General features: G+C 49.0%; 43 protein-coding genes (1 of these 43 running past the window's edge). 12 read left to right on the forward strand and 31 right to left on the reverse strand.

Translation table 11 applies throughout. The features are described 5' to 3' along the window. Nucleotides 1-483: 483 nt before the first annotated feature. From B7990_RS14005 to B7990_RS14030, 6 genes are read right to left on the reverse strand one after another with little or no spacing between them, the layout of a single operon-like run. The gene (locus B7990_RS14005) at nt 484-1539 is read right to left on the reverse strand and encodes a glycoside hydrolase family 18 protein (protein WP_088641499.1); all 1056 of its coding nucleotides are present in this window, start codon (nt 1537-1539) and stop codon (nt 484-486) included. Nucleotides 1540-1556: 17 nt separating this feature from the next. Further along, the gene (locus tag B7990_RS14010; protein ID WP_088641500.1) at nt 1557-2294 is read right to left on the reverse strand and encodes a hypothetical protein; all 738 of its coding nucleotides are present in this window, start codon (nt 2292-2294) and stop codon (nt 1557-1559) included. A 12-nt stretch (nt 2295-2306) separates the two neighbouring features. Further along, nucleotides 2307-4466, reverse strand: coding sequence for a hypothetical protein (locus tag B7990_RS14015; protein ID WP_088641501.1), 2160 nt, complete (start codon nt 4464-4466; stop codon nt 2307-2309). 15 nt (nt 4467-4481) lie between these two features. Further along, nucleotides 4482-6692, reverse strand: coding sequence for a hypothetical protein (locus tag B7990_RS14020; protein ID WP_254917548.1), 2211 nt, complete (start codon nt 6690-6692; stop codon nt 4482-4484). Nucleotides 6693-6719: 27 nt separating this feature from the next. Then, nucleotides 6720-8966, reverse strand: a complete 2247-nt coding sequence (locus B7990_RS14025) for a hypothetical protein (protein WP_088641502.1) — start codon at nt 8964-8966, stop codon at nt 6720-6722. A 9-nt stretch (nt 8967-8975) separates the two neighbouring features. Beyond that, entirely contained in the window at nt 8976-9719 is a 744-nt protein-coding gene (locus B7990_RS14030) for a carbohydrate binding domain-containing protein (RefSeq protein ID WP_088641503.1), read from the reverse strand. Nucleotides 9720-10048: 329 nt separating this feature from the next. On the opposite strand from B7990_RS14030, the gene B7990_RS14035 reads away from it, so the two are divergent. Continuing rightward, nucleotides 10049-11194 (forward strand): glycoside hydrolase family 5 protein, encoded by a 1146-nt coding sequence (locus B7990_RS14035; RefSeq protein ID WP_088641504.1) that lies wholly within the window; start codon nt 10049-10051, stop codon nt 11192-11194. A 27-nt stretch (nt 11195-11221) separates the two neighbouring features. On the opposite strand, the gene lpxA is transcribed toward B7990_RS14035, so the two are convergent. Beyond that, the gene (gene lpxA, locus B7990_RS14040) at nt 11222-11989 is read right to left on the reverse strand and encodes an acyl-ACP--UDP-N-acetylglucosamine O-acyltransferase (RefSeq protein ID WP_088641505.1); all 768 of its coding nucleotides are present in this window, start codon (nt 11987-11989) and stop codon (nt 11222-11224) included. Nucleotides 11990-12141: 152 nt separating this feature from the next. Between lpxA and B7990_RS14045 the strand changes: the two genes are divergently transcribed. Continuing rightward, nucleotides 12142-13245 (forward strand): glycosyltransferase, encoded by a 1104-nt coding sequence (locus tag B7990_RS14045; RefSeq protein ID WP_088641506.1) that lies wholly within the window; start codon nt 12142-12144, stop codon nt 13243-13245. Between the two features lie 49 nt (nt 13246-13294). Here B7990_RS14045 and B7990_RS14050 read toward each other — a convergent pair whose 3' ends face one another. From B7990_RS14050 to B7990_RS14065, 4 genes are read right to left on the reverse strand one after another with little or no spacing between them, the layout of a single operon-like run. Then, nucleotides 13295-14647 (reverse strand): CCA tRNA nucleotidyltransferase, encoded by a 1353-nt coding sequence (locus B7990_RS14050; RefSeq protein ID WP_088641507.1) that lies wholly within the window; start codon nt 14645-14647, stop codon nt 13295-13297. Then, nucleotides 14647-15012, reverse strand: a complete 366-nt coding sequence (locus B7990_RS14055) for a hypothetical protein (protein WP_088641546.1) — start codon at nt 15010-15012, stop codon at nt 14647-14649. The genes B7990_RS14050 and B7990_RS14055 overlap by 1 nt, the downstream gene beginning before the upstream one ends. Before the next feature lie 22 nt (nt 15013-15034). Continuing rightward, on the reverse strand, nt 15035-17374 hold the full coding sequence (locus tag B7990_RS14060; protein WP_088641508.1) for a gliding motility-associated C-terminal domain-containing protein: 2340 nt from the start codon (nt 17372-17374) through the stop codon (nt 15035-15037). Nucleotides 17375-17404: 30 nt separating this feature from the next. Then, nucleotides 17405-18019 carry an RNA polymerase sigma factor gene (locus B7990_RS14065; protein ID WP_254917549.1) on the reverse strand — a complete coding sequence of 205 codons (615 nt, stop codon included), beginning with the start codon at nt 18017-18019 and terminating at the stop codon, nt 17405-17407. A 49-nt stretch (nt 18020-18068) separates the two neighbouring features. Here B7990_RS14065 and B7990_RS14070 point away from each other — a divergent pair, with 49 nt between their 5' ends. Continuing rightward, a complete protein-coding gene (locus B7990_RS14070) occupies nt 18069-19982 on the forward strand; it encodes a thioredoxin family protein (RefSeq protein WP_254917550.1) in 1914 nt (637 codons plus the stop codon). A gap of 56 nt (nt 19983-20038) precedes the next feature. On the opposite strand, the gene B7990_RS14075 is transcribed toward B7990_RS14070, so the two are convergent. The 11 genes from B7990_RS14075 to B7990_RS14130 all read right to left on the reverse strand — a co-directional run bounded on the left by B7990_RS14075 (nt 20039) and on the right by B7990_RS14130 (nt 37739). Then, nucleotides 20039-20956, reverse strand: a complete 918-nt coding sequence (locus tag B7990_RS14075; RefSeq protein ID WP_141099294.1) for a hypothetical protein — start codon at nt 20954-20956, stop codon at nt 20039-20041. Nucleotides 20957-21064: 108 nt separating this feature from the next. Further along, on the reverse strand, nt 21065-24376 hold the full coding sequence (locus B7990_RS14085) for a hypothetical protein (protein WP_141099295.1): 3312 nt from the start codon (nt 24374-24376) through the stop codon (nt 21065-21067). 344 nt (nt 24377-24720) lie between these two features. Further along, nucleotides 24721-25953, reverse strand: a complete 1233-nt coding sequence (glgA, locus tag B7990_RS14090) for a glycogen synthase (RefSeq protein WP_088641513.1) — start codon at nt 25951-25953, stop codon at nt 24721-24723. Between the two features lie 197 nt (nt 25954-26150). Further along, nucleotides 26151-27422 (reverse strand): esterase, encoded by a 1272-nt coding sequence (locus B7990_RS14095; RefSeq protein ID WP_088641514.1) that lies wholly within the window; start codon nt 27420-27422, stop codon nt 26151-26153. Nucleotides 27423-27726: 304 nt separating this feature from the next. Then, nucleotides 27727-28896 carry an esterase gene (locus B7990_RS14100; RefSeq protein WP_088641515.1) on the reverse strand — a complete coding sequence of 390 codons (1170 nt, stop codon included), beginning with the start codon at nt 28894-28896 and terminating at the stop codon, nt 27727-27729. Between the two features lie 223 nt (nt 28897-29119). Next, entirely contained in the window at nt 29120-29686 is a 567-nt protein-coding gene (gene folE / locus B7990_RS14105; protein WP_073425275.1) for a GTP cyclohydrolase I FolE, read from the reverse strand. Nucleotides 29687-29829: 143 nt separating this feature from the next. Further along, nucleotides 29830-30420, reverse strand: coding sequence for a nitroreductase (locus B7990_RS14110; protein ID WP_088641516.1), 591 nt, complete (start codon nt 30418-30420; stop codon nt 29830-29832). A gap of 2 nt (nt 30421-30422) precedes the next feature. Then, complete coding sequence (locus B7990_RS14115; RefSeq protein WP_141099296.1) at nt 30423-32552, reverse strand: hypothetical protein; 2130 nt, start codon at nt 32550-32552, stop codon at nt 30423-30425. A 28-nt stretch (nt 32553-32580) separates the two neighbouring features. Continuing rightward, entirely contained in the window at nt 32581-35364 is a 2784-nt protein-coding gene (locus B7990_RS14120; protein WP_088641518.1) for a hypothetical protein, read from the reverse strand. A gap of 128 nt (nt 35365-35492) precedes the next feature. Then, nucleotides 35493-36851, reverse strand: a complete 1359-nt coding sequence (argA, locus tag B7990_RS14125; RefSeq protein ID WP_088641519.1) for an amino-acid N-acetyltransferase — start codon at nt 36849-36851, stop codon at nt 35493-35495. Nucleotides 36852-36923: 72 nt separating this feature from the next. Then, nucleotides 36924-37739 carry an FKBP-type peptidyl-prolyl cis-trans isomerase gene (locus B7990_RS14130; RefSeq protein WP_088641520.1) on the reverse strand — a complete coding sequence of 272 codons (816 nt, stop codon included), beginning with the start codon at nt 37737-37739 and terminating at the stop codon, nt 36924-36926. 170 nt (nt 37740-37909) lie between these two features. Here B7990_RS14130 and B7990_RS14135 point away from each other — a divergent pair, with 170 nt between their 5' ends. The 4 genes from B7990_RS14135 to B7990_RS14150 all read left to right on the forward strand — a co-directional run bounded on the left by B7990_RS14135 (nt 37910) and on the right by B7990_RS14150 (nt 42078). After that, on the forward strand, nt 37910-38158 hold the full coding sequence (locus B7990_RS14135) for a hypothetical protein (protein WP_088641521.1): 249 nt from the start codon (nt 37910-37912) through the stop codon (nt 38156-38158). Between the two features lie 168 nt (nt 38159-38326). Next, nucleotides 38327-39166, forward strand: coding sequence for a bifunctional methylenetetrahydrofolate dehydrogenase/methenyltetrahydrofolate cyclohydrolase FolD (gene folD, locus B7990_RS14140; RefSeq protein ID WP_088641522.1), 840 nt, complete (start codon nt 38327-38329; stop codon nt 39164-39166). After that, nucleotides 39166-40131, forward strand: coding sequence for a hypothetical protein (locus tag B7990_RS14145; RefSeq protein WP_088641523.1), 966 nt, complete (start codon nt 39166-39168; stop codon nt 40129-40131). Before folD ends, B7990_RS14145 begins: the two co-directional genes overlap by 1 nt. A gap of 180 nt (nt 40132-40311) precedes the next feature. Continuing rightward, nucleotides 40312-42078 carry a hypothetical protein gene (locus B7990_RS14150; protein WP_088641524.1) on the forward strand — a complete coding sequence of 589 codons (1767 nt, stop codon included), beginning with the start codon at nt 40312-40314 and terminating at the stop codon, nt 42076-42078. A 26-nt stretch (nt 42079-42104) separates the two neighbouring features. On the opposite strand, the gene B7990_RS14155 is transcribed toward B7990_RS14150, so the two are convergent. From B7990_RS14155 to B7990_RS14165, 3 genes are all read right to left on the reverse strand, one after another. Further along, nucleotides 42105-43088: an SIR2 family protein gene (locus B7990_RS14155; protein ID WP_088641525.1), complete on the reverse strand. Its 984-nt coding sequence runs from the start codon at nt 43086-43088 to the stop codon at nt 42105-42107. 119 nt (nt 43089-43207) lie between these two features. Next, nucleotides 43208-43912 carry a histidine phosphatase family protein gene (locus B7990_RS14160; RefSeq protein WP_088641526.1) on the reverse strand — a complete coding sequence of 235 codons (705 nt, stop codon included), beginning with the start codon at nt 43910-43912 and terminating at the stop codon, nt 43208-43210. Nucleotides 43913-43918: 6 nt separating this feature from the next. Continuing rightward, nucleotides 43919-44464 (reverse strand): phosphatase PAP2 family protein, encoded by a 546-nt coding sequence (locus B7990_RS14165; protein ID WP_088641527.1) that lies wholly within the window; start codon nt 44462-44464, stop codon nt 43919-43921. Between the two features lie 161 nt (nt 44465-44625). Between B7990_RS14165 and B7990_RS14170 the strand changes: the two genes are divergently transcribed. Next, on the forward strand, nt 44626-45807 hold the full coding sequence (locus B7990_RS14170; protein WP_088641528.1) for an acetate/propionate family kinase: 1182 nt from the start codon (nt 44626-44628) through the stop codon (nt 45805-45807). 200 nt (nt 45808-46007) lie between these two features. Here the strand turns inward: B7990_RS14170 and B7990_RS14175 are convergent, their stop codons facing one another. Next, complete coding sequence (locus B7990_RS14175) at nt 46008-49064, reverse strand: Ig-like domain-containing protein (RefSeq protein WP_088641529.1); 3057 nt, start codon at nt 49062-49064, stop codon at nt 46008-46010. 89 nt (nt 49065-49153) lie between these two features. Beyond that, complete coding sequence (locus tag B7990_RS14180) at nt 49154-51010, reverse strand: ATP-binding cassette domain-containing protein (protein ID WP_088641530.1); 1857 nt, start codon at nt 51008-51010, stop codon at nt 49154-49156. Nucleotides 51011-51084: 74 nt separating this feature from the next. On the opposite strand from B7990_RS14180, the gene B7990_RS14185 reads away from it, so the two are divergent. Continuing rightward, a complete protein-coding gene (locus B7990_RS14185; protein ID WP_088641531.1) occupies nt 51085-52221 on the forward strand; it encodes a hypothetical protein in 1137 nt (378 codons plus the stop codon). 119 nt (nt 52222-52340) lie between these two features. Here the strand turns inward: B7990_RS14185 and B7990_RS14190 are convergent, their stop codons facing one another. Continuing rightward, complete coding sequence (locus B7990_RS14190) at nt 52341-52733, reverse strand: NADH-quinone oxidoreductase subunit A (protein ID WP_088641532.1); 393 nt, start codon at nt 52731-52733, stop codon at nt 52341-52343. Between the two features lie 70 nt (nt 52734-52803). Here B7990_RS14190 and B7990_RS14195 point away from each other — a divergent pair, with 70 nt between their 5' ends. The 3 genes from B7990_RS14195 to B7990_RS14205 all read left to right on the forward strand — a co-directional run bounded on the left by B7990_RS14195 (nt 52804) and on the right by B7990_RS14205 (nt 56011). After that, nucleotides 52804-53691 (forward strand): FISUMP domain-containing protein, encoded by an 888-nt coding sequence (locus B7990_RS14195; protein WP_088641547.1) that lies wholly within the window; start codon nt 52804-52806, stop codon nt 53689-53691. Nucleotides 53692-53790: 99 nt separating this feature from the next. Beyond that, complete coding sequence (locus tag B7990_RS14200; protein WP_088641533.1) at nt 53791-55194, forward strand: TrkH family potassium uptake protein; 1404 nt, start codon at nt 53791-53793, stop codon at nt 55192-55194. A gap of 157 nt (nt 55195-55351) precedes the next feature. Beyond that, a complete protein-coding gene (locus B7990_RS14205; RefSeq protein ID WP_088641534.1) occupies nt 55352-56011 on the forward strand; it encodes a TrkA family potassium uptake protein in 660 nt (219 codons plus the stop codon). Here the strand turns inward: B7990_RS14205 and B7990_RS14210 are convergent. From B7990_RS14210 to B7990_RS14220, 3 genes are all read right to left on the reverse strand, one after another. Beyond that, complete coding sequence (locus tag B7990_RS14210) at nt 56008-56454, reverse strand: Fur family transcriptional regulator (RefSeq protein ID WP_088641535.1); 447 nt, start codon at nt 56452-56454, stop codon at nt 56008-56010. The genes B7990_RS14205 and B7990_RS14210 overlap by 4 nt on opposite strands. 85 nt (nt 56455-56539) lie before the next feature. Next, a complete protein-coding gene (locus tag B7990_RS14215; protein WP_088641536.1) occupies nt 56540-57097 on the reverse strand; it encodes an NADH peroxidase in 558 nt (185 codons plus the stop codon). Nucleotides 57098-57300: 203 nt separating this feature from the next. Next, nucleotides 57301-57671, reverse strand: partial view of a hypothetical protein gene (locus B7990_RS14220; RefSeq protein ID WP_088641537.1) — the 3' portion only. 211 nt of this gene lie beyond the right edge of the window; only the last 371 of its 582 coding nucleotides appear in the window; the start codon falls outside the window, past its right edge; the stop codon is at nt 57301-57303.

Raw genomic sequence — 57671 nt, forward strand, 5'->3', positions numbered from 1 at the left:
CAGGAATAAAAACAAGGGGTCAGCGTAAAAAAAATCAATTTTTTTTCATTTTTTTGAAAAATAATTCGATCTTTCAATAAAAATACAAGATATCAACACATTACCAACTTCAACAAAGAGTTCAACGAGGCAAAACCATCAAATTTATCATCCTATACCCCCAAAAAATATGTGGAAACGCATTTCCACTAACAATCAAAAACTTTGTACGCATGGTAGAAGCGGACATTCTCGCATAAAATGGCCCCATAAGGATCTATCGGCGTTTTACGGGATGTATGGATTCTCCTGCGGAGAATGACGTCTTATTTCGGCAATGCATGTCATTTAATCAATTTGCATGCGGAGAATGACTTATCACCAGGGATCCCCTGCAATTAAGCAAAAAAATCCTCGGCGCGATTGCGTCGAGGATTTTTTAAAGCGTTTGCGAATCTCGCGGAACGTTGAAAGTCCGCAGGAAATCCCGAGACTCTTCGAGAATTACTTCTTGGAAGCCTTGTAGTTCACGCCCGGGCGGAGTTCGAGGCCAACCGTCACGAGGAGCGAAACGATCGGTTCGTAGTGGTCCTGGGAGAGGTCATACACGGCAACGCCTGCCATGCCTTCGCTCTTCACATGCTGGGCAACAGCCTTCACAGACGGGATACCCATGAACACGATAGATTCGGTTTCGCTCACAGCCACTTCGGACTTGGAAGCTTCATCGAATGTCACCGTGTAATCCGGAGTGTCAAAGCGGTTCATGAGTTCAGCGTACGGGAGGTAGCCTTCGTTACCACTGCCCACGCCCTGATGGCTAGAGCCGAGGCCCTTTGCACCGGCAAAGGACTTACCGTAGAGGAACACCACCGGAGCAAGGAGGTCCTTGTTCACGCCGGCTGCAGCAACAGCGTCAAGCGTTTCCTGAACAGAGTTTGCACTCTGGTTCGGGACGAGGCTACTTTCGCTTTCATTCATGAGATCAGCCATGAAGACGTCCACGTAAGCGAGGCGGTTCAAGGCTTCGGCCTTGTAGGCGTCCATGCCGGCGGCCGGGTAAATCACGGCCGTTACCGTCGAGCCAGAAAGACCGTCGACCAAGGCGTTCACCATCTTGGCATAATCTTCGGAATCATCCGTCGTAAGGTTCTGCCAGTCAAGTTCAACACCGTCGCCGCCGTTTGCTGCAATCCAATCCTTCACGTTAGAAACGAAGGAAGAAAGCGTCTCGTCGGAGGAGGCGATAGCCTTGAGGTTCGATTCAGCTTCCATGCCACCGACGGACACGATAAGCTTCACGCCGTTGTCCTTGGACATGCTGACAAGATTCTTGAAGTTGTCGGCATCGTATTCATCGGCAAAGGCGACCGTACCTTCCGCACTCGGAGCGATCGACATGTAGTGAATGTCGGTCACAAGATTGTAGCGGATGTCCTTGGCGTAAAACTGAGAATACTGACTCCAATACGGATAGAAGCCAATCACTTTGTCAGCGGCAGCCTGGGCAGCCACAGCAGCGCCCATAGCAAGAGCCAATGTAATAACTTTAAAGTTCATTTTGATTACCTCTAATCCTATTGAGCCTGTTTTACTTCACCTTTTTTCTTATTTTCATTAGCCTTCACAATACGATCTACACCATTGGCTTCATCATAGCAGTACAGTCCAGTATCTACATACTGTTTATATTCAGCTTCAGATTCAACCCCATTAGATACATTATTTTCGTCTACAAAGACTTTTGGATCACGAATCGGCAAATTGGACTCGTCCAGACGGCACTTGCGGTATGTCCAACCATGGCCTTTACCAAACATCAGATACTGCTGAGAGATAGCCACTTCGTCAACCGGAATAGCCTGCAAAGCACCCCAGTCATCGGCAACACCCACAAAATTGTACTTCAACAGATCCTTCTGGACTATCTTAGCATCTTTTTGGGCTGCAGCGTCAGCCGAAGCAGCATTGGCAGCATACGTATTCCAGTCGGCCTCTGTTTTACCCAACATAAGCGGATGCGTATAAATAGCCTTAAGCACATCATTGTTGGCCAGGAACGAAGTTTCGTCATTGGCCTTAATCGGAGCTACATCGACGCCAAGCGCTTTCTGGGACTCCTCATAAAGCGTATTTTGATTGGAGACATAGTCTCTAATCTGCAAAATACGCAATTCAGGGTGCAACTCCATGTATTCAGCAGTGCTGAAACCAGTCGGGAAACTGTCTTCGTAAGGGCTGTCAACAATCATCGAGGAGCAGGCGCCCAAAACACCTGCAAAAAGAATCATCGTGTACTGGTAAAACTTTTTCATTTTCAGCACCTCTTAGAAATTTACCGTTACATCGGCAAGAAGGACGTTCTTGCTGATAGAAATCTGTTTAACAACCGGATCGTTAGCCACTACGTAATCAAGGTCGTTCTTGAGCATACCGTACTGAACAGACAGGTAAGACATCGGAGCAAGCTTGACGCGGACACCGCCCAAAATGAGCTGTTCGGAAGCCTTAGTCACAGCAAGTGGGCTAAGGGGCGAGAACACGGTATTATCAAACTTCTTTTCAAATTTCTGGAAACCAGCGAGCAAAGCAACCGGTCCCCAGACATCGGCTGTAACACCCGCAACGATACGGGTTGCAGTACGCTTCATGTAGGCATCTTCCTTAGCCTGGGTAAAAGAACCCTGGAGAAGGATCTGCTGGTAGTTCGGCAAGAAGCCGCCCACGTCAACACCAACGCCGACACCGATTTCCGTGAACTTGTTTTCTCCGTAAACCAGCGTGTAAGGCATTTCGGGGTTGCCTGTTGCAGCAACATCAATCGGAGCATCGGACTGAGTCAGCATGTTGACACGCGCATTGAAGAACACCTTGTCGGCCCAGTTGACATCGGCCTTAGCCATAATGCCCTTACGGTTCGGAGTTGCAAGGCCAAACGGCAAGGCAAGACCCACAGACGGATCAAGAACCATCAACGGATCAAGTTCGAGCTTCTTTGCAGTATTGCCCGTGTAGCCATTGCGGTAGAAGTGGCCGTTCTTGTAGTTGTTGTCCAAACGGGAATACAAATAACTGCTTTCATCATCGTCAGACAAGGTATTCGAGCTGTTCGAAGTCATCAAGTTTGTCGCCTGCAATGTCGTAGAGTTGTAGACATTGAAGTAGAGGTTTTCAAGGCTAGAGGCTCCGAACGTGGACATGATCATCGATTCATAGGAGCCTTCGGCATAAAGAGCGTTAGCATTGAGAATCGTTGAACGGCCCTGATAAACCGGAGAAGATGCCAATTCAGACCAGAAGTTGGAATCCGTCTGGAGGTAGCCGGCATTGACCTTGAAGTCAACATCCTGGATATCGCCCTTCACAAAGACATCGGCATAGATGCTCTTGCCATCTTCATCGCGGTAATCTTCGTTCACAAGAAGCGATGTAGCCAGCTTATAATACTCCTGGAGGTAAATAACAGATTTTCCATTAACGTCACCAGAAACGAGTTTATAAGAACGCACTCTTTCTTTCTTCAGGTAATCACGGTTTACCGACCACTTGGACATGGCAAATTCGCCATTGAAACCGAATGTCACCGGGAGATCCGGGAGCACCTTCTTGGAATCAAAAGAGGCATCCACAGAAAGAACCATGTTGTTATCGTAATAAATCGTATCGGAATCATCAATCTGCCTAGAACGGCGAGTCAGCTTGCGGTCAAAGAGATTGACATAGTTCACACCAAGGTGCGCCCCATAGGCATCGGCACCGACACGCCCACCGAGGAGGTAGCGGTCAGAAAAGTCGAAGTCAAAGAACACCTGGTCTTGCTTTTTAGCCGTATTGCGGAGACGAGCACCCGTAAGCTGGGCGGTAATGTTATCGACCGGACCCACGCTACCGCTCTGGTAAGCGACGTTGAGACCCTGCAAAAGGCGACGGCTGGTCGTATCGAGGTTTCGCTTTTCAAGAGCTTCGCGACGCTTTTCTACAAAGATCTCCGGTTCCTGGAGGATTTCGGTCTGCGGCGTGTAAATGGTGAACGGGGTATAGCCCACACGCATGTAACCCAAGTTAAAGTCAACATGCTTATTCAGGATTGTACCGTCGTAGCTGAACCAGTGGCCAATCACCGGATTGTTGTTTTCGTCGTAAGCGCTCTGCCAGTCCTTGTGCAAACGCAACTGGACATCGATCATGGTCTCAGAACTCGGACGTGCCGTCAAGCGCAGGTTCACATCCGTGAAGGCCTGGTTTTCCTGCGTCGGGGATTCCGCAGTGTACTGGTCAGAAGACGAGAAGGAAGCGAGGGCGCCAGCCTTTGCCGTACCGTTAATCTTCAAGCCCAACACTGCAGCGCTGAGAGAATCCAACTTTTCCAACAGGGACTTCTGTTGCGTAACAACCTCAGCCTGGTTATCGGCGGCAAATGCAGATGCAGCCGAGAAAGCGATTGCGGAGGTCAGTAAAATTTTGCGCATGTTCATATTGAAATTCATTCTAGTTACCTCCCATTAAAATTCCACATTAATGGAAGCTTCAAAAACAGACTGACTAAACTTATGCTGGTACACACCCGTTGCGCCATCACCCTTCGTGGTTTTGTTGAAGTAATCCGGCAAGTTGCGGGTTGTTGCGCCCAGAGTAGCGGTGTTATAGTCGTTTGTAACATTGATCATGCCGAAGTTGATGGCAAGCCATGCATTATCTGCAACCGTGTAGTCAAAGCCAACCATCCACTGCATCTGCTTGCTCTTTACGAGAGGTACATCAAGACCGACGTTAGGATTGATACCTTCAATGCTACCGAGTATAGAACCGTAGTCAGTATTGATCATCTGGAAGCCAGCCGTAAAGCCTACACGCGGCAAGAACTGGAACGAGCCGCCCACATTGATGAAGTCGCTCTTGAGCGTTCCAGAGAGGCCACTAACCATGTTGGTCGTGCTTTCGGAATGCTTGTAAGAAGCGGCAAATTCAGCAGGCTTGCTGAGACCCGCGATCTTCGCGATGTCGGCCTTCGCGCCACCACCGAATTCCATGTAGGAGACCTTGTCTACAATACCTTCGAATTCGCTCTTCACCTGGTTAAAGACGCTCACGAGAGCCTGGGCTTCGACCTTTTCTTGCCAGTCGCCCTTGATAAGAGCGCGAACACCCATGCGGTTTGCAGTAGCAAGGCCGTTCGGCAAAACAAGCTGGAGAGCAGGATCCATCATCATGTTGATAAGGGCGAGCTGTTCCTTGGCATAGACATTGGATCCCCAGGAGTTCTTGTTGTACGGAGCGATGTTATAGCTTTCGGTCTGACCATCCCTGAAAGCGTCGTCATTTGTCTGAAGGATTCGCGGAACCGGAGAGAACTTCGGAGAATAGTGATACAAAGCATCAAAGGTCGAGTAGAGAGGTGAATTGACACCGTACTTGACCGTGTTGCCATCCTTATCGGAGTTCAACACGCGCTGTGCAAAGAAGCTCGGAGACTGCGCGAGGTTATTGAACCACTTTTCGTCGTTGCGAACCACGTCAAGGGTGATGCCAGCACTCCAGCTGTCATCCACCTTGTAGCCTGCGTTCAAGTTCACGAGGATGGCAGAACCATTCTCGCTTTCTTCGATGACAGGAACCACACCCGATACAGGATCTGCGGCACCAAGAATCTTCTTCTTGTTGATCGACATGGCGTATTCAGCCACGAGATCAAGAGTGAGGTTCTTGTTTTGCATGATACCTGCCACGTCGGCACCCGCACGTGCGCTCAGGACGAGCGTGTTCTGCGGTCCAACATCCGGGTTGATTTCCTGACGCACATAGAGACCCGACTGTGGCACACCTTCTATATCATACAGTTCGTCCGGCTTAAATTCGTTCGGCTTGGACCCGCGACTCATCAAATGGCGGTAGGTGTACGTCTTGGAATTTTCATTGTCGAAAATGAACATCGGGGTCACGCCGACAATAATGTTCTTCTGCATCGGCAAAAGTTCGATATTGCCGCCAACAAGCCACTTGTCCGTATTGGCAGCAAGGGACGTCGCATAGCCCGCAAGGGAATCGTTCGGAAGGATATTGCCTTCGGCACCGCTAAAGTCGAGAACCGATACGCGATTTACACGGGCAAAGAAAGCTTCTGCACGGATTTCGCCCACCATCGGGTCGATTTCCTGGCGGAACTGGAGATTTGCACCCTGGAGGTTGCGCTTGTTGCCTTCGAGGAGCTGTTCCTTTTCGGCCATGTGGCGCTTGCGAGCGAAAACCGTCGGTTCATACATGATGTCGATACCGGGGTTGTAAATCGTAAGCGGAGTAAGTTCCTGACGGAAATCACCGACCGTCCAGTAGAAATTCTTGCCGATATTGCCTTCGACATTGAGCCACTTGGCTTCAAGAGTCTTGGCTGCAGCAGCGAAGTATTCCTGCATGCCGCCGCCAAGGCGCATAATCACGTTAGCGCGGACCGTTTCATACGGGCGGAAGCCGAAGCTCAAGTCGGCCGTGACAAATTCGTTGCGTTCCACATCCGGGAACTTGTTGATGCCCGTCGGATCCTGATCTGTCGAGAAACTAGAGAGCTGGGCAACTGCACGGATGCTTCCGCCAATTTCAACACCACGCTTGGCATTGGCGCTATCAGCCTTGGCCTGCAAGGCCTTTTGATTGTCCGCAACAGCAGATGCCGATGCAGCAACCGAAGCAGTAAGAAGGGCGATTAAAATTCTTTTCATTTTCATATTCATCTTTAGCATCCTCCCTTAGAACCAGGCCTTTGTTTCGGCGGCAATGTAATGGGAATGCCAATCATTGTCAGAAATGGTTTCGTCAGAGTGCGTCATGAACTTGTAGCGGAAGTGGAGACCCACGCGGTCAGAGAAGTCCCAGTCAAAGCCTAAGCCAATGGCGAAGTCCTTATAGTTGATCGGGGCCTTCTTGAAGTAGACATCACTAGTTTCGTAGTAGAAACCATTGTTTTTATTCAATTCGCCAACACGATACATCGCATATGCCTTTTCGGACCTGAATGTTTCAAGGCCGAGGATACCCACCATGTGGAAGGTCGGCGTCACAGCGATAGTCGGTTCAAACTGACCATAGAAGCTCGTCATGAGCATGTTGGACTGCTTTTCGGAAACAGCAATCGGAGCAAAGGATGTTGAAATACCGGAAAGAGCCACAAATGCGGTCATCATGATATTACGGTCGGTACCAAACCAGTGGCCGATATCGTAACCACCCATGAAGGAAATGTAAGAAGACCACTTGGCATGCGTCGGGACTTCAAATTTAGAAGCCTGTTCGCCATTGTCGTAGGCAGCAAAGGATTCCCACAATTCCCAGGTACCACCATAGAGACCGCCGTTCTGACGGTACATCTTGATGCCATCTTTAAGATTTTTATTAGTGCCGACACGGCTAATATAACCAGGACCAGAACCGTTACCGGAGTCAGCCACGAAGAGCGGCTTATGCTTAGTCCAGGAGTTGGTGCTTTCCCACATGTTGCGACCGTTCAAACGGTAGTTGAAGGCCATCACGTCCTGACCGGCTTCGATCTGACGGTGCTGGGCATACTGGAAGTCAAAGTAACCGCGGTTGAAGGTCGGTTCCAACTTGAAGTTGATACCGGCCATGTTCGGGGAATAGCGAAGCGCACCTGCGTTGAGGTAAGTTTCATCCTTGCGCCAGCCCGGGAAGCGGGACGGATTGGTAAGAGAATACGGAGAGTAGAAGCCCGGCTGGAAGAACACGAGTTCTGCAGTCATCGGCCAGCCTTCAACGTACTTGCTCTGAGTCTTTACATAAAGACCAACCTTCGGAGAAGCGACACTGGACTCCTTCGAGGCGCTGGTGTAATCATCTTTGGCCTTGCCTGTCGCAACATCCACAACAGGAGTCTTATAGTAAACAGAGGAATCCGTGATGCTGATACCAAGATCGGCCATCAAGAAGAGCTTTGGAGTGATATTGCCCTTAACATCGACAGAAGCCACATGGGTATTGAGAAGAACAGGAGTACCTCTGCCGCTCTTTTCCCACTCGGACTTGAAATCCGGTTCGTAGATGATAGCGTCGTCAAACACGACACCCAAGTAGTTCACGCCAACTGTCAGATTATCGGCAATCTTTTCCTTGGCGACACGGCCATGAAGGACGGAGCCACGTAAATCGATGGTGCCCATCATTTCAAGTTCGCCCGGCTGACCACCGTACAAGCGGAGACCATCACGAGTACCGACATCGGCATCCGCCGGCTGCGACACAAGGAACTGAGCCTTCAAGTCATACGGGAGCTGGTAGATGTTGGCAAAGACACCACCGAAGGAACGGTTCGTCCAGAATGCACGACCACCTTCCTTGACCGGCTTGAATGCCTTTTCCTTATAGTAGGTAGAAACGGTCTTTTCGTCTTCGAAAAGTTCATACTGCCAAACGAAACGCGGATTCGTTTCGCGTTCCCACATGGTAAGCGGAGAAGCATTGGCCCAGATAACACCACCAGCAGTGATGTAGGCGCCAAACACACCGGCACGGATATCAACACCGGCATTCAATTCTTCGTTGATGGTCGATGCATAGTAGTCGGTAGAATGGTCGAACAGGACGCGTTCATCGTAGTTACCCGGGGCCTTTGTCGGATGCTTGGCCAGGTAATTCGTATAAATGCCACTCAAGTCGAACGGGAACATCAAATTGGTAAACAACGTAATGTAGGAGTTCGGCATGGCAACGACGTTCACGTTCAAGATAGCGTCAACGCTTGTGCGAGCCTTGTCGCTTTCAACCCAGGGACTCTGTTCGGAATAGTGGAAATTCTTCAAACGGAAAGCCATGTAACCGGAGACTGCCAGTGGCAGATCGTCCTTACCCAGGAGTGTGGATTCCATGTTGCCGGAAAGGGTATCCAACGACGCATTCAGGGAATCAATCTGCAACTGCGGAGGAAGAGCCCACGCAGCACCGAGGCTAGACGCTAATAAAAGGGAAGAAACTGTTTTGCGCATAAAATCCTCTTAAATCTCGTTGCGGAACGGATAATGAGCCGGGCCTTCGTACGGCTTGCCATGCTTCTTAATCACGATATCGTCAATCCAAACCTTGAAGGATTCGTTTTCATCCTTGCGGACTTCAAGACGGAAGCCCTTGAAGTTGGACCATGCGAACGGGAGCATCACTTCGCGCGTGTTCTTTGCATCCCAGTAGACACCGGTATTGCCGAAGAGCTTCAGAGGAATGCTGAAGTGCTTCCATTCAGTTGTAATTTCACCAAGGCTCTTGGAGCGGAGCTTCACCTGGAGGGATTCGCCGTTGCTCTTCACGCCATCGTCAACGAGCACGAACAAAGCGTTTTCGCCACCCTGGGCACCTTTAAGCCAAAATTCGAGAACACCTTCTTCTAAATACGGAGTCAGGTCCACGGAACCGGCAATACAGATTGCCACACCGGAATAGTCGCTTGCGATAAGTTCGATTTCCATGGAGAGTGCACCTTCCATAGCGTACTTATCCGTGAGTACCGGTTCAGGGTTTTCACGCGGGTACTGATAGGTGTAACCACCACCACGCGGAATTGCTTCACGCATGACAACGGTGACAACTTCCTTGTCTGGACGGAACGGCTTAGGATCCTTCATGACAAAGTGGGACTGGTCACGGTCACGATAATCGCTAAAACCGTAGCCAGCAAAAGAAGACGAAGCAAGAAGCATCGCTGCTAGAGCGGACTTCCAAATGGCTTTTTTTAGGTTTCCATTCATAATAGGTACAAATCTCCAAATTCGGATCGTCTACAATATAGCTTGTTTTTTTGTAATTTCGATTACCCGTTTTGCAAAAAAGGCTTTGCAAAGCATGATACATCAACGAAATACCGCCATCCAAGCCACATAAACGCTGGACTCAAGCGTAAACGAAATTTTTTAGATCTGTAATGTTTAAGAATGTTTACAAATTAATTTTTTGACAGCTGTCACACTGGATTCAGGCGTAAACATAAGATAAGCATGTTTTTATTTTTCTAGCTTTTGATTTATATAGATTTTGAGAACAGGTATTATAAGCAAGACACCAATTTTTGGGGGTTACCATGTTTAAAAAGCTTCTTTCCGCAATGGCAATCGGATGTCTCCTTTGCGCATGCGACAACGGAACCGCACCGCCGCGTTCTACACCTAAAAGCAACAGCAGCTCAGCTGTTCCTGTAGACTACACTCGCGGCAGGTACATGAACGCGATTCTCGGGCGCGGCATCAACCTGGGCAACTCCTGGGATTCCGACGGCCGTGACGATGCAGCCTGGAGCAACCCCATCCGCGACGTGGATTTCGCCATCATCAAAGCAGCCGGTTTCAACTCGGTGCGTATTCCGGTCCGCTGGCAATACAATTCGGACTACTCCACCCACACTGTAGACCCGGACCGCCTTGCAGGAGTCATTGAAGACATCAATCTCGCTATCGCCAACGGGCTTGCCGTTGTCGTGAACTTCCACCATTATGTGGAACTAAACTGCGCCGGTGGCGGACACAAGGATCGAGGCTGCAAATACGACGCCACAAAATTCGAAGAAGAAAAGAACCACTTCCTTCTCTTGTGGGCACAAGTTGCAAGCGTGATGAACGCCTTCCCCGACGACATGATCGTGCTCGAAATCCTGAACGAGCCGGTGATCCCCAATGTCGATCTCGTCAACCAGCTGATGCTCGACGCCTACAATGTCATTCGCACACACGCCCCGAACAAGACTATCATGTTCGAAGCGCTTCACGGCGCCAAGTTCTATGATATCGACAAGATGAAGCTGCCGCCTGACGGAAACATCATCTTTAGCGGACACTACTACGAACCGTTCCAGTATTCCCATCAAGGCAACATGCACGGGAACGCATGCAGGGGCGATGAGGTCAAATCCATTACCGCCAGCACCGACCTGAGCAGCTACGCCACCCTCGCCAAGCAATATTATCCCGATATAAACGGCACAGACCACGTTCCGCTGAACATGGGTGAATTCGGCGTTGCCGGCGGAGACGTTAGCCCCTGCAATTGGGAAGACGGAAATGGCCCTAGCAGCGAAGGCAAGGCTGAATGGGCAAACGCAGCAGCCAAGGCAGCCATCTCCCGCGGAATGTCGTTCCATTACTGGGGATTTAGCTACACAGGCGGATTTGACGCCTACGACCCAGGTTCCGAAAAGTGGCACACGGGATTCCCGCAGGCACTCATTTTCTAGAAAAAAATGCGCAAAAGCGCAAAAAAATCACGGGCGGACGAGAGAACCGCCCCAGTGCTCGTCAAAGAAGGCTTGGAACAGAGGTTCCGGGCCTTTTTTCAGTTCTTCGATAACTTCGGCGGCCGGGCGCTTACTACGGTAAAGCTCTCGGAAAGCGCGCTCGAAAAACGCAATGCGTTCGGGCGGGAATTCATCTGCATGCAAGCGGAGCGCATGGAGGTTGAGGGATGCAAAGCGAAGCGGGTTCCCAAATGCACGGCTGCACGGAGGAACGTCGTAATCGACCTTGAGAGTACCGCCCACGAAAGCGTAGGCGCCCACCTGGTTACGCTGCTGCACCGCCGTAGTGCCGCCGAGAGTCGCAAACTTGCCAATGCGCACGTGGCCGCCGAGCTGGCATCCGTTAGCGATGACCGCCCCTTCACCAATTCGGCAGTCGTGCCCCACATGGGCGTAAGCCATGATGAGGACGCGCGGGGCAATGCATGTGCAACCGCCGCCCTGGACCGTGCCGCGGTTGAGCGTCGTGTATTCGCGGATGATGCAATTTTCGCCAATTTCAAGATGCGTCGGCTCGCCTGCGTACTTGAGGTCTTGAGGAGGCGCCCCGAGGATTGCCCCATCGTAAACGTGCGTATTTGCCTTGATGGTCACTCCACCGTAAACGCGCACTCGCGATTCAAGCACCACATTTTCGCCAATTTCCGCATTTTCATCAACAACGCACCAGGGGCCAATAATAGCAGACTCGTGGATTTTTGCGGATGGATGAACAAAAGCGGATGGATGAAGCATAATTAGTAGGAAGTAGGAGGTAGGAAGTTAGAAGTAGACAGGAGCGCCGGAGGCGCAGTTACTAGCAATAATTTAGTAAAAACATTCTAGTAACTAGTAACTCAGAACTAGTAACTAAAATTCATTATTTTGATTTTTCTAGATTTAAACGCATGGGTGGCATTATTCTCGCATGCCTGACTGCGCTCTATGCGTTACTGTTCCTATTCTTTATAGTAGGACTGTTAAAGACGCATCGCTATAAAGGCCCGAAAGCGACCCCGAGCGTCTCGGTCGTGATCCCGATGCGCAACGAAGAGGAATTTGCCGAACGTACGCTCGAAGCGGTCGCCGCCCAGGACTACGTAGGCGAATGGGAAGTGATTTGCGTCGATGACCGTTCTACCGACCGCACACGCGAAATTCTCGAAAAGTTTGCCGCCACGCACCCGCGATTCCGCGTTTTGAGCCTCCCGCAAGATTTACCGCAAATTGCAAGCCCCAAGAAGCGTGCGCTCGAAAGCGCCTTCAAGATTGCCAAAAACGAAGTGCTCTTGACGATGGACGCGGACTGCATCCCGCGCAAGAGCTGGATTACCGCCATGGCCGGGCGATTTGTCGATGGCATCTGCATTGTGCAAGGCCCCAAGCAGAACAACGGCTCGCGTTCGATGCCGCATCTCTACCAGAAACTCGAAACGCTTGGCTACACCGCGATGGAAGCGGCAGGCTTTAGCCTTGGCCGCCCGATTGTCGCAAGTGCGGCTTGCCTTGCATACAAGAAGGACCTGTTCTTTAAAGTCGGCGGATTCGGAGACCTCATCAACCTCTCGAGCGGCGACGATGACATGCTCATCCACAAGATGATGAAAATCCCGGGAACGAAGGTCTGCTACAATCTCGACAAGGATGCCGTCATTGAGACCGCCCCGGTACACACGTGGAAACAGCTCTTTAACCAGCGCGCCCGCTGGAGCAGCAACGGCACAAACTACGAAAGCAAACCATACATCCTTTTGCTCACGCTCATTTACACGTACTACATCTGGATGTTCGTGAGTCCGTGGTGCGCCATCTTCCTCGATTTCCCGTGGCAGTGGTGCGTGTTCAGCATTCTGCCCAAGATTGTCGTGGACTTCGTATTCTTGAGCATTGCCTCCTGGAAGCTCAAGTCCAAGCGCCGCATGCTCGCGTTCTTGCCTGTAGAGCTTATCCAAATCCCGATGATCGTGTTCTGCGTCCCCGCAGGAATCTCGGGAATGTTTAGATGGAAATGATTTAGACGAAAGACGAGAGATTTTTAAAGCCCTCTCGTCTGTAGGCTCGTTAGAGCCGTTCTTTCGTCTGACTCCGGACCCACGCGATTGCTTCTTCGGCGTTCTTGATTTTACCGTCGAGCTGGAGCTCAAAGCTTTGCTTGATAGTTTCGCCCATCTGCTTGCCCGGCTTGAATCCCAGATCCATAAGCATTTTGCCCATGAGGAAGGGCTGCGGAGCTGCATTGAGCAAATCAAGATCTGCAGCAGCTTGCCAAAGCTGTTCCGGGAATTCCGGGGCGGCGGCGGCGGCGTAATACTTACGCGGGGTGGCTTTAACAAGCAGGCACAACAGCTTTAGGCCACCCAGCTTCACCGCCATGCGGCGAAGCGCCGGCGCATCACTTACAATTGCAAAATCAAGTCCGCTATAAGCTTTCAAAAGCAGCGGGACATTCTTGACCAAGTGCGATTCGTTCGTAATGCGTTCGAGGAACTTGAGAGAAGTATCGGCACTCCCGCTGAGGAATGATGCAAACGCAAATTCCATCACCTGATCGTCCGAAAGCGGTGCGCACTTGGCGTCACCAACAGCTTCACCGGCCGCATCAGCACTCACATTCACAAAGTTCCTGCGCAAGCCCTCCATGTTGTCGAGCATTTCAGCCAGATCTTCCCAGGAGCCACGCAGCGGTAAAACTTCCGGGAAAAACTCGTTCAGCTTGATGTCCAGGAAAGCGCGCAAGCCAAGCGACGGCTTGCCCGGCTTCAAGAGCCACTTCTTGAATTCTTCGAACAAGCGCTCGATAGAAAGGTCCTCAAGCGAAAGCGTCTTGCAAAGTTCAACCGTCTCGGGCGCAAGCCTAAGCGCAAAACGGCTCGCAAACTGCACACCGCGCAAAATGCGCAGCGAATCTTCGACAAAGGCTGGACCCACATGGCGCAACAAGCCTTTCTTCAAGTCGTCAATGCCGCCGTACGGGTCGCAAAGCGTGAGTTCCGGCAGTTCCATGCCCATCGCATTGATGGTAAAGTCTCGGCGAAGCGCCGCTTCCTTGAACGAGAGCTTTTCATCCGTATGCACCACGAAACCGCGGTGGCCATAGCCGACTTTGCTTTCGGTACGCGGGAACGAGAAATCGAGCGAGAGGCCCTTCATCGCCAAATGAATCACGCCAAACGCTTTGCCCACAAGATTCGTACGACCGTACTTCTTTAAAATCGGGACAAGTTCATCTTGCGTGAGGTCGTAAACTTCGACATCGTAATCGCGGCAATCCTTGCCGAGGAGCGCATCGCGCACCCAGCCGCCCACCAAGAAGGCGCGGCCACCCGCTTCGCGAATTTCGCCTGCGATAGAAAGCAGGCGCCTGGGCAAATCCGGTTCAAACGGCTTGCCCGCAAGAGTCGTTATAGTAGGCATTACTTGTCCGCCTCAACAGACTTGTAACGGTCGTAAATGCTGGTCGTCTTCTCTTCGGAAGAATCTTGCAACAACTTTGAAACGGGAACCTCGACATTTGCAGAATCCACCTTGGTTCCGTCCGTATTCGCATAGCGCTCGTAAATGCTCGATTTAGATTCAGTCGATGCACTCTTCTTTTTTGCCTCTTCGCTACGGCATGTACGGAGTTCTTCTTCCATATAGGCGCGCTGGTCCGGAGAATACGACAACGTGTTCAAACGGTACTCAATTTCTTCACAAACAAGTCCCTGACGTTCACCAGCGCAACTCGAAACCATAAACATCGCAGCCAAAAAAGCCGTAATTCCAATAAATTTATTCATATCAATGCCCTCACCGCAAAAACTAATGGACAATCAAAAGTTTTCCTTTCTTCACCTTTGACTTTGTACGGACAACATACTGGTAAACGCCCGGCGCCACCAGCTTTCCATTATTCATAGTTCCATCCCATTCGGCACGGCCCCCGACAAGACGGTCTCCACTAAGCGCCATAACGAGCTTGCCACCTCTATTGAAAATGCTAATCACGGCATCTTCGGCGACATTGTCAAAAACAATACGGCTATGGTTTTCGCGTGGGCGGAACGGATTCGGATACACCTTAAAGTCCTTGTTGGAATCATCGTCCATATTGCCATCGGTCCCACCGACATCCTTTCGAAGGTAAGCCGAAACGCCGTTATCATGAGCAAACCATACAACGCCCAAAACGGAATCCACGGCTACATCCTGGACTCTATCGCTAAGGAGACCTTGACGCGCCGTAAAGTGCTGCACAGAAAGCGTATCGGGATTCGTCGTACGCGGAGTCAAGCGGTAAGCGCCCTGCATCGAGGTCCCGACCCAGAGGTTTCCACGGCTATCAACATCGATGCTTGTAAAATTCGCACTCGTAAGCCCATTTGTCGAAAGAGGGGTCAACAAGGAAGTGTCCTGCTCACTCCAGTACACAAGCGACGCAGCCGTAACCATCCAGAAATATCCAGTCTTCGGCTCATATACCATATCCAGCGGAGTCGATGGAGCACCATAGTACGACTTTACATCCTTCTTTGCGACTTTCGAAATATCGCCGCCCATCTTTTTAGGCGGAAGCATTGTAATCACATCCAGGCCACCATTGGCCTCTGTGCCCATCGTGGAGCGAGTTCCGACATATACAACCCATTTACCATCTTCATTGATGCGGGCAATCATCGGACCTGCAATAGATGTACTTCCGATATTGTTCGCGCAGGAAACTTCTCCGTCAAGGCTTATATAGACCAGGCTATATCCCTTATTCGAAGCCGTCGCCGTCAAAAAGCCCGAATTATCAGGAGCAGGCGTCGAAGTGACCGCGATCGTATAAACAAAAGCGTCCTTTTCTGTATAATCATCTAAGCAATTATCCGTAGAACCCATGATTACGGCCGTGGCGGAATCGCCCCAATTTGCAAATATGGAAAAACCCATGCCCCAAACATGGTAGAATACATGGCCATCAGGAAGAACAGACATCACCTTCATGTCATGCCCGCGTGCATTCGTCATATTTCCAAGACCACTTTTCTCGTCTATTGGAAACGCCAATGTAGGCGGAGTCCATGACTGCAAGTCCCTATTGTGCGAGAAATACCCCGCTTCGGAAGCTGCGATAACGCCACCCTTCGGGATTGCCTGAAGTTCGTACACGTTACCAACAGCAAAGGGTTTATAAGTTGTCACGTCCTCAATTTTTTTTCCGTCATAATGGAATACTTTTTCAGGACCGGCCAGCAAGGCGCCCTTAGAGAGGAGTTTCACCCACTGGACCCTGTTCTTATAATAATAATGATCAACGACGGGCACCGCCCCACCCTTTCCAGATCTCATAACGGAGTCTTTCTCGTACAGGATGGAATCCTTCAACAACTTACCACGGACAAGAATCATGGACGACGTATCGGCAAACGTAAGGAACGTATCGTTAACGACGCGCGTCTCCTTTTCATCTTCCCAGATCCACATGCCTTCTAGCGGGTAAGTCCTTATTTTCCCGTCTTTCCAGACGATGGTCTTAATCTCTTTCCCTGCGCTGGAAACATTTTTCATGACCTTCCAGGAATCGGGATCGTACAAATGCGCATCAGCTTCAAGATTATACCAATCCATCTTGCGCAGATAGACTACGCCATCGACAGCAACAAACAGCGAGTCGCCATGCACTTCCATCGCGCTGACAGGCGTCTTGGAAAGGTTTGCATCTGAAATTCGGTCGACAGTCACAATAGACCTGTTAGAAGGGATGCTGAAGAACGAAAGGCGGTCTTCGAAAGCGATAACCATCGCAGTCCCCGCAACGCGCATCATGCCCGGAATGACACGCAAATTGTTCCCGGCATAAGAGCGGTTCAGGACTTCAAAGGAATCCCTCTCGGACATTCTAGCAACAACACCATTATCACTTAGCGCAAAAAATCCGAGATCCGAAAAAGCAACAGCACTTACAGACTGGTCGCCAAGCCCCTTCGACGTCATGTACATTGCATCGCTTGTTGCGGTCTTAAAACGAATGCCCCCCGCAGTCGCCATAAAAAAGCCGTCGCCATAAGGAACAGCTTCCCTTACCGGGAATGGGTATGAATAATTGAACCACTGGTCAGCAGCAAAGGTTGACGTGATCAGGGCAAGGATAAAAATTAGATTAAGCAACTTTTTCACATTATAAAATTACGAAATTTAAGGATTATTTCAACCAGCAAATTCAATTATTTCTCGCAAAGAGGCATCGCGGCCCGTTATCATTTTTATCCGTTCTTTCTGCATGGCCATTTTTTCGCGCATTTTTTGATACGCCCTCATTTTGCGTTTCGTAACCGCCTTTCTGGAAAGTCCAAAAATCGCGCTCAAGTCCGTAACCCTAAACCCTCCGACAACCGACAATTCCACAATCATTTTTTCCAGCGGATTCAACGTCTCAAGCAAAACCGAGAACTCGCTCATGACAGACTCCATGCGGACACTACCATCAGATGGCGCACAGACTCGCTCCTCAAAGGCCCTATAGTCAGCCTGCTGATCTCTCAAACTCGAGAACGGAATTTCGCGGCCCACGTGCCTTTTGCGGTACCCACTGTAATGGCAGTGCAAAAGAACAGTCTCCAGCCACGGCAAAAGATAAATCCCGGCATCCAGATTATTAGCCCTTTGACAAAAGCGAAGCGCCACCTCCTGAAACAAGTCGTCTGCTTCATCTTTTACGCCACACTTTTGCAGGCACAATTTGTATATTCTGTAGGAATATTTTTCCCAGACAGCCCCTACCCAATCAGGGGGACGGTTACAAAGGAATCCCGTATATGACATAAATGTTTCATTTCCGATATTTTCTACTTCTTACAATGAGATTTAATTTATGAAAATTTTATACAAATTTATGGAAATTGGAAATTTTGCAAACAACCGTTTGCAAAAAACATTATTTTGCATCCTATTGTTTGCAACGGCCATTTTCGCGGAAGAGTTCAACATGAACAACATGCCACCTCCCGAAGCCGGCATGCAGTATTCCACAGGCCCATTGCAAAAAGGTTCAAGCGTCACTATCGAAATTGTCATTCCAGACAACTGGCATGTAAACGCCAACATCGCCGCCGATGAGTTTTTAAAGCCCTCGTCTATCGAGCTTTCTGCAAAAGGGGTCCACTTTGGAGAGCCGAAGTGGCCAGAACCCATCAAGGAATATAGCGAAGCGCTCGACCTCGAAAATCTTGTCTTCAAGGGATATTTCCAGATTACGCTCCCCGTCGAAAGCGTTGACGCCGATTACGACAGCCTTACGACACAGGCGACTTTCCACTACCAGGCATGCGACAACTCCATTTGCCTTGCTCCGTCGCAAGTGACATTCGGGCTTGGACCGCTCGGTTTCACGACAAGGCGAGCTTCGCGAGACGGCGCAGGGAACGCCACGGAAAAAGCAGCCGCAAGTGCCACGAGCGAAGCGAAGGAGTCATCGCCTTCGGCAACCTCAAATGTACTGAAAAGTGCCGCCGGGAACGCGGCGGAAGGCGCTACCGGAACATTCATCCTGCTCCTTTCGGCACTGTTCGGTGGCTTAATTCTGAACTTGATGCCGTGTGTGCTGCCGGTGCTTTCGCTAAAGCTTTTCAGCCTGATCAAGCAGTCTCGCGAGAGCCGCAAGCGACTGCTCGTACTTGGAACGTCAACAACGCTCGGGATTCTCGCAAGCTTCTGGGCGCTCGCCGGGATTGTCGCCGCCGTCAAAGCCGGCGGCGGGAATGCGGGCTGGGGCATGCAATTCCAGAGCGCAGGATTCATCGCGTTCATGGTCGTGATTCTGAGCGCTTTTGCCATGAGCTTTTTCGGGGTCTTTGAAATCTGGCTCCCAGGAAGCGCCACCACCAAGATGGACAAGGCCGGGCGCAAGCAGGGCTTCTGGGGCGCATTTTTCACAGGCGCGCTCCTCGTGCTTTTGAGCACCCCGTGCTCCGCGCCGTTTCTCGGCACGGCGATGGGTTTTGCGTTTACCGCATCGACCCCCGTGCTGTTTTTGTTTTTCACGGCCGCAGGCGTCGGGCTTGCTCTCCCCTACATGCTCGTGAGCGTGTTTCCGAAAGTCCTGAAAGCATTCCCAAAGCCGGGCGCCTGGATGGTCACGCTCCAGAAAATCATGGGCGTTCTCTTGCTCGGCACTGTCGCATGGCTCCTGTGGGTCGTGCATGAACAGGCCGGGAATGTTGGCGTTGGCATTTTTGCAGCCATTTCGCTCCTGAGCATCGCCATGAGCTTTGCGATAGGGAACATCGCCCCGCCAGGCGTCGCGTTTTTTCGCGAAGTGCTCTCCGTTGGCAGCGCCGTCGTGATTCTCGCCGTCATCTGGTTTGCATTAGCATCGCCAAAATTCGAAGCCGAAGTCGATGCGATTTTCAAGGCAAGGTCAGTACAGCTTATCACCGAAGACGGCTGGTACCGCTACACGCCGGAACTCATCGAAGAATTCGCGAAGTCCGGCCGCACCGTATTCATCGACGCCACGGCCGACTGGTGCCTCACCTGCAAGGCGAACGAAGCCGCTGTCCTCAACCGCGATGATTTCAAACATGCGATGGACAGCCTGAACGTCGCCCGTGTCAAGGCAGACTGGACCCGCGAAACGCCCGAAGTCACAGCGCTCCTGCGCAGCATGGGCAAGTCAGGAGTGCCTGCCTACGCGATCTACCCCGCTGGCGATGCAAGCAAGCAGATCGTGCTCCCAGAACTCCTTACGACAGACGGGATTGTGGAAAAAATCGCTACTAGTTACTAGTTAATAGTTATTAGTCGTTAGTGATTTGCACCCCGACACATCCGTCGGGGATTTTTTCACTCGTCTCTGTTTGTGCCAATGGCTATAATTTCAAACCCTTCAAAACCACCATACTCTTCTCTAGGCGTCGTCTGGAAAAAGAACACGACCTTTTCTACATGCTTTGCAGCTTCTTCACCAGAAATAGTTTCGTGTTCGGTATCCGTTTCAGGCTGTTTAAACTGGCCCCAATCAAAACATTGCGGTTCTTTTGAAGACTCCACCTTTAGCGACGGCAAGGCGTTTCCCAGCTTCCGATTGAGCGATTCACCGAGATCCAGTTGCAAAGTCGTTCCAATAGTTCCTAGATAAAAAAGGCATAAACCGTTCCAATTGGTCACATCGGCCGATAGCGCAGCGCCACTAGAATCAAAGCCCGCCACATAAAAACCTATTTTAACAAAAGGATCGTATGTAAGGCTCCCTTTTGCAAATCGCACGTCAGCCTCCAACATTCCTTCAAATTCAGGAACAACAAAATATCCATCAGTCCATTTAATAAATGATTCCCCGCCTTCTAAGGAATCGGTTTCAAAGAAAAATTCCCCGGCTCGGTCTCCAAATTTAGAGGAATCCTCCAGATAAACATTTGTTCTTACTTTACGATCTAGTCTCGACCACAAATCGCCCTCGCCATGGGAAGGAGTGGGAAGGCAACCACTCTCCCTCCAATGGCCACTTACTTTGCATAGACTCAAATGAGACGAAGAAGAGCTAGACTCCACCACAGATGAACTTGATTCTATTTCGGAAGAGCTGCTCTGTGCATTTAACGAAGAACTTGACACGTCTATTTCCAGACTGCTTGACGAATTATGTTTTGCAGTCCCTGCGCCAGGGTCGTCGAATGGTTCCGTAATGCTACCGTTTTCGCTTGAACACGCGAGCATCACAAGCGCAAACGCTCCTAAGGCCATACAAAGTTTATTGTTCATATCACGCCTCCTCATTCATAATGAATATACTCTAAAATTTATCACAAATCAACATGCGACAATCCGAAAATTCAAATTATTCATAAACTTACACATTCAAGTCTACGTTTAAAACAAGTCAGGAACAAGCGAGCCACGCCTCCCATACGCCACCTGCATTGCGTCTTTCGGAGCAAAATCGACTCGGTAGAACTTTGCAAACTGGTGTACAACAACATTGCGAGCCAGAACACGACCGTAAATAGCCTTTGAGACCTGTCCCATCGTAACAGATGCAATAGGCGCATAAATCGTGCCAGCCCACATGCCATCCAAAAAGAACCGTTGTGATGAATGATGTACAAGCTTAAATCCCTTAGCGACACTGACCCAATATTGAGTATTGCTTACAGGCTCACTGTTATAAGTATTCCAAATAATTTTTCCATTTGTATGGAGAACGGTCTCCCTACCCGGTTCTGCAAAACGAATCGTCGCACCCGCATCGATTTGTAAAAGGGATTCGACAAACATCCTGCCCGGTTCAATTATCAATGTACCCCCAGCCTGGACTGTCAACGAATTTAAAAGCTCTCTATCCTTCAAATGGTAGATTTCTCCATTTTGAACAATCCTGTTTTTAGATTTTGGGATTTCAGGCATATCTATAGAATAGGCGAAAATAAGACTATAAGGCCAAACAGTTCTAAAATAGAGTTTAACATTTCCTTGTATCAAAGATCCATTCTGTCGTGAAAAACACTCAGAAATATCATGTGTTTTCAAGACCTCTTCTCTCATCTTTTCAAGATCATAATCATATTTCTTTAAATCATCATTAGAGAAGGTGTGAAAAAAAGCGAACGCATTGAGATTTCCATGGACTACCGCAGAACTACGGGCAATAGCCTTTTCTCGTTTATTAGGATAAGCCTTAGTAATGGGGTTACTTACAAAATCAATATTACCAACATGGGCCCTAGCCCCAATACTAATCGGCGTATACGAAACCCCATACGAGAAAATATCTTCATCGGCAGAAGCTATATTGCAATAGGAACCACTTTCTGTTTGAGTGTTATAGCATCTGACATTATCATTAATTTTCACATATTCACGCCCGAAAATAGCATAGTCTCCAGGAATATCCATATTTTCAATCGCAGGCGTACTCATAAACCTATGATGATAGTTCACAAGGCCGTCAACAAAGCCATCTCCGTCGTTATCCGGGTCAATTTCTGCATATTTTCCATCGCAATCTTTATCACCACTATCATTAAGTCCAAGAAAAGCCAGATAAACAGGACTAAGCATCGTGACTCCATCAATTTCAACAACACTAGCATACCCATGCGTTACACTGCATTTCGGGTTATCCAGCGGTTTCGCAGATACCGTATATTCATAAATTTCACGCTTATCTTCTATACCGTCATTATCTGTATCCACCATATTTGGATACGTATGGAATCTATTTACTTCTTCAAAATCCGTAATTCCGTCACCATCAAAATCCCTATGGACTAGCTCATCAGACATCTGCACATTGCCATACGTAACATCAGGAATTAAATAAAAAGTAATATTACGAGAATATCGTGCTATGGGAAGATTGCCTTCATTATCTACAAACGCATAATAAAACGCATAATTATCAGCCGCCCCTACGTAGCCATAAATAACCATGACATGCATCGGTATCCCTACAAAAACAAGTTTATTATGGTCTATTGCATTCTTAACGGTTTCATAAGAAGGTGCTCCTTTAGTATAATTCAACTTTTCCACTTTCAACGCCCATTTCATAGCTTCGACAGAACCACCAGTAGGATCACCCGTTAATGGATCTAATGTTTTATAATTTATATCCCCACCAGAATTAAAAAATGGAGCTACATGAGAATCGTAATCAAGGATTTCTCCCTTATAAACAATTTCATCCTGAGTCAAGTTTCCGCCATAAAAATGATTCATGACTTGTATAGCGATGGCCCAGCACCTATTTTCTTCATGATACTCTAATCTATCCGCTTCAACATTAGGCCTATCCCATGAATACCTACCTATTTCATTCAAGTATCCAAGGTTCAGCATTCTTGTATCCCGACGGGCCTTAATTTTTTCAATTTTTAGCTGTTTATAAATACGCGTATCTATACCCGCCTCAACAACCCCAAAATTGAACGTATTAACAATTTCAGCACCATACTCATCCCTTGATTTCGTCGTAAACTCTTCATCTCCAATCACGGTCCAAGAATAATTCCCCTGATTAAGAGGTAGCACAACAGAAGTTTTCGACGTTGTTTGGTTATATACATCACTACCATTTTGATCACGAACAATAACCCTGTACGTTTCTACCCCCTTTACTGGGAGCCAACTGAAAAGCACTTTGTTTTCACCAGGAATCTGCTTAACAACATGTTCAATTGGAAATGTCATGATTGGCAATGGAGTAGAAACAACTTTCGCCGGATCGTCGTTACTCGTGAAACTAAACCAGTCGTTCGTTTCTACACCTGATTTTTGGGGATTAAGGCGGAAGTACGTATTTTTAGTATAATCAGCGTTATGCAGTCGGACACGCTCTTCAGCAGGGAAAAAATCCTGAGAGTCTTTCCACAATCCCGCTCCAATTGCGGCAGCGGAGTGAGTTCCAGCCTGGCCCCACGCAACATACGATACCATAGATGAATCTTTTTTCAACATTGCCTCACCAACATCATTCCACTCAAAGTCAGGCAAAACCAATGTCTTTGAAGATTCGCCACAAGCTGCTTGGCTCTGACAAATTCGAATAACGTCACCTGCAGCGAGAGAATCATTCCCAAGAGAAAAATCAGATTCGCTAGAGCCAACAAGCTTAAGATCGGACAATGCAGCCGTAGACTTGCCGACATTCTTTAGTTCCAGCCAAGAATGTTCAGAAAACTTAAGTCCAGAAATTTTAACATTCATAGATCCAGGCTTTTCTTGTACATTCGGCATTTCACCAAAAATAACATCATCTCCCGAGAGTAAAACGATCTTCGTATTTTTCACAAACGATGAAGAACTCTGATAGCTATAATCCTGAGTTTTGCCCCAAATGGGTTCTTTACGCAACGCAAGACTAAATCCAGCCATATCAGGATAATAGCCAACCGGTATTGATGGGATACTCAGTTCAAAATATGCAAGATTATCATTTATGTTTGACGAAGATACAGTCGCATTGGATAAATAATATTCTTCAACAACATACGGAGATTCTGTCCTATGGAAATAATAACGCAATTTAGCGTTATTGATAGGCGACCCAGAATCATTATTTATTCGTATTCGAACACCCGTTATATCAGGATTATTCTGCTGCTCATCGTAAAAATCTACAGAGATGGCAAAAATTTGGCTCACCATAACTAAAGCAAGCACTATGCTTTTTATTTTCATCACACTCAACCCATTTTATTTATAATATAAGCGTTGAAATTTTCAACAAGCTCACTATAAATATATGACAAAATAATTAAAATAAACAATAAAACAAATAAAAAGCAAAAAGCACAAAACTCTAGTGTTTAAAATTTATTCAAAATCGCTTGTTTGTTTAGTTTTTTTTTACAAAATAAGCATGTTTTTCAAATTGCCATTTTCAATGGCTATACAAGAAAAGGTGGCTTGTGCGCCACCTTTTGATTTTATGAAAAACAATCAGATCCTTCGACTCCACGCCTACGGCGTTTCGCTCAGGATGACACGTTCAAAGAGATCGTCCAAGAATAACTCCAAAATGACAATTAAACTCTCTTGCCTTCGCGCTTGTAGCGTTCGATGCATTCCTGGTAGAAGTCGAAAGTCTGCTTGGCAATCGTCTTCCAGCTGAACACGTCTATTGCGCGCTTGCGGCTGACTTCGCCCATCTTCTTTGCAAGTTCCGGGTTCTCGAGAATTTTGTTAAGCTTGTTTGCAAAGTCCGTCTGGAAAGCCTTCGGGTCTGCCGGTTCGAAGTTCGTTGCAGACACGGCCTTGAGCGGCACGAGGTAACCCGTTTCGCCATCGACGATAATTTCCGGGATGCCACCGACGGCGCTACCTACAACAGGCGTTCCGCAGCTCATGGCTTCGAGATTGATGATGCCGAACGGTTCGTAGAGCGACGGCGTTGCAAAAACGGTCGCATGGCTGTAGAGCACACGAAGTTCCGTATGCGGCACAGCGTCCTGAATCCACACGACGCCATCGCGCGTCTTCTGGACTTCTTCAATCAAACGCTTGCATTCGTCGGCAAGTTCCTGAGTGTCCGGCGCACCGGCGCAGAGCACCACCTGGGCGTTCTTGTCGATCTGCGGGATAGCCTGAATGAGCTGGCTGATGCCCTTCTGGCGCGTAATGCGGCCCACAAAGAGCACGAACGGACGCTTCGGATCCACGCCCCACTTCTTCAAGATTTCTTCATCGAATGTCGGCTTGTAAAAGTCCGGATCGATACCGTTGTAGATAACCTTCACGCGGTCTTCCGGCACTCCGTACAACTTCATTACATCGCGCTTCATGCCTTCGCTCACGGCAATCACGCCGTCAGCAGCTTCGTAAGCGGTGCGTTCAATCCAGCAACTCATGTTATAGCCGCCGTCACCGAGCTGTTCCGCTTTCCACGGACGGTGCGGTTCAAGAGAATGCGTCGTGAGGATCAGCGGGCACTGCAAAAGACGGCTTGCCACCACGCCACCGAAATGGCTGTACCACGTATGGCAATGAATCACGTCAATATCCTTGAGCGAGGACATCCACTGCAAATTAATATCGAGTGGCTTCAAGATTTTCTTGAAGCGTTCATCAGCCGGATTGTGATCTAGCTTCTGGCTAAAACCAATGGCTCGGATATTGTCTGCATCGTCGTTCTGCGGGCCAAAGCAGCGGGCTTCGATGTGGCAGAGCTTGGAAAGTTCCTGGCTCAAGAACTTGACGTGGATACCTGCACCGCCATAGATTTCCGGCGGGAATTCATTAGTAAGAATAGCAGCGTTCATAGTACAGCAAACAGTGTTTAGTGGACAGGGGTTAGGTAGATGCCCGCAAACTGTTTTCATGAATAATTATAAAAAATTGCATAGGGAGATGCCCGCTCAGAGGCGGGCATGACAAGAATATTTACGGGCAAGACAAGCATAAAAAAACACCTCGACCACACGGATCGAGGCGCTTGGTGTTTGGAGTGTTTAAGTGATTAGAAGTTCTTGCACTGGCCTTTCCAATGGCCACGTTCACCGATGATTTCACCGTTGATGTAACGACCGCTCGTACCGACGAAATCTGCCTTGCGGAAGTCTTCGCCACCGAGGTGCCAACGCATCCAGGCAACCGTTGCTGCCATGCCGCCCCACGGGCCAGAACCATGACCCCAGCCGCATTCGCCCTGCTGGCATTCATTGCCCTGGCCGCCCGTCATCTTGATGAGGCATGCCGGAGCCTTGACGCCCTGGTTGTTATAGTCCGCTTCGGCGTTCGGGCGTTCCATGCCGCCTTCGCCATAAACGATACCGATAGTCTTGCTTGTCGAAACCTGAGACATTGCCGTATGTCCGAGGTCGCCGCTGTTGTTGAGCATGGCAGTAATCACGCGATCGTCCTTAATGAGAGCTTGTTCAGATTCGAGGCCGCCCATCGAGTGACCAGAGCACCCGACCTTCGTCATGTCGAGCTTTTGATACAAAGGATCGTTCGGATCGTTATTCTTCTTTTCGAGCCAGTTGAGGGCCGGAATTGCCTGAGTGGCGTTACCCGGAGATTCGCGGAGCGCAATCACGACAAAGCCGTGAGATGCGAGACGACGGATAATACCACCGTATGCACCCGGTTCCGTGCCGCCACCCGGACCCCACACGACAACAGCGTGCTTCTGGTCGTTAGAAAGCTGTTCCGGATAAGCAAGGATTCCACCGCCATCGTGACCGGTGCGTTCAATGTACTTGACCTTCAACTGGTCCTTCGTTTCATCCGCGCCTTCAGCAAGGAAAACGCCCTTCGGCTTTGCAGCTTCGCTAGAGCTAGATTCGACCTTCTTTTCGGAGCTAGAGCTTTCAACCTTTGCGGAACAGGAAACCGGCGCGACATCGGAACTAGAGCCTGGATTTTGTTCAGAACTGGAAACCGGCGCGACATCGGAACTAGAGCCTGGATTCTGTTCAGAACTGGAGCTTGCAGCAACATCTGCAGAAGATTCTGCGCCCGGAGTAACAGCGCTGCTAGACTGCACCTGCGACCCAGCATCCGCACTGGAACCCGGAACAATCTCGTCACCACCCTGCTGAACAGCAGAGCTAGAAATTTCCGTGCCAGAGGCACCCTGAGAGTCAGAACTTTCGCCCGGCAGAGTTTCAACTGAGCTAGACGAAAGGTTTCCATAATTCGGAATCGACGGCAATGCTGCGTCATCACCGCAATTCAGGAAGACCAAAGAACTGGCCAACACCACCGTTTTTAAGAGTTTAGATTTCATTTTGTTCTCCTATTTTACCATAACCTGTATATAAGCTACCTTATAATTTCACAGATTTTTCATGTTTCGAACAAAGTCTCGTTGATAAAAAGTCCAAGGGTAAATTTTCAATTTATAAGAAAACGCATCGACAATTCGAGACGTGTAAGGAGATGCCCGCCTGCGCGGGCATGACAGCAAAGTTCGCGCTTGCCGATACAATAGATAACCGAGAAACCCGCGGGCATGACACTGTAAAGAAAACGTCTCGATCGAAATGACCGAGACGCTTGGTTGTTGGAGTGTGGAAATGATTATGAATTGATTAGAAATTCTTGCACTGGGTTTTCCATTTGCCCTGCTTGCCAATGATATTCCCATCGATATACTTGCCGCTCGTGCCCACGAAATCCGCCTGACGTTCGTTCTCGCCGCCAAGCTGCCAGCGCATCCAGGCAATCGTTGCCGCCATGCCATCCCAAGAGCCGGAGCCGTGACCGTAACCGCCTTCGGAATTGTTTTTCGGGCCGCCCGTCATTTCAATCAGGCACGACTTGATATCCGTAGCCGTTTCGTAATCCTTGATGGCGTTCGGCTTTTCCATGCCGACTTCGCCATAAAGCACTGCAGCCGTCTTTTCTTTCGGGAAATTCTTGATGACGCCGCCATTCTTGTCGCCGCTATTGTTGAGGAATGCGGTAAATACGCGCTTGTCCTTGATAGCCGCCTGTTCCGATTCCAGGCCGCCCATCGAATGCCCGGAACAACCGACCTTCGTCAGTTCGAGCTTCTGGTAGAACGGGTCGTTGGAATCCTTGTTCTTGTTTTCGAGCCAGTCAATCGCCTTGGTCGCCTGGCTAGCATCGCCCGGCGAAACGCTCAAGGCAATCACGACAAAACCATGCGAAGCGAGTCTGCGAATCATGCCTTCATAGGCACCCGGTTCCGTGCCGCCACCCGGCCCCCACACGACAACGCCGTGCTTCTGGTCGCTAGAAAGCTGTTCCGGATAAGCTAAAATACCCTTATTATCCCAACCCGTATTTGTCTTGTAAACGACCTTCAGCTGGTCCTTTTCTTCTTCCTTGCCACTCGCGAGGAAGATGCCCTTCGGGGCTTCGCTTGAACTAGAGACTTGTTCGCTAGAGCTAGAAACCTGTTCGCTGGAACTCGACTGCACTGCGGAAGAACTTGAGGCTACGTCGCTTGAGCTTGGCTGTACGTCAGAGGAGCTGCTTGGCGCATCCGCCGAACTCGCCGGAGTTTCGTCGGAACTTGAGGCCGGCGCAATTTCGGAGCTAGAAGTCGGAGCGATCTCGCTAGAAGAGCTTCCGACAGACGCCACATCGGAGCTGGAACTTTCAGCCGGAGCTTCTACGCTAGAAGAAGAAATATCGCCAGTAGGCGGAAACGGAGACGTTACAGAATCGTCCCCGCAGTTGATAAAGGCAATGGCACTTGCCAAAATCACACCCTTAAAAATCTTTGATTTCATTTTAGGCACTCCTTTTTACCAAGACCGTAATCCCATCCTTCAATAAAATACCCACGAAAAAGCCCCATGATCAAAATCACGGGGAACGTTTCATTGACAAAAAGTCCAAAGGTAAAAAGGAGATTCCCTCCCCATACGCGGATCATGACTACTAAGCAGCGGAGCTGCAAGTAGTCAAAGAACTCGGAGGCGGGAATGACAATAATGGATAGGGGAATGACAACTAACGCGGGGCGTAGATGCGGGACATGAACTCGGCGCGGGTCTTTTCGTCCGTCTTGAAACGGCCAAGGAGCTGCGTCGTGACCATCATGGCACCCGGCTTTTTCACACCGCGCATCGTCATGCACATGTGCGAAGCTTCGAGAACCACGGCAACGCCCTTCGGCTGGAGCACCTTCTGGATGAGTTCCGCGATCTGGCGCGTCATGCGTTCCTGAATCTGCGGCATGCGGGCGTAATATTCCACCACGCGCGGGATTTTCGAGAGACCAACCACGCAATCACCCGGAATATAGGCCACGTGAGCCTTGCCTGTAAACGGCAAAAAGTGGTGTTCGCACATGCTCGCAAACTGGATGTCCGGCACGATAATCATTTCATCGTACTTTTCGTGGAAACGCGTCTTGAGGATGTCTTCGGCCTTCATTTCGCCCGTAAGGCTTGTCATGAGCTCAGCGTACATCTTAGCAACACGCTTCGGCGTATCGATAAGGCCTTCACGGTTCGGGTCTTCGCCCATGCCTTCCAGAATCATCCGGAAGCCGTCTTCCATTTTCTTAAAATCCATAATGCACCCGCAAGCGATGAGGTAAGAGGTCGGTTGCCTAGCATCCTGATATTTAGAAAACACCAAGAATCACCAAAGCGACGTAAAGATAGAAAAAAACTCTAGTAACTATTGACTAGTATCTAGTAACAGCGGCAAAGCCGCTACACGAACACGACTTCGTTGCCAATTCGCGGCGTTTCCGTACGGTTCGGGAGTCCCGATTCCGTATCGGCATAGCCAATCGCAACAGAGGCGTATACGCGTTCATCTTCCTTAAGGCCAAGGCCGCGCAAGTACGCGAGAAGCGTCGGGTCTTCGTTCAGCCACTTGAGCTGATTGATATAGCAACTGCCAAGGTCGAGCTCATTGGCGGCAAGCATCATGTTTTCGACAGCGCAGGCGACATCGGCCATATTATTGCCGTATTCCTTCTTGTTCGCAACCACGATAAGCACAGGCGCCGTATAGCAGAAAGAATAATTGCCCTTGCGCGAAAGAGTGATGGAGTTCTTGAGGCTCTTGTAAAGGTCTTCGCGGAGTTCCATCGCTGCAAATGCGGACTGCACAAGTTCCTTGAGCTTTGCAATGACCGATGCATCCGAAATCACGAAAAAGTGATTCCCCTGTGCATTACCGCCCGTGGGACCAAACTGCCCCGCTTCGGCAATCAGTTTCAACTTTTCGATTTCAACAGGCTGAGCCTTGAACTTGCGTGTACTGCGACGGGTCTTGATGGCTTCAAGCGTATTCATTTTCAGTCCTCTTTTTTCTCCACCATTTTCGTATAGCTCACGTTCATTATAATATAATCATCCCAGCCGCTTTTTTTCTTGCGATTCCACAAGAATTCCTTAAATCCGTACAGAACGCCATCTACTTCAACTTCGTAAGTATTATTGTCGATGAACCTTCCCTTAGAAAACGGCTTCTGCCCGACAGAATCTATGATTTGCTGCTTCACGGAATCCTTCGATGAAGCAACGATTCTCGCCCATTCATAGGTCTTATTTTCATCATACACGCAACCATACATAGACTGGGCGGAGTCGCTCCATAAAACAAACAGCCCGACACGATCAACAATGCAGAGATTCGAATAATTCTCTTTGTAGCGATAAAGCTCCCTTTCCTGAATTGTCGATGCACTCCAGTGATTCGAAGACTGGATATCAGACGTTCCAACACGACAAGTAAAGTATTCATCTCCATACTTCTTTATTTCTGACGCACGATTTTCATCACAGACATAGCCTTCCAGCACAGGCTTAATAACTTCATCCTCAGAAACTTCGCTCCATTTCCCGTCAGCGCAATAAAAATACCTGTCGTCATATTTCTTATACGTCGAATCTGACTTCCAGTCACACAGTTCTCCCTTCGCTTCTGGAATAGTAATAGAAACCCATCCCTCATAGCCACATTTGTAATAGTTCCCTTCCGGCATCATGCCAATCTTGCCAAACTTACCACCGGGGCAAACGCCCATGTGGAACGCCAAAGAATCTATCTTAACCCACTTGTAATTAGAACATTGAACATACAAGCTATTCAACTGTTTTACAGCGCCGCCGAAATGGAGCACCTCTTTGCATTTACCAAAGCGTTCCGTCGCCAGCAAGTCCAGGTTTTTCGCATAGGCAGAATCTCCAAGCGAAAGGGCTTCGACAACTTTCCATTCGCACTTATCTTCATCATCGCAGTAGCATACAAAAGAAGTATCCTTTATATAGGCCGACTGTCCTTCCATGCCATAGCGTTCGGAACAAGTACCATACTTAAACATCATCAAGGTATCTATATTTGATTCCATTTCCCATTGATGCGCACTATTCCTGCAAACATAATAGACGCCTTGACGCTCTGCAATTTTTGTTTTACCGTGAACACACGCCCCAATAGAATCTTCAAGAGGCGTCTGTATGCGCCATTTGTGATAGAGATAGCTGTTCGAAGGATTATAAAGCATATCACTCACTAAAGACCGCCCATAAAACGCGCTGGACTTCTTCTCAATTTTCACCGTCGAATCTTTTGACCATAAACATTTTAATCCGTAGGCATTTTGGAAAAACAACGTATCCAAATTTCTCAGGCCTTCCGACGTATCTCTAGTAACACCTTCAAAAAGGTATTTTTCCTTATCGCCAGACGACAGTTCAAATGTCGCAAGCCACGCATCCGCCGCGCGAACAATCATGGAAGAATCGATCGTTCCCTTTTTAGCAAATTCATCGCGGAATTCCAGATAATCACTATAAAAAACACTATCCGAAATTTCATGTCTGCAAATAACATAAGGAGCAAGCACATTCCATCTTTCAATTTCCCGGCTATAGGAATCCTTGTAATTTGAAAAATTGTTGGCGCGATAGCTAGCCATATTGATATTGAGCAATGTTCCCAATTCTTCATACGCCTTATCTTCGGCCTCTTCGATACTGTAATTTTCTTTCCGCACCAGAGTTTCTATGCGACTTGCCACAAGCGCCCCGTGAAAAACCAGCCTCAAGCTTTCGTTATAGCTAGACAGGCGCACGTATTGCGAAAATTCCATCAGCTTGTCATTCGACGTCGGGAAAAAAGCCACGATTTTCACAAACGGGACATCATAATCCCGGGAGGCTACGCTAAAATTATAATAGCACAAATTGATATGATGTTCGGTCACTTCAAATGAATCGAGCGCATTCAGCTGATAGTCTACAGGGACCACCATCAATTTTTCTGGCTCTATATAAAGCAAATATTCCACCGACCCTTTCAACACTGTCGGAGAAAATTTTTGACCATCACCATTATATCTAGCGACAATTTCATCAGGTCCGCCAGAACACGCAACAAGCCACAGCATCACAAATATTAAAGCTACACCCTTAAATTTCATTTTTTCTCCTTTAGCGGTAAAAGCAAAATCAATCATCCTGGACACACAGCGTTTGCACCATCGGGTACAGATCCTTCGGGCAATCTACAATGCGGCGGTCCTTTTCATCTTTGTAAATATGCCATGCCGTTTCATAGCACTGCTGAGTTTTTTTATCCTTTTCGGAACTTGTCCAGAAAATATCAAAGAAAATGGTATTGTCACGATTGCATCCGATTTTGTTCATTTTATAATTCCACAAAACCGGGGTATCGTTACGGATTGTCATTTCATAAGTCTTATACGCAATAAAATCATCCTGCATAAACTCTTCCGAAGAAGGGATGTGGAAGCCCTCGGGGCAGAACGCACTTGCTCGTGTCCAGTTCATGAAAGCGTCTTCATTATAGCGCGCCACATAGACAGAAGTATCGACAGCTATAGTCGTATCAGAGCACTCGCTACATTTCTTTGCCCAGGATTTCCAGCTTGCAAAAAAGCCGTCATAGCTTTCGCTCTTATTCTTTATGGAATCAATATGGACTTGTTCCGTTCCACGTTCGCTATGCAAGAAAAGTCTTTCATTGTAGAAATAGGCATCATAACCTTTGCCCGCAATGACCACATGGGAAAGCGGCCAGTTCTTCTCGAAAATCGAGAAACGGTATGCAACGCCATCCACGGTCACCGTATAAGTGGAATCACGATCCACCACGCCGCCTGCAAACTTCCTCTTTTCAAAAGACTTCGGCATCGTATAATTTAAGCCAGGTGCAAGATAAATCTGCGTCCAATCATATCCCGTTTTGCCTTTTAAACATCCAAAGTAGGATGAACTTTTTTCATTCCAGTAAAGGCTCTTTTTCGAAATCGTGTCACAGCTACCCAAGCTATCGCGATAGTACAGCAATGCAGATTCAACAGCAGGCATTTCTCTCCACTGGTTCACATAGCCGCACTCATAATAAGCGTCCCCATATTTCTTTACCGTTCCATATAAATCGGGCGTACAGATATGTCCATCCCTTTCTGGAGGCAACAGCGAATCTTTTTCAACCGGGTACCATCTATAGAATAAGTCCCGATTATCGCATTCATAATATGCACCATCATAAATCACTTTTAAATTTTCACGATCGCTATTGCACACATCCATATTGATCACTGGAGGGATCGCCTCAGCGCTATCCAGTTTGTTCCAGAAAGTCACAGATTTGCTATAACCATTTTTATCAAGCTTTGTTCTTGTATAACACGCAAAATAATAGTCGCCATATTTCTTGACATAAAGTGCTCCCACTTCTATGGAATGGCAATCCTCGTCCAAATAAGCGGGTTCCGGTATTTCGCTCCAATTTCCGCCAACCACTCCATATTCTTCATAGTCCTTACAAGCGTAATACACGCCTTGGTGCTCTCCCTTTGCATTCTCTTCAGAGCACATGCCCAAGTAATAATCCAAAGAATCCACAACTTCCCATTTATTGTCCTTCTTAGAGCACAATACATAATCGTCATTGACCTTCTTTATCTCGCCATACAGTTTTTGCCCGCACAAGCCAAACTCGCGTATAGCATTTGCAATAACATAGGAGGGATAAATAGGATCATCTTTTTTAATCACCGATTTTGCATACTTATCCGTCCAGGCGCATTTTTTATCTTCACAGGTACAAACAAACAGGGAATCGCCCACATAACCGGCACGGCCAATATTCATGGCTGCGCTACCGCAAGTTCCATAAGTCTGTTTCAATATGGTATCACGATCCGTTTCTTCTTTCCATTCCACCGAGCCTTTTGCACAACGGTAATACTTTCCTTCATGTACGACGATCGAGTCCTTCCGGGAATAGCATATGCCAAGTGAATCGTCTAGCGGCATAGCCAATCGCCAAAGAGTTTCCGACTTGTCGTAAATAAACTTGCGACCATTAAACTGGCTCAGCTTATTATCGATCTTTGCAGGCGAATTCTCGTTCCACAAAAACTGGATTCCATATACACTCGCAAAAAATTCACTATTAAAACCATTTGCACCAACAGACGAATCACGTGAAACGCTTTTGAATTTCACATAGCCATTTTTATCCGTCACCACTTTAAAAGTCGAAAGCCACACATCCGCAGCATGGACAAGAAATGAAGAATCTACAGAGCCTTTTTTCGCAAAATCTTTACGCAGTTCCTCAAACGTTTTATAGAACAGACTGTCCGAAATTTCGTACTGGCAATAAATAAATGTCCATGACTTTTTCATTAACATTAAAGAATAATACTCAGACATGTCCGAAGCTAAACGGGAAGCTTCTTCTTTTTCTTTTATAATATCAAGCGCCATGATAAGTTCTGCAACAGCCTGAATCCGGGCGCTGTCGAAACTGCAATCTTTTTCACGCACCAGCTCTTCAGTACGCTCTGCAGCGAGAGCTTCAAACAAATTTAATTTCAGGTTATCATTACGTTTATCCAGCCGCACATATTGAGGGAATTCCATTTCAGTTCCATTGTCCTGCTCAAAAACAGGTACAATCTTTACAATCGGGTATTCATAGTCACGGGAGCCAACTTCAAAAGCACGGTTCTTCGAGTTGCCGGAATCCACCGAAACCTCGAAGGAATCAACAGGATTCAGCAGCTCATCGACATTTACGACCTTCACATATTTCGGAGCCATCGCCGGCAAATAATCTATCGTTCCCTGCAATTTTGTGGGAGAAAAACGAACTCCCGCAGCATCCTCACGATAAAGGATTTCATCTTCGATATCGGAACACGCGACCAGACTAAGCGCAACAAACAGTGCCAACAAAAAAGCTTTCTTTAAATACATTTTTATCCTACATTTTTTTTAAATATACAAACTACAGTTCGAACAGAGTATATAAAAAAGACAATCCGGCCTGATGGCCGGATGAAATGTATGGCACGAGACGCGCTCAGTCTATAAATGCGCGCGGATTATTTTTCCAGCGGAAGCATCAAGATACGCGACTTGCGCTTTTGATTGTAATGCTCGCGCTTGCTCTTTGGCAGCTCTTCGACAGTGCCGTCTTCAAATCCGAGCTGGTAGAACCAATCAAGAGCCTGTGTCGTAAGCAAGAACAGCTTCTTGTAACCCTTCATGCGTCCAAGAGAAATCAAGTGACGCACAATCGCTTCGCCGATGCCCGACTTGCGGTAGTTCGCACCGACAGCAATGCCAGCGACTTCGGCCATGCCGTCTTCGAACGCGTGGAGCGCACCGCAGCCATGGATGCTATTGTCAATGCTATAGACAACATAATCATCAAGCTTTTCAGAAATGGAATCCTGCGTACGCGGCACGAGATAGCCCTTCGCAATGTAGTCCTGCATGATGCGGAGGATATCCGGGATGTCTTCGATTGTCGCCGGACGAATGCTGGAGTACTGGTTAGCATACACCATGGTTCCGTCACCGCGGGCCGAGAACACTTCCTGCAGCACACTGCCCTGAAATTCACCGCTCAGCAAATGCACACGGTTCGCGCCCGCTTCGCAGGCGTTGATGGCGTTCATCAGGTAATCCATCTGCGCAAAGTCGAGCACATCGGAATTGAGTTCCAGAAGTTCCTTTGCCTGGTCCACGTCCATTGCAGAAATAAGCCCGTTATCCGTCGGTTCAAGATACTTCGTGTTCTTGCCCGTTACAAGACCTTCGAGCTTGATGCCGCTTTCACTTCCAATAAAGAACAGCTTCCCGACTTTAAGGTACTTGCAAAGTTCAGTAGCAAGTTCCGTACTCGAAATATTGTAGGCGCGACCAATCTTGTTCCAGCCAATCGGCGGGATGATCGGCACGAACTTCTCGTTCATGAGCTGTTCCAGGAGGTCGCGCTGGATGCGCTCGATGCGGCCGGTGCGCATGTAATCGACACCGTTAATCACGCCCATGCTGCGCGCCAAAATCCAGTTGCCCTGGATGCCGCTGAGGCCGCTCGCCGTGAGGTGGCTCATGATGCGCTGAGCCACTCCCAAAGACGCCTGCTCCACAAGCGGGAGCGCCTCTTCGTTCGTGAGTCTTACGCCGTTATGAAATTCCGTCTCAAGGTCCCAGGCCTTGAGCTGAGCGTCGATGCTATTTCGCGTTCCCGGCACGATAATGATGCGAATGCCCGCCTTGTGCAAAAGGGCGATATCGCGCATCAGCACGGGGAACATCGGATGGTCCATCAGGCTATCGTCAATCTTCAGGACGAAAAGCTGGCCCTTGAACCTATCCATGTAGCCAAACACTTCCCGGATGAACCCGGCCACTTCGAAGTGCTGAGAATAAAAATCGGACGCTGCGTTATTCATGTGCTAAAAAGTAGCAACAGAAAAAGCGAAGGACAGAAAATCCTTCGCCATTTGAACAAAAATTCGGCATTTTTACTTCGCCGGGAAAACCTGCAACAGCTCCACCTCGAACACGAGGAGCGAATTGGGCGGAATTGAAGGCGGAGCGCCAGCCTCGCCATAGGCAAGCGAACTCGGAATCCAGGCTTTCACCTTTTCGCCGACCTTCATTTCCAGGAGCAGATCCTGCCAGCCCTCAATCACGGAAGTCACCGGGAATTCCATCGGGGCACCGCGCTTGACGCTATTGTCAAATTCGGTTCCGTTGAGGAGCGTACCCACGTAATGGACCTGGACCTTGTCGGTCGCCTTGGGCTTAACGCCTGTACCTTCCTTGAGCATTATATATTGCACACCCTTCTTTGTGACCCACACTCGCGGGTCCTGGATGTTTTTCGCAAGGAACGCCGCCTGATCGCTAAGCGCCTTACGGGCAGCAGCAGCTTCATCGACCTCCTTCTGGATCTGCATCTGGTTGAGCAAATCCTGAAGCGCCACTTCGGACTGCGAATCCGTCATGAGGATTTCACGGGTAGAATCGATAACATCTCGCATGGCACCGATAAGGACTTCGAGCTTTACCGGCACGTTGATATTGGAAACGGCCTTGCCAAAGTCAACACCGAGCGCATAGCTGTAACGGTCAACAGCGTTGTCCAGAAACACCTTCTGTTCTTCAGCCGGTTTCGGTTCGGGCACAGGCACCAAGTCAGGAACGACAGGTTCATTGACCGCAGGCGCATTCACCGGGGTAGCAACAGGATCAACAACTGGTGCTGGTTTATTACCACCACAGGCAACAAGCGCTCCCACTCCCAAAATTATCGGAAAATAACGAAAAACTTTCATAAAAAACGGATCCAATCCTAATTTTAGTTCCATTAAAATACCTTTTTATACACAAAAACGCCAAAAAATGTGCTTTTTGCCACATTTTTTTTGTAAATGTAAATAAAAACACACAGGTCCCCTTTAAAAGAACTTATTTTTTTACTACTTTTACACTCAAAGGTAAAAAAATGAAAAAAAGCTTTAAGTGTTATATCGATTCTGCAACAGCACAGAAAAAGCTGTTCGACGAATCCATCGGTAGCGTTAAAGACTCTCTGGTCAGGACTATTTCGGAATCTACTTCCAATAGCTGCAATGTGCAACTTTTTAAGAAGCCGGAACCGGCTTACTCGACCACAGGCTGGCTTAAAGGCGCCCTTTCTTACCCGTGGGCAATCGTAAGCGTCATCATCCCGTCGATTCTCGAAAACCTTTAATTTAAAGCTCATAATTTCATTCCAAGACGCCCGCCCCAAGCGGGCTTTGCTTTTTTAAAGCGTCTTTTTATTTGTCATGCCCGCCATCGAGCGGGCATCTCCTTTTTTAGAAAAGATCCCTTTAGCGGCGAATCCAAATTTTTTAAATTTGCAAAAAACGGAGATTTTATGGCAGCACTCATTCTCGATGGCAAGGCTCTTGCCAAGACTACTGAAGAAGAACTCAGCGCCCGCGTGGCAAAGCTCAAGGAAAAGACCGGCAAGACCCCGATTCTTGCAACGATTCTCGTGGGCGACGATCCGGCTAGCGCCACTTACGTCAAGATGAAGGGCAACGCCTGCGCCCGCGTCGGCATGGAAAGCATCCGCGTGGTGATGGACAAGAACACCACGACCGAAGAACTCCTCAACAAGATTCAGGAACTCAACGAGAACCCGAACGTGCACGGCATCCTTTTGCAGCACCCGGTTCCGCGCCACATCGACGAACGCGCCGCTTTTGAAGCTATCGACGCCCGCAAGGACGTGGATGGCGTGACCTGCCTCGGCTTTGGCCGCATGTCCATGGGCGAAAAAGCTTACGGCTGCGCAACACCGGCCGGCATCATGCGTCTCCTCAAGGCTTACAACATTCCTCTCGCCGGTAAGCATGCCGTGGTCGTTGGCCGTAGCGCCATCCTCGGAAAGCCGATGGCCATGATGCTCTTGAACGCAAACTGCACCGTGACCATTTGCCACAGCAAGACCGAAAACCTCCCGGAATTCGTGAAGCAAGCTGACATCCTGGTCGGTGCCGTTGGCAAGCCGGAATTCATCAAGAAGTCCTGGATCAAGCCGGGTGCAGTCGTCGTGGACGCTGGTTACCATCCGGGTGGCGTGGGCGATATCGAGAAGGGTCTCGAAGAAGTCGCTTCCGCATACACTCCGGTTCCGGGCGGTGTAGGCCCGATGACCATCAACACCCTCATCTACCAGAGTGTGGAATCCGGCGAATCGTTGATCAAGTAATGTTCAACGCGACGCGACAGATAAAGCAATTGAAAGGCGCCCTCGTGGCGCTTTTCGCTTTATGCACTTTGTGGCCTGCACAAGCTTTTGCCGCTTCCGAACTCCAAAAGCAGATGGTGCGTGACATGAAGAAATGCGGCAGCACCACCGAAGAAGTCGCATGCGCTGTCGAAGGCAAGGACGGCTGGCTCTTTTTGCAAGAAAGTTTGCTGAACGCCACCAAGCGCTGGAACGACAACACACCACAGATTATCGCGTTCAAGGACTCGCTCGAAGCCCGCGACATCAAGCTCATCGTCGTCCCCGTTCCAGACAAGCTGTTGACCGTACCCGAGCTGTATTCCGACAAGGCGAAAAAAGGAATCAAGCTCCCGCAATACAAAAAATGGGTCGAGAAGCTCCGCAAGCATAACGTCACCGTCATCGACGCGCTCGACAAAATTAAAGAACTTCACAAGAATCTGGGCACAGAAACGCCCATGTTCGAACCGTACGAAAGCCACTGCACAGGCCCCGCAAGACTCGTACTCGCGAACATGGCCGCCGATTCCATCGCGCCTCTCCTCTACGGTATGAACCGTAAGCGCTACCCGATGCACGACACCATTGTCGATGGCACCGGAAATCTCTACGACTTGCTCCACGGCGAAGAAATTAAATACAAAATAAAAGAGCAAAAAGTTTTGGGCACCGATGGCTACAAATATCGCGGTTCCAAAAAAGCACCGATCATCGTCATTGGCGACAGCAATGTAGGCCAAGGCAAATCCTACGGTGCACAAATCGGCGCGTACATCGCGGCAGCGACAAGCGTCGAAACATATTCCATCAGCAAAGTCGGCGGCGGCAACATCGGCCCGCAAATGTTCAAAGGCAAGAGAAGATTTTTAGAAGGCAAAAAAGCAGTCGTCTGGGTATTCGACGGCCGCGAACTCTACGGGCATTTCAAAGCGCCGGAATTTTAAATCGAAGAACCAATCACTCTGGATGGCATGAAGCACCCGATTGAGTCTATTATTTTTCATATAGATCCTATACTTGGATGACAGTACAATTCGTCATTCTCGCGTAGGCGAGAATCTCAGACCATCTTTTTTTGTATTTTGCACAAAGTCCGAACAAAGCCAATTTCATCCATAAATTTTATGAAAGATTCAATTTTTCCTGAAGAAATGCATAGACAAATCTTACTCGTCGTATTAGCCATGCTTTTGTTCATGTTCGGCACAAGCCATGCTTTGGTTAGAATGGGTTCCGGTTCTCCTTGTCCTACAGGTTTTGAATGGATTGAAGGAGAGATTAACGAAGATCTAGAAGGAGATTTAAGTCATGAACCAGGAAAATGTGTAGAAAAAACTGTCACAGATTCCATCGTAAAAATAAACAATGATTCATTACAATTTTTTCTCGATTTTGGCAAAAACTATAAAATTCCGTATATCGGAGAAAAGATAAAAATAAAAGGCGTCGAGTATAACGTTTTAGAACTTTTTAACCAAATTGACAAAGTCTGGACAAACATTACGCAAGCATTGCAAATCAAACGAATTTCAGGGGCTCAAATTCAATTTAACTTGCGAGAAGTAAAAAAATTAGTCAAATCATTGAAAAACAAAGACAATCTATTTTCAGCTATTAATCTAACATTTGCAAAACGATGGAGATCGAAAGAAAAACCTATCAAAGTAGAGCTTTTCAAAAATCACGACGAATACTGCACATTTAATATTGACGGTTTATCAATAGAAATTGAATTTGTTCTAAAACCAGGTTTTCAAGAAGTTCAATTTGAATCGTTAACAAAAAAGTCAAAAATCAATTCTTCTTTATTATTCGAATTAGAATTTGAATGGGGAAAAGATGGATTTGAACTGATAACCAAGTTTAAGTCATGGACTATAAAAGCCCCCGGATTATCGAGAAAAAACACCAGTTCATTGCCTTACGAGCCTTATTACGTCAACGGAAACCAATTGGAAATTTACATAACTTCTAATGAGGTAAGCACCAATGTCGCCGATTATCCCATAGGGTTACAATCTTGCGCCATCAAATCTTTGGATAAAGTTAGCATTCCTTTTTTCGGAAAAGTACAGTTTGCTAAAGACGGCAAACGATTAAGTACAATAGAAATTTTTAAAATGATAAGAACATTCCAAGTGCACATGCAACTAGCGTTAGAATATGGTTTAACGTTTGATAAAAGCGGAAACGAAGGATATATAAATATTAATGAAATAAAGGATGTTTTTGACAAAATTCCCAAAAAGAAATTTCCGCTAGGTAGTATCGCTGTACTTAATGGGTCTTTGGTCGAAAGATCTGATAGATATGACAATCTCCAATTTTACAATGTTATGGAACAGGAAGACCTAAGCAAAATAAAAGAAGCTAAACTACACAACAAATACAATGTTGCATTGTACAAAGTAACTATCGATTCACTTCAACTCGATAAGAATGTAGATACGAGTTTAATGGAGACTAGCGATTTTAAAGTGAGTTTAGATGCTTATATTGGAATTGATTTTCGAATTTCTGATGGAAATTTCTTCATGAACAATTCTTGTTTTATAGGCCAGATTGTTTTGACCATCACCTCAGATGTTAAAGAACTGAATATTCAACCCTATAAAATCCAAATGGGGGATGAAAATTCAAAGAATTATGGCAAACTACGTTACTCCGTAAGCATTGGTGCAGATAATTTTTGGTGTGAGTCGATAAAAATTTTTAACCCCTCCATGGTTATAGATTTCGAATCTTTATCGCTAAAGGATGATTCGACAACAGTACCTTTGAACGGAGAAAACAAAATCAACCGTTTTATTTATGACTTTGAACGCAACGAATGGAATTTCCCCGAAATTCTAAAAACACATAAGTCCATCTCAAATGAGGCTTCTAAGTAAAACATTCGCCATCGAAATAAAGCACATTAAAGGTTCTTTATAAACTCTTTTGCGTCGCAGGACTCGACAAGTTCTTCGCCGAGCAGTTTCTGCAAGCGCTCTAGGTCATGACGGCCATCGTGTTCAAATACAACGACTTTCTTGAATCGGTCACGGTGGCGCAACAGGAATTCCAGATTATTGATATCCGTCTTCGGGAAACCGTAACCGATAAAGTAAATTTCTTCGGCGTTTTTCAAATAGTAATCGGCCTTGGACCAAAGCAAATTGAAAAGGCTTCCGCGCAAGAACGATTCCTTTGCATGCGCCATCGGAATGAAGATGGGAGTATCTTCGCAGTAGATGGGAAAACTGCGGTCTTGCGGTTCAACTTCGCAAACGTTTTTCAAGTCGAGTTCATCACTTGCGCCCTTGACGGGGAACCAGTTGAGCGAGCCGTGCAATTTGATAAGGTCTATGGTGCGGCTGGATTTGCCGCGTTTTGCCGAGCGGTCGGCAGGGTCAATTTTCACGCCGTAATCCACAGAAACTTGTTCGCTAAGTTCCTTATCCTTGGCAATCGCAGTTTCAATAAGCGTGTCGTAATTGAACGAGAGCAAGAGTGTTTCACGGGAACCCGATGCCGAATCGTTTTCGCACGAAACGAGAAACTGTTTGAGAATCGCTGCAGCGGATTCGTCAAGCACATCGTTGTCGCGGCGAATGACGCTTGCAATAAAGCGCAACAGTTCAAAGCGGAGCGACGCATGGTAAAGACGTTCACGCTCGCCCGGAAAAATCTGCGCCGAGAGAATCGACGTCGCCAAAGGCTCGATGCCAAGGTAATCGCTATCGCCGTTGCAAAGCGTCAAAAAACGCTTGCAGTAATCGCGAAAATGCGGAAACTCGTCCGGGATTCCAAAAGGGATAAGCTCGTTCAAGTCGCGGAGCGTGGGCATCTGCGGCGAGAAGGACTTGCTGAAACCAGAACCAAGTACAAAAATACGGCGATAACAATTCGACTGCATCATACCGTTAATGTATAAAATTAGACGAAAGAACGCTTCGCTCGCAGACTAGAGACTAGAGATTATTTAATAAGATATTTCTTTCGTCTCTCGTCTATAGGACCGCAGGTCCGTTCTCTCATCTAAAAATGCAACCAGCCGGTTTCAAGTGCGGTCACGGGAGTTACTTTCACATTGCCTTTTTCGGGCACCTCAAAAGCAAGCCCTGTCAAAAAGTTCATCCAGCATTTCGGTTCGAACTTCAATCCGCAAAAATGCGAAAGACACGGTACAACCCAGGCATCATGCGTCACAAAAACATTGAACCGCGACTGAGCCTTTTCAAACATCATCTCGCGCATCTGCTCGGCACGTTCATGAAGCGGCCAGAACGCGCCATGTTCACCCGATTCCAGCCACTTGCAGATACCTTCGTAAAAGCCTTCTCGCAATGTCTGCTCATATGCAGGCACATCACGAACAAAGAAATCGCCAAGTTCATTGAGCGGCGTGACATTTACACTGTCCGCAGCAGCACCCGATGCAACTCCTGGAATCGCGAAGTTTCCAAAGCCAGCGAGTTTGCGGCCTTCGCTAATGCACTTCGCCGTTTCCATGCAGCGCCCGACCGGGCTTGAAAAATACACCGCATCGCCAATCGCAGGAATCATTTTTCCAAGCGCTACCGCCTGACGGCGCCCACGATCCGTAAGCCCCACATGCGCACCAAAGTCCTTGTCGCCGGGCGTGATGTGGTTGCGTTCTGCATGGCGCAAGAGCAAATAAATTTTAGAGTTCCAGTCAGCCTGGGCAAAAAAGTCAGAAAGCTGTACGAAGTCGTTTGTCATCGGTCGTTAGCCAGCAATTGCAGCAGACAGCGGAACCCAGATAGCATGTCCAAGAGCAAAGCTCAAGATTCCAAGCAAGAACCCGCCCAGGATATCCGAAATCCAATGAACGCCAAAGTACACGCGCAAAAGGCCCCATGTAAACGGCAAGAGAATCATGAACCAGCCATACTGAGGTACACAATAAAACACTGTACTCGCAACGGCCAGATTGTTCATCGTATGCCCAGACGGGAAGCTATACTTGTCCAGCGGCGGCACCTCGGCGGTAATATGCGGAATGGCATCAAACGGACGCGAGCGCTTGACCTTCAGCTTCACCACCCAGTAAATCAGGAGGCTCAACGCAAGCGATACCAGCGCCTGCCAGAGGATCGGGAGGAAACTATCCCACCCGACTTTCCAAATAAGAAACACAATGAAAAGTGCCCAAATGTAACCATCTCCCAGGCGCACATAAAGACGAAGCCAGCGGTTCGTCTTTTCCGAAAAGTGGCGGTTTGTCCAATAAGCCGACACCCGGTTATCAAATTCTATAATTTTCCTAAACATCCATTTAAATGTAGTTAATAAAATCCTATTATTTACAAAAAGAGGTGACGGTCATCTGGTTTGTTCTACACTTCATCGGCGAAAAATGCTGTGAAGGGTAAAAATTTAAACAACCTAAGCCCCAACCGCTAAACATTAATCTCTAACCACCGGTTATAACTATGCGCGTACTCGTTTTAAACTGTGGCAGCTCCTCCGTGAAATTCGCTGTCATCGATACAAAAACCAAGGAATCCATCGCAAGCGGCCTCGTCGAAAATATCGGCGTGAACGGCCACACAAAGGCCAAGGGTCCTGAAGGCAAGATTGACTTCAACTTCGACTGCCCCACGCATGCCGAAGCTGTGGACCAAGTCAAGAAGTTCCTCGATGCACAGAAGCTCACAGATACGATCGAAGCCATCGGCCACCGCGTCGTGCATGGCGGCAAGTACATCAAGAGCGAAAAGGTCTCGCAGGAAGTCATCGACTACATCCGCAGCATCACGCTCTTTGCCCCGCTTCACGAACCGGCTCACGCCACCGGCATGGAATGCGCCACCAAGTTCTTCCCGGGTCTCCCGCAGGTCGCCGTGTTCGATACGGCTTTCCACCAGACCATGCCGCAGAAGGCATTCCTCTATGGCATTCCGTACAAGTTCTATGAAAACGACCGCATCCGCCGTTACGGTGCTCACGGCACAAGCCACCGCTTTGTGACTGCCGAAGCTTGCAAGGTTCTCGGTACTAAGCCGGAAGAAACCTGCCTCATCACGGCCCACCTCGGCAACGGCTCCAGCTGCTCCGCCATCTTGAACGGCCAGTGCGTCGATACCACGATGGGCTTCACACCGCTCGAAGGCCTCATCATGGGCACCCGCTCTGGTAGCCTCGACCCGGCCATCCTTTTCTACATCGCAAAGAAGTACAGCAAGGAATACGGCACTATCGACCAGCTCGATCACCTCGTGAACAAGGAATCTGGCTTGCTCGGCCTCTCTGGACTTTCGAACGACATGCGTACGCTTACGCAGGCCGCAAGCGAAGGCAACAAGCAGGCTCAAATCGCCCTCGATGTCTTCTGCTACCGCCTCACCCGCGAAATCGGCGGCCTCGCCATGGCTCTCCCGCGCATTGACGCGATCGTCTTCACGGGCGGCATCGGCGAAAACAGCTTCTACGTCCGCAAGCAGGCTCTCGACAACCTGAAGCTCCTCGGCTATGAGGTCGATGAAGAACGCAACCTCAAGAGCGGTAAAGAATCCAACCACCTCATCACGAAGGACGGCACTCCGAAGGCTATCGTCGTTGCAACAAACGAAGAACTGCTCATCGCTCTCGACACCGAAGCATTGGTGAAGTAACGCTCGTAAAACGAGCGTCATCCTGAGCAGCTTAATAGCTGCGAAGGATCCAGTTAAATTCTAAAAGAAAGGCTCCGCATTGCGGAGTCTTTGTTTTTATATAAAAAAAGTCAACCCCGGAACAAGTCCGGGGTGACATCATAAACATTAACTGGATCCTTCGCGGTCCATGACCGCTCAGGATGACCGCGCACAGCGCCTTACTTAATCGTCCATGTCTGGCTGTTGACGCGGAGGATCTTGCGGCCCTGCACCTTGGCAGAAGCGTTCATCACCTCAGCCGGGTTCACCGGGAGCTTTGCGTTCCAGACCACACGGCCCTGCATATCGATCATCTTAACAGCGCCACGCTTTGCCATCACAGCGTTCTGCCAGCTCGCCTTCGGCTGTGCAAGCTGCGGCTTCAATCCAATAGGCGGCTTGCCGACGATGATATACAAAGGAACGGTCACATTCTGCTTGCTGGGGTCAGAAACCTTCACGCCGATACCAAACTTTTGATCGTCCTTAAGCTTGACGCCATCATTCGCCTTGACCGTAAGCACAGAACCATTCATCGAAATAGTCAGGTACTTCGTCAAGACGCTTGTTTCATTCGGTGTATAGGTCAGCTTGTCACCATCAGGATCATAGACAAGCGAATCAAGATTCCACTTGACCGTCCAGCCACTATTCGCGACATAGGCCGTATCACCATGCACAACAACAGGCTTGTCGTTCACAGGAGTGATGTTCACGCAGAATTCAAAGCTCTTGGAGCCAGACTTCTTGTCCGTTGCAGTTACAACCACATAAGCCTTGCCCGAGGAATCCTGGACAGAATTGATTTCAAGAATCCCCTTGTCCGTAATTTCAACCTTAAGCTTACCATCCTTGCTCTTTGCAGAATAGGTCAGCGGGTCGCCTTCCGGATCCTTGAACCAGGATGCGACGACATCCTTCATGTACTTCAGCGCCTTCGAAGTCGGGAAGTCTTCCGTGACGGTAGTATCAAGCGTTGCCGGCTTTACGACGACGGTCGGGAGCATATTACGCTTTTCGACCACGATAGTCACAATGGCTGGCTTAGACTTCGTACCATTGATTACATCATAGTAACCAAAGTAATCAACACCTTCAAAGCCTTCTTCCGGAACATACTTGAAACTGCCATCCTTATTGAGGGTAAGCGTTCCGTGAGCAGGCAACTGAGCAACTTCGGCTTCCATGCCCTTCGTTACACCTTCAGGATAGGTATCGTTGGCAAGTACGCCCTTCTTTGCATCTACCGTAAGAGCACTATCGTTAAATGTAGTGTACTCGTCCTTTTCCGCATGAGCAACGTCCTTCGGCGCAACAAGCTTGACATAAAGGTTGACACCCACAGAGTCAAAGTCATCCGTCGCATAGAAGAAGATCGTTGCAATGCCATTCGCACCCGTCACCGGCTTTAAAGAAATATAGTGGTAATTTGCATTTGAACTATCAACATCTGCAACAATCTTTGTACCGGCAGCTTTATAGGTAAACTTCTGCGAACCGTCACTCACTTCGATATCGCTAAAGGTTAAAGACTTTGTCGGGATCTTTATTTGCGATACGGTATCTTCATCGAAGTCTGCATCAATAACCAGCGTGTCCTTGATGAACGCACTATCGAGCACTGTAACTGTGGGAGCGTCATTGACCGGTTTCACGTGGATAACGACAGTACCCTTGTTACTAATCATATCGTGATTGTCCAGTTCCACAAGCACATAGGTAAGCGTATCGTCACCGTAGAAGTCCTTTTCCGGCGTATAGGTAAACGCACCCATCTGGTCAAAGCCAATCAAAGAACCATGCTTGGTCGAATCAATCGGAATGACGACAAAGTCATCCCCATCCGGATCCGAGCACATGACCTTAAGACCGCGAAGGAACGGAACAATAAGGGATTCATCTTCATTGACTGTGTACGACGTATCGACAACCACAGGCGCCCTGTTCATATCCTTGATTTCGATAAATATTTTACTGTAGACAGAAGCTTCCTTATCCGCAGCATAAACAGCAATGAGTATCGTAGTATCCTTCTTAACGCCTGTAGGAATAATCTTAAGCGTATCATTCAAAGTAGCCTTGTCAAGCGGAGTCAAGACCTTGATCAGCGGAGCCGACATGTCAACAACAAATGTGAGCTTATCATTATCTTCGTCAGTGAACATCTTAGAAAGCGGAAGCTTGAGCGTATCCACCTCGTCCATCTTTATCGTCTGGGCGACATCGTAAGGTGCAAGTACTTTAGGCGGATGGTTTTCTGAAGGAGGATCATCCGGACAACTCGGGTCACCCGGGCAAACTGGACCATCCCCAACATCCTTGATTGTGATGTTGAACAGGGCCTTTATGGATTCCCCGCCCATCAAGGCATAAACAGAAAGCAAAAAGGTCGTGTCCTTATCGACATTTCTGGGAACATAAACAAGTTCGTCCTTCAAGGTTGGCGCACCCGTGGGCTTTACCAAAGTCAACAAATTTGCCGGCAAGGAGGTCGCAATCGTAATCTCGGCACCTTCATCTGCGGCAAAGACCTTCGAAAGGTCGATCTTCAAGGAATCCGTGTCGTTAACCGTTATTGACTGGGTCTTGTCATAAGGTTCAAGAACCCTAAAGCCCGGTTGAACAGTCGATTCGCATTCACCGAAAGAGAATGCAGAAATGGTAATGACGTTCTTGTTCCTGTTTGCGTCACTAGCATCAAGCTGCTGCGCAATGCCGGCCTTGTAGCTAATCTGGATGGCCAACTGCTTTGTCAAATCCAGATTAGCCTTCTGGCCCCAGCCTTCTTCCTGGGCAAATTCCTGGAAGGTAAGGTATTTCGCCGAAAAATCTGTCGAAGCCGGAAGGACGACGCCGTAGTAGTTGTAGTCCGTAATCGTTGACTGCTTCAAATCCAGACGGAACGGACGATCGGCCTTGTAAGTAAAGCAAAAACCTGAATATGCCGAAAGATCTACCGGGACATCTTCGCTATTGGCCTGCTTCCAGGTAAACCCGAAACCTGCTGTACTGTATTCTTCAGAATTGAGGTCCAGCGTCGCGGAAAACTGCATATAGCCTTCAGCAGTAATATCGCGTACGCCCGATGCATTCGGCTGTGGTTGCGCATAGCTATACCAATATGCCGGCTGCATATCATTGCCTTTCGGCTTATCATAACTCCAAACCGTCGGACCAGCATAACCCATCGTCATGCCTGCCAACGCCATCACCATTGACAAAGATAGCGATTTCATTTTTCAAACTCCTCTCAAGTTAACACCATGACCCATCAGGATAAATCTATATTATCCCATGAGGTTTGTCACTAGGGGAGCAAAAAAAATTATCCCAAATTGTCAAGTGCCTCGAAGCGTTCGTAGGCCTGTTCGAGCAGGGCCTCGTCATCGGCAATCTTTTTCTGGAGTTCCACGATGAGGGTCGCGTTCGTGTAGACTTCGGGCTTGGAAAGTTCCAGCTGGTAGTCGGCAATTTCCTTCTCGAGCTTTTCGATTTTTTCGGGGAGGGCTGCGTATTCGCGCTCCTCGTTGTAGCTGCGCTTTTTCTTTTTCGCGGGCGCGGGGGACGCGGAGGCGGCGCCGGCGCCAGCATTTGAGCGGGCCTGCTTTTCGGCTTCGCGTTCGGCGGCCAGGCGGGCGGCCTGGGCGGCTTCCTTGTCGCGGAGCTTCTTGTTCGCCTCGTAATCGGAGTAGCCACCGACCGCTTCAAAGACGTGGCCATCTTCTTCGATGGCGAGGATGCCGGTTGCCACGGAATCCAAGAAGGCACGGTCATGACTGACCGTCAGGACGGTGCCGTTATAGTCGGCCAGAAGTTCGGCCAAGAGGTCGAGCGTTTCCATGTCCAGGTCGTTCGTCGGTTCGTCAAGCACCAAGACGTTGCTCGGGTGGCTAAAGAGGCACGCGAGCAAAAGTCGGTTGCGTTCACCGCCACTAAGCGCACTGATCGGGCCGCGGGCGCGATCAGCCGAGAACAGGAAGTCTTGCAAATAACTTAACACATGGCGTTTCACGCCGTTCAAGGTTATGTAAGCTTGTCCGTCACCAATGTTCTCGATGAGCGACTTGTCTTCGCGCAGGCGGGTGCGCATCTGGTCGAAATACGCAATATGGAGGTTACTGCCCAGGCGTACTTCACCCGATTCCGGCTGGAGTTCGCCAAGAATCAAGCGCAAGAGAGTCGTCTTGCCGGAGCCATTCGGTCCCACGATGCCGATGCGGTCACCACGGCTGATTTCGGTCGAGAGGTCGCTAATGAGCGGGCTTCCGTCATAGGAATAGCTCACGTTCTTGAGGCGCGCAACGAGGCGCCCGGAACGGTCGGCTTCCGTAATCTGCATGTTCACGTTGCCCGTACGGGAGCGGCGGGCCGCGCGTTCTTCGCGCATCTTGATGAGGGCGCGGACTCGCCCCTCGTTGCGCGTACGGCGAGCCTGGATGCCCTTGCGGATCCAAACTTCTTCTTCAGCCAATTTCTTATCGAAAAGCGCATTCGCCTTTTCTTCTTCGGCAAGCGCCTGGTCCCTGAACTGCACGAACTTGTCGTACGGGAAATCCCAACTGCGCACACGGCCACGGTCAAGCTCGAAAATGCGGGTCGCCGTACGGCGGACAAACGCACGGTCATGGCTCACGAACATCACCGCGCAATTCAATCGCGTCACAATCCCTTCCAGCCACTGGATGGCGGGAATGTCGAGATGGTTCGTCGGTTCGTCGAGCAAAAGTAAGTCCGGGTCTTCGGCCACGGCACGTGCGAAAAGCACACGACGCTTCTGGCCACCGCTCAGGCTGTCGTAAGGCGCATCCGCATCAATGCCCGTCTTCCCGAGAATCGCCTCGGCCGTCGCATTGTGCGCGCCATCGTCCAGAATCTTCTTGGAAATCACGGAACCGCCGCTCACCACGGACACGCGGCCCATCACAATATCACGCACGGTCCCGTCGAGATGCGCCGGAATTTCCTGGATCATGCGGCTCACGCGAAGCCCAGTCTTCTTTACGATTTCGCCGGAATTCGCTTCCATCTCGCCGGTCAAAACCTTCAAAAGCGTACTCTTGCCCTCGCCATTGCGGCCCACAAGGCAAATGCGGTCTCCCGCCTCGATATCGAACGAGACATTGTCCAAAAGCGGCGGACCGCCAAAACGCAACAAAATATTCTGAACCGACAAAATGGGCATAATCAAACCCTTCTATAATTACTTTTTCCTATTGAAAAATAGAAAAATCGTTTATTTATCTAAATTTGGGCAAAATGCGTTTCTTGATCCAAAAGCTACTGACTTTAACAGCCTTTGCCCTCCCCGCTTTTGCAGCGGCGGAAAATGCCCAAACAGCTCCAGCGGACAGTTCTGCGCCCAACGCCGTAACGGATTCAGCAAACTACTTTCAGCGTTTTTCAGCAGTCCCTGTGCTTGGCTATACCGAGGAAACCCAGTATCAATTTGGCGCAATGGCCATCATCTTTTTCAAGCCTTCGTTCGAAGGCGGGAACGCATCTGAACTAGACCTTTCTTTTTACGGCACCTCACGCAAGCAGGTTACAGGTTCCATTTCGCCCAAGTTCTACCTTCTGGACGACCAGATTTCGGGCGACATCGACATCCACTACGAGGACTGGGTCGGCAACTATTTTGGAAATCGCAACGACCCCGACATAGACAACTTCCGCAAGTTCGACCGCCAGACATTCTACGTCCAGACGCTTGTTGAAACAAACTACGGAACAAAGCGGTGGCTCCCCGACCTCCGGTACGGGCTGTTCCTGGAACTGAACCATACATACGTAGATTTCAGCAACTACCACTACCACGGAGATATAAAGCTCCCCGAAAACACCAACGGTTGGCGAAACGGCATCGGCTACCACTTGTCGATCGACACCCGTGACAACACCAACTGGGCCCGACATGGGTACCTGGTCCAATGGGGGCATTACTTTTACAACAAGGGAATGGGCGATTTCAGCTACACCCACCAGGAACTCGATGTCCGCGGTTACTCCGAATTCATCTGGAACACATCCATGGCCGTCGGTTTCCTCTGGCAGCGCGTGGACGGAGACGCCCCCTTCGACAAGCTTGCCGGGTCGGACGGCCTCAAGCGCTTCCGTGGAGTCGAAAAGAACTACTTCTACGGAAATCAGGCGATGTTCCTGCAAGTCGAATTCCGCAAGAAGCTGTTCTGGCGACTGGCCGGGGACATCTTCTTTGAAGGCGGAAAGACCGGGGACTACTTTAGCGACCTCATGCGCAACAAGTGGCACAGAAGCATAGGCTTCGGAGGGCGGTTCGCCCTCAACAAGAAAGAAAACCTGTACGCCCGCTGCGAACTTTCATGGGTGGACTTCAAGAACGTCGGCATGACGATGTACGTCCGCGACGCCTTCTAACACTAGACTTCACTGGTCCCTTCTGGCTTCGCCATCAGGGTGACGATAAACAAAAAAGCGGACGCAAACCCAAGGTCTGCATCCGCCATTTTGAGATAGAATAATCAACGGTTTAAGGATCAGTCCTTAACGCTGTTCCAGTCCAGGACGCCCTTCTTGAGGAGGTAGATATAACCGGCTTCAAGAATCAGGAGGAATCCGAGGAGGATGAACAGCAATTCCCAGCCTCCAGCGAGGAACTGGATAGTCCAGGGATAGATAAAGGCGACTTCGAGGTCAAACACCAGGAAGAGCATGGCCACCATGTAGTACTTCACCGGGTAGCGTTCGTTTGCCGTACCGGAAACGTGAGCGAGACCGCATTCGTAGGCAGAACCCTTGATAATGGTTTGCTTGATCTTGCCCGGGTGCAAGAACCAGTTGGCAAGAAGAAGGACTGTAGGAATGCAGAGGGCCATGATCACGAGGATCGTCATGGCGAAGGTGGTGTCGAAAATTTCAACATTGCTCATAGTGATCCCAAAGATAGTAAAAAAGTTTTTGCTACATCAATACCTTTTTGTAAACTATATTTGGTATATCATGAAGAAAAGTCTACTTTCTCTTAGTTTCTTAGGGTTAACCGCCCTCTTTTTCGGTTGCTCCGACGATATAACGGCTCCGGGGGATTCTCCCATTGCCGAAAATTCATCGTCTTCAATCGCGACCGATCTGTCGTCATCCGGCGCCCAGCCAGGGAACATCTCCTCTTCTACAATCGTCATCGGCAGAAAGGATACCGTAGAAAAGCACGAAACAGTCACTATTCCCGGTTCAAAGATCCCGTACCCTGACATAGTCACCGAACCGGTGGTCTGCATCTGGACACCTAATTGCGCCGTCGAGCCGCCTTCATCTTCATCCAAGGCAACCCCCAAGTCTTCCTCTTCGCAGGGCGGCATTTCAATCGACCTTCCAGAAAACAAGCCGCCTGTAGTGAACGGCACGACGATGACCGACCAGCGCGACAACAAGACCTACAAGCTTATGCAGATCGGCGGAAAGCTCTGGATGGCACAGGATATCAACTACGAAGTTGCCAACAGCGAATGCTACAACGAACAGAACGAAAACTGCGCCACAAACGGCAGGCTCTATACGTTCAACGCCGCTCAGCGCGCATGTCCTACCGGCTGGAGACTTCCGAACAGAGAAGAAACCCAGGCAGCTCTCAACGACGAGTCTGTCCCTTGGAGCTACAGCGGACGCTGCAAGGACGGCACCTGCGACTTCCTCGGCGACATGGGATTCCACTGGACATCGGGCGACCCTCAACCAAACGACAAGAAATACGATGAAAATGGCGGCAGCAACGGAGCCCTCATCATCGTGGAAAAGTCTCCGGACTACGTCAAGGAAGGCGACGACCAGAAGTTCTTCCAGGTTGACCAGAAGACAAAGCGCTTCAGCGTACGCTGCGTCCAGGACTAGTTTTTTCAATTTTCCTCCTTACATTAAAGACTCTGCGGAAGCAGGGTCTTTTCCTTTTACTACAGAAAACGGCCACTCAACTTTACTAAATTCGTTCTTATGCTACGTTCAAAGTACCAGATGCTCGCGGACTCACTCTCCGAGAACATTTTCAAGACAAAGACCCAGGCAAACCCCATCATGCTGGTGGTACTCGCCTATCTTTTGCTCATTGCTGTCGGCACCGCACTTTTGAGCCTGCCGCAAGCTGGGGAGCGCCCAGTAAGCCTCATCGAAGCATTCTTCACGTCCATGTCAGCCGTCTGCGTCACCGGGCTTTCCGTCGTCGATATTTCTTCTACATACACAGATGTTGGGCACTGGTTCATCGTCGTCCTGATGCAGCTTGGCGGGCTTGGCATCATGACCGCATCTACGACACTCATCTTGCTTGCCGGCATGCACCCCGGCTTTAGCCACCAGTCCGTATTCTTCTCCGAGTTCACGCAAGAAGGAAACATCGATGCAGGCCGCATCCTCCGAGCCGTGATCCCATTCACGTTTGTCCTTGAACTCATCGGCGGCGTAGTCTACTTCACGCAGTTCGAGTCCATGGATATGTACAACCGCATTCTCTGCTCGACATTCCAGGCCGTGAGTTCCTTCTGCGGCGTAGGTTTTACACTGTTCCCCAACTCGCTTGAAGGTTTCCAGTACAACCCCGTCATGAACATCACCACCTGCATCCTCGTACTGGCAGGCGGATTCGGATTCCTGGCCATTGCAGAGCTGCGCTACATCTTCGACTTCAAGCACAAGGAGATCCGCCGAGTTTCATTGCACACCCGCATTGCGACGTACGGAACCATCATCGTCATCCTCGCAAGCATTCTCATCTTTTCCTTCACCGAATGGAACAACCTCTTTAGCGGCCACACCATTGGCGAAAACGCGCAATCCGTACTGTTCATGGCATTCACGAGCCGCACAGCAGGACTCAATTCCGTGAACATCCCCGACCTCACGCAAGCATCGTTATTCTTCTTTATCATCATCATGTTCATCGGCGCAAACCCAGGCAGCTGCGGAGGCGGCATCAAGATTACGACGGCGGCAGTCATTGGGCTTCTCGGCCTAAACAGGCTCCTCGGCAGGGAAAAGACCCAGGTCCTCGGACGCACCATACCGAACAACACCGTAGACAAGGCCATTCGAATATTCGTGGTCGCCATGGTCGTGATTGCAGGTGCCACCCTGGTCCTGCTCTGCACCGAAATTCCATCCGGCACAGCCTACTCCGCAAACAGCTCCCCGTTCCTCAAAATCCTATTCGAAGTCGTAAGCGCGTATGCCACGTGCGGACTTTCCATGGGACTCACCGAAGAGCTTTCCACGGTCGGGAAAATCGTCATCTGCTGCGTGATGTTCATCGGACGCATGGGTCCCTTGTTCCTCATCTCGGCAGTTGCAGGCAAGCTCCAGGACACCGCCTATTACGCCGAAGAAGACATAATGGTGGGCTAGTTTATAATTCGGAATTAGGAAGTAGGAATTAGAAATTTTTAATTTGGCGGCTTCGCCGCAGTTCCGAATTCTGAGTTACTAGTAACTTTAAACAAAAACACCTAGTAACTATTAACTAGTAACTAGTAACTGATTTCCTAATAATTATATTTAAACTATGGCTTCTAGACAATTCGTTATCATCGGTCTTGGAAATTCGGCAAACTACCTAGCGCGTCACTTGACATCGCTAGGCCATGACATCATGGTCATCGACTCGCATCCCGAAAAGATCCAGGATATCGCAAGCATGGTCTCGCAAGCCGTCGTTGCCGATGGCACCCGCAAAAAGCAGCTTGCTTCCATCCCGTCACTCACCAAGGCAGACAGCGTCATCGTCTGCATCGGTAGCAACCTGGAAGCATCCCTCCTCACCATCCTGAACCTGAAGGAACTCGGGGTCAAGCACATCATCGCGAAGTCGAGCAGCGCCGAACACACGAGCATTTTGGAAAAGCTCGGCGTCACGGACATTTTCCACCCGGAACGCGACGCCGCCATAAGCCTTGCCGAACGCTTGAACCGCCCGAACATGGTGGACTTCCTCCCGTTCATGGAAGGATACTCCATCGTCGAAATTGTCTGTCCTAAAAACTTTATCGGTAAAACACTTAAGACGCTGTCGCTCACGCACAAGTATGGCGTACAGGTCATCGCCATCCGCGACCCACAAGAGCCGACGCCAAAGATCGGTAACATTGCAGACGTCATCCTGCAAGAAGACGACGTGCTGTTCATCATCGGACCGAACGAAGCCCTTGATAAACTAAAAGATTAATTTTCGACTGTCATGCCCGCCTCTGAGCGGGCATCTCCATCTCCGACCGCGCACTTGTCGCACAGTCCGAACATATAGAGCGAGGTCCCCTGCAAGGTAAATCCCGGGGGAATCATTTGTGTGCAATCCGGAGGCGCCACAAAGATGTCGTAGACCTTGCCGCACTTTTTGCACTTGAAATGGCTATGCGGCGAGCAGTCCGCATCGTAGCGCAAGAACCCGTCGCCAAAATCGAGCGATATCGCAAGGCCCTTTTCGAGCAGCTGTTCCAAAGTATTGTAGACCGTCGTGCGTGAAAGCGACGGATATTCCGGCAAAAGCGCCGAATAAATTTCATCGACCGTCGGATGTGTCTTGACGCTCCGCAGGTAACGATAAACACAGACCCTCTGTAGCGAAGGCCTAATGCCATGATCCTTGAGTATGCTTGCTGTTTCTTGCATATTCACACCCTCTTCTCAAACATTCCAACAAAAAAAGCGGCCCCACGCGCTTGATACGCGCGGAACCGCCCTACACCTCAAAAAATTACTTGAAGTAACGACCGAGCAAGCCCTGGAAAGCAGAGCCATGACGGGCCTCGTCCTTGCACATTTCATGAACAGTGTCATGGATGGCATCGTAGCCGAGTTCCTTGGCGCGCTTCGCGAGAGCGAGCTTGCCTTCGGTAGCGCCAGCTTCGGCAGCTACGCGGAGTTCCAGGTTCTTCTTGGTATCGGCATAGACGACCTCACCCAGGAGTTCCGCAAACTTGGCAGCATGTTCCGCTTCTTCGAAAGCGATGCGCTTGTACGCTTCTGCCACTTCCGGGAATCCTTCGCGGTCCGCCTGGCGGCTCATCGCGAGGTACATGCCCACTTCGGTGCACTCACCCGCAAAGTTCTCACGGAGGCCCTGCACCACTTCAGCATCGAGTCCCTGAGCAACACCGACCTTGTGTTCGTCAGCCCAGACGATCTTGCCTGCCGCAGGCTGTTCAACCTTTTCGAAGAACTTGCTCTTCGGGGCATGGCACTGCGGGCATTCATCCGGGGCTTCCGGACCCATGTGGACATAACCGCAAACTTTACAAACCCAGACCTTCATATCGACTCCTTTTCCGCTATGCGGAATTTGATGAAAACTATAATTAAATTTGTTCTTGTTTTTGTAACGATTACAAATATATAATTATTTTAAGAAATGTCAATAGGTTGGAGAAAAAAAATTTCGAACCACCGCATTCGCCGAAACGAACGCATAAAAAAAACGACCCATTCGGGCCGATTCGCATTATCTTTCTTGAACTTTTAGAACGCTGCCGCTTCCGGAGCCTTTTCACGGACCCGCTTGGTAGATTCGGTTTCCGTAGCAAGCTGGCGATGCGTTACAGAACCCACGGCATAATAGCGGTTGCCTTTCTGGATCACGGCCGTATAGGCGTCGAGGGCCTTCACCGAGAACCATTCCTGGTAAAGATTATGGACGTTTTCCTTAAGGCTTGAAGTTTCGTTAATCGCCGGAGCGCCCGATGCCTTGCCATATTTCATAGTAAACTGGTCGGACATATAAGCTACAGCTTCAAAAGTCTTGCTCAGACGAGCACGTTCCACACGGCCCGTACGGATTTCAAAGGCGTAGAACTTGTCATTCTTGTTGAAAATAAAATCGACCTGGACCG

The sequence above is a fragment of the Fibrobacter sp. UWB4 genome (assembly GCF_002210345.1).
Taxonomy (GTDB): domain Bacteria; phylum Fibrobacterota; class Fibrobacteria; order Fibrobacterales; family Fibrobacteraceae; genus Fibrobacter.

Bases quoted from the DNA above. Each gene is read 5' to 3' on its own strand.
- B7990_RS14160 (WP_088641526.1), bottom strand. From the start codon at position 43,912: ATGACAAACGACTTCGTACAGCTTTCTGACTTTTTTGCCCAGGCTGAC.
- B7990_RS14025 (WP_088641502.1), bottom strand. From the start codon at position 8,966: ATGCGCAAAACAGTTTCTTCCCTTTTATTAGCGTCTAGCCTCGGTGCT.
- B7990_RS14065 (WP_254917549.1), bottom strand. From the start codon at position 18,019: ATGTCATATACGGGATTCCTTTGTAACCGTCCCCCTGATTGGGTAGGG.
- B7990_RS14035 (WP_088641504.1), top strand. From the start codon at position 10,049: ATGTTTAAAAAGCTTCTTTCCGCAATGGCAATCGGATGTCTCCTTTGC.
- folE (WP_073425275.1), bottom strand. From the start codon at position 29,686: ATGGATTTTAAGAAAATGGAAGACGGCTTCCGGATGATTCTGGAAGGC.
- B7990_RS14175 (WP_088641529.1), bottom strand. From the start codon at position 49,064: ATGAAATCGCTATCTTTGTCAATGGTGATGGCGTTGGCAGGCATGACG.
- B7990_RS14110 (WP_088641516.1), bottom strand. From the start codon at position 30,420: ATGAATACGCTTGAAGCCATCAAGACCCGTCGCAGTACACGCAAGTTC.
- B7990_RS14150 (WP_088641524.1), top strand. From the start codon at position 40,312: ATGAAAGATTCAATTTTTCCTGAAGAAATGCATAGACAAATCTTACTC.
- B7990_RS14020 (WP_254917548.1), bottom strand. From the start codon at position 6,692: ATGAAAAGAATTTTAATCGCCCTTCTTACTGCTTCGGTTGCTGCATCG.
- B7990_RS14145 (WP_088641523.1), top strand. From the start codon at position 39,166: ATGTTCAACGCGACGCGACAGATAAAGCAATTGAAAGGCGCCCTCGTG.
- B7990_RS14210 (WP_088641535.1), bottom strand. From the start codon at position 56,454: ATGCAAGAAACAGCAAGCATACTCAAGGATCATGGCATTAGGCCTTCG.
- B7990_RS14185 (WP_088641531.1), top strand. From the start codon at position 51,085: ATGCGTTTCTTGATCCAAAAGCTACTGACTTTAACAGCCTTTGCCCTC.
- B7990_RS14010 (WP_088641500.1), bottom strand. From the start codon at position 2,294: ATGAAAAAGTTTTACCAGTACACGATGATTCTTTTTGCAGGTGTTTTG.
- B7990_RS14095 (WP_088641514.1), bottom strand. From the start codon at position 27,422: ATGAAATCTAAACTCTTAAAAACGGTGGTGTTGGCCAGTTCTTTGGTC.
- B7990_RS14075 (WP_141099294.1), bottom strand. From the start codon at position 20,956: ATGAACAATAAACTTTGTATGGCCTTAGGAGCGTTTGCGCTTGTGATG.
- B7990_RS14015 (WP_088641501.1), bottom strand. From the start codon at position 4,466: ATGAATTTCAATATGAACATGCGCAAAATTTTACTGACCTCCGCAATC.
- B7990_RS14120 (WP_088641518.1), bottom strand. From the start codon at position 35,364: ATGTATTTAAAGAAAGCTTTTTTGTTGGCACTGTTTGTTGCGCTTAGT.
- B7990_RS14100 (WP_088641515.1), bottom strand. From the start codon at position 28,896: ATGAAATCAAAGATTTTTAAGGGTGTGATTTTGGCAAGTGCCATTGCC.
- B7990_RS14155 (WP_088641525.1), bottom strand. From the start codon at position 43,088: ATGATGCAGTCGAATTGTTATCGCCGTATTTTTGTACTTGGTTCTGGT.
- folD (WP_088641522.1), top strand. From the start codon at position 38,327: ATGGCAGCACTCATTCTCGATGGCAAGGCTCTTGCCAAGACTACTGAA.
- B7990_RS14055 (WP_088641546.1), bottom strand. From the start codon at position 15,012: ATGAATAAATTTATTGGAATTACGGCTTTTTTGGCTGCGATGTTTATG.
- argA (WP_088641519.1), bottom strand. From the start codon at position 36,851: ATGAATAACGCAGCGTCCGATTTTTATTCTCAGCACTTCGAAGTGGCC.
- B7990_RS14130 (WP_088641520.1), bottom strand. From the start codon at position 37,739: ATGAAAGTTTTTCGTTATTTTCCGATAATTTTGGGAGTGGGAGCGCTT.
- B7990_RS14005 (WP_088641499.1), bottom strand. From the start codon at position 1,539: ATGAACTTTAAAGTTATTACATTGGCTCTTGCTATGGGCGCTGCTGTG.
- B7990_RS14030 (WP_088641503.1), bottom strand. From the start codon at position 9,719: ATGAATGGAAACCTAAAAAAAGCCATTTGGAAGTCCGCTCTAGCAGCG.
- B7990_RS14200 (WP_088641533.1), top strand. From the start codon at position 53,791: ATGCTACGTTCAAAGTACCAGATGCTCGCGGACTCACTCTCCGAGAAC.
- B7990_RS14180 (WP_088641530.1), bottom strand. From the start codon at position 51,010: ATGCCCATTTTGTCGGTTCAGAATATTTTGTTGCGTTTTGGCGGTCCG.
- B7990_RS14115 (WP_141099296.1), bottom strand. From the start codon at position 32,552: ATGAAATTTAAGGGTGTAGCTTTAATATTTGTGATGCTGTGGCTTGTT.
- B7990_RS14045 (WP_088641506.1), top strand. From the start codon at position 12,142: ATGGGTGGCATTATTCTCGCATGCCTGACTGCGCTCTATGCGTTACTG.
- glgA (WP_088641513.1), bottom strand. From the start codon at position 25,953: ATGAACGCTGCTATTCTTACTAATGAATTCCCGCCGGAAATCTATGGC.
- B7990_RS14170 (WP_088641528.1), top strand. From the start codon at position 44,626: ATGCGCGTACTCGTTTTAAACTGTGGCAGCTCCTCCGTGAAATTCGCT.
- B7990_RS14135 (WP_088641521.1), top strand. From the start codon at position 37,910: ATGAAAAAAAGCTTTAAGTGTTATATCGATTCTGCAACAGCACAGAAA.
- B7990_RS14205 (WP_088641534.1), top strand. From the start codon at position 55,352: ATGGCTTCTAGACAATTCGTTATCATCGGTCTTGGAAATTCGGCAAAC.
- B7990_RS14215 (WP_088641536.1), bottom strand. From the start codon at position 57,097: ATGAAGGTCTGGGTTTGTAAAGTTTGCGGTTATGTCCACATGGGTCCG.
- lpxA (WP_088641505.1), bottom strand. From the start codon at position 11,989: ATGCTTCATCCATCCGCTTTTGTTCATCCATCCGCAAAAATCCACGAG.
- B7990_RS14165 (WP_088641527.1), bottom strand. From the start codon at position 44,464: ATGTTTAGGAAAATTATAGAATTTGATAACCGGGTGTCGGCTTATTGG.
- B7990_RS14050 (WP_088641507.1), bottom strand. From the start codon at position 14,647: ATGCCTACTATAACGACTCTTGCGGGCAAGCCGTTTGAACCGGATTTG.
- B7990_RS14190 (WP_088641532.1), bottom strand. From the start codon at position 52,733: ATGAGCAATGTTGAAATTTTCGACACCACCTTCGCCATGACGATCCTC.
- B7990_RS14195 (WP_088641547.1), top strand. From the start codon at position 52,804: ATGAAGAAAAGTCTACTTTCTCTTAGTTTCTTAGGGTTAACCGCCCTC.
- B7990_RS14070 (WP_254917550.1), top strand. From the start codon at position 18,069: ATGAAAATTTTATACAAATTTATGGAAATTGGAAATTTTGCAAACAAC.